This is a genomic window from Nitrospirota bacterium (assembly GCA_016219645.1).
In the GTDB taxonomy this organism is placed as follows: domain Bacteria; phylum Nitrospirota; class Nitrospiria; order Nitrospirales; family Nitrospiraceae; genus Palsa-1315.
This window is the reverse complement of sequence record JACRLR010000032.1, coordinates 1-43196: the sequence shown is the minus strand read 5'-3', so window position 1 is coordinate 43196 and position 43196 is coordinate 1. Positions and strand designations below refer to the sequence as shown.

At 55.6% G+C, this 43196-nt stretch carries 46 protein-coding genes and 1 pseudogene; 18 read left to right on the top strand and 29 right to left on the bottom strand.

Features of this window, described 5'->3' with window-relative positions; genetic code table 11:
* Window positions 1–325 precede the first annotated feature (325 nt).
* On the top strand, window positions 326–616 hold the full coding sequence (locus HZB34_12395; protein MBI5316764.1) for a BrnA antitoxin family protein: 291 nt from the start codon (window positions 326–328) through the stop codon (window positions 614–616).
* Between the two features lie 33 nt (window positions 617–649).
* A pseudogene (locus HZB34_12390) lies at window positions 650–1546 on the top strand (poly(3-hydroxybutyrate) depolymerase).
* 422 nt (window positions 1547–1968) lie between these two features.
* Here the strand turns inward: HZB34_12390 and HZB34_12385 are convergent.
* The 10 genes from HZB34_12385 to hisH form a co-directional block, all read right to left on the bottom strand.
* Window positions 1969–2658, bottom strand: coding sequence for a GNAT family N-acetyltransferase (locus HZB34_12385; GenBank protein ID MBI5316763.1), 690 nt, complete (start codon window positions 2656–2658; stop codon window positions 1969–1971).
* A 62-nt stretch (window positions 2659–2720) separates the two neighbouring features.
* A complete protein-coding gene (locus HZB34_12380; GenBank protein MBI5316762.1) occupies window positions 2721–3185 on the bottom strand; it encodes a GNAT family N-acetyltransferase in 465 nt (154 codons plus the stop codon).
* Window positions 3186–3617: 432 nt separating this feature from the next.
* Window positions 3618–4433, bottom strand: a complete 816-nt coding sequence (locus HZB34_12375; GenBank protein ID MBI5316761.1) for a hypothetical protein — start codon at window positions 4431–4433, stop codon at window positions 3618–3620.
* A 542-nt stretch (window positions 4434–4975) separates the two neighbouring features.
* Entirely contained in the window at window positions 4976–6019 is a 1044-nt protein-coding gene (locus HZB34_12370; protein ID MBI5316760.1) for a hypothetical protein, read from the bottom strand.
* A gap of 496 nt (window positions 6020–6515) precedes the next feature.
* On the bottom strand, window positions 6516–6860 hold the full coding sequence (locus tag HZB34_12365; protein ID MBI5316759.1) for a histidine triad nucleotide-binding protein: 345 nt from the start codon (window positions 6858–6860) through the stop codon (window positions 6516–6518).
* Window positions 6857–7510, bottom strand: a complete 654-nt coding sequence (locus HZB34_12360) for a bifunctional phosphoribosyl-AMP cyclohydrolase/phosphoribosyl-ATP diphosphatase HisIE (GenBank protein MBI5316758.1) — start codon at window positions 7508–7510, stop codon at window positions 6857–6859. Before HZB34_12360 ends, HZB34_12365 begins: the two co-directional genes overlap by 4 nt.
* Window positions 7510–8271 (bottom strand): imidazole glycerol phosphate synthase subunit HisF, encoded by a 762-nt coding sequence (hisF, locus tag HZB34_12355; protein ID MBI5316757.1) that lies wholly within the window; start codon window positions 8269–8271, stop codon window positions 7510–7512. The genes HZB34_12360 and hisF overlap by 1 nt, the downstream gene beginning before the upstream one ends.
* A gap of 75 nt (window positions 8272–8346) precedes the next feature.
* Window positions 8347–9072 (bottom strand): 1-(5-phosphoribosyl)-5-[(5-phosphoribosylamino)methylideneamino]imidazole-4-carboxamide isomerase, encoded by a 726-nt coding sequence (gene hisA, locus HZB34_12350; GenBank protein ID MBI5316756.1) that lies wholly within the window; start codon window positions 9070–9072, stop codon window positions 8347–8349.
* A 5-nt stretch (window positions 9073–9077) separates the two neighbouring features.
* Complete coding sequence (locus tag HZB34_12345; GenBank protein ID MBI5316755.1) at window positions 9078–9830, bottom strand: hypothetical protein; 753 nt, start codon at window positions 9828–9830, stop codon at window positions 9078–9080.
* A 37-nt stretch (window positions 9831–9867) separates the two neighbouring features.
* The gene (hisH, locus tag HZB34_12340; protein ID MBI5316754.1) at window positions 9868–10479 is read right to left on the bottom strand and encodes an imidazole glycerol phosphate synthase subunit HisH; all 612 of its coding nucleotides are present in this window, start codon (window positions 10477–10479) and stop codon (window positions 9868–9870) included.
* A 404-nt stretch (window positions 10480–10883) separates the two neighbouring features.
* On the opposite strand from hisH, the gene HZB34_12335 reads away from it, so the two are divergent.
* Window positions 10884–11279, top strand: coding sequence for a nucleotidyltransferase domain-containing protein (locus HZB34_12335; protein MBI5316753.1), 396 nt, complete (start codon window positions 10884–10886; stop codon window positions 11277–11279).
* Complete coding sequence (locus tag HZB34_12330; GenBank protein MBI5316752.1) at window positions 11272–11685, top strand: DUF86 domain-containing protein; 414 nt, start codon at window positions 11272–11274, stop codon at window positions 11683–11685. Before HZB34_12335 ends, HZB34_12330 begins: the two co-directional genes overlap by 8 nt.
* A gap of 186 nt (window positions 11686–11871) precedes the next feature.
* On the opposite strand, the gene hisB is transcribed toward HZB34_12330, so the two are convergent.
* From hisB to rho, 8 genes are all read right to left on the bottom strand, one after another.
* Complete coding sequence (gene hisB / locus HZB34_12325; protein MBI5316751.1) at window positions 11872–12480, bottom strand: imidazoleglycerol-phosphate dehydratase HisB; 609 nt, start codon at window positions 12478–12480, stop codon at window positions 11872–11874.
* Window positions 12477–13760, bottom strand: coding sequence for a histidinol dehydrogenase (hisD, locus tag HZB34_12320; GenBank protein ID MBI5316750.1), 1284 nt, complete (start codon window positions 13758–13760; stop codon window positions 12477–12479). Before hisD ends, hisB begins: the two co-directional genes overlap by 4 nt.
* Window positions 13757–14461 (bottom strand): ATP phosphoribosyltransferase, encoded by a 705-nt coding sequence (locus tag HZB34_12315; GenBank protein MBI5316749.1) that lies wholly within the window; start codon window positions 14459–14461, stop codon window positions 13757–13759. The genes hisD and HZB34_12315 overlap by 4 nt, the downstream gene beginning before the upstream one ends.
* A 4-nt stretch (window positions 14462–14465) precedes the next feature.
* Window positions 14466–15743, bottom strand: a complete 1278-nt coding sequence (murA, locus tag HZB34_12310; protein MBI5316748.1) for a UDP-N-acetylglucosamine 1-carboxyvinyltransferase — start codon at window positions 15741–15743, stop codon at window positions 14466–14468.
* Window positions 15744–15748: 5 nt separating this feature from the next.
* Window positions 15749–16654, bottom strand: coding sequence for a peptide chain release factor N(5)-glutamine methyltransferase (gene prmC, locus HZB34_12305; GenBank protein MBI5316747.1), 906 nt, complete (start codon window positions 16652–16654; stop codon window positions 15749–15751).
* Window position 16655: 1 nt separating this feature from the next.
* On the bottom strand, window positions 16656–17732 hold the full coding sequence (prfA, locus tag HZB34_12300) for a peptide chain release factor 1 (GenBank protein MBI5316746.1): 1077 nt from the start codon (window positions 17730–17732) through the stop codon (window positions 16656–16658).
* 310 nt (window positions 17733–18042) lie between these two features.
* On the bottom strand, window positions 18043–18249 hold the full coding sequence (gene rpmE, locus HZB34_12295; GenBank protein MBI5316745.1) for a 50S ribosomal protein L31: 207 nt from the start codon (window positions 18247–18249) through the stop codon (window positions 18043–18045).
* Window positions 18250–18343: 94 nt separating this feature from the next.
* Window positions 18344–19591, bottom strand: coding sequence for a transcription termination factor Rho (rho, locus tag HZB34_12290; GenBank protein ID MBI5316744.1), 1248 nt, complete (start codon window positions 19589–19591; stop codon window positions 18344–18346).
* A gap of 515 nt (window positions 19592–20106) precedes the next feature.
* Between rho and HZB34_12285 the strand changes: the two genes are divergently transcribed.
* Window positions 20107–20451, top strand: a complete 345-nt coding sequence (locus HZB34_12285) for a hypothetical protein (GenBank protein MBI5316743.1) — start codon at window positions 20107–20109, stop codon at window positions 20449–20451.
* Between the two features lie 83 nt (window positions 20452–20534).
* On the opposite strand, the gene HZB34_12280 is transcribed toward HZB34_12285, so the two are convergent.
* Window positions 20535–21155, bottom strand: a complete 621-nt coding sequence (locus HZB34_12280) for a hypothetical protein (GenBank protein ID MBI5316742.1) — start codon at window positions 21153–21155, stop codon at window positions 20535–20537.
* 234 nt (window positions 21156–21389) lie between these two features.
* On the opposite strand from HZB34_12280, the gene HZB34_12275 reads away from it, so the two are divergent.
* Entirely contained in the window at window positions 21390–22121 is a 732-nt protein-coding gene (locus HZB34_12275; GenBank protein ID MBI5316741.1) for a methyltransferase domain-containing protein, read from the top strand.
* A 67-nt stretch (window positions 22122–22188) separates the two neighbouring features.
* On the opposite strand, the gene HZB34_12270 is transcribed toward HZB34_12275, so the two are convergent.
* The gene (locus tag HZB34_12270) at window positions 22189–23007 is read right to left on the bottom strand and encodes a hypothetical protein (protein MBI5316740.1); all 819 of its coding nucleotides are present in this window, start codon (window positions 23005–23007) and stop codon (window positions 22189–22191) included.
* Between the two features lie 138 nt (window positions 23008–23145).
* Here HZB34_12270 and HZB34_12265 point away from each other — a divergent pair, with 138 nt between their 5' ends.
* The 4 genes from HZB34_12265 to HZB34_12250 all read left to right on the top strand — a co-directional run bounded on the left by HZB34_12265 (window position 23146) and on the right by HZB34_12250 (window position 27033).
* Window positions 23146–23832: a type 1 glutamine amidotransferase gene (locus HZB34_12265; protein ID MBI5316739.1), complete on the top strand. Its 687-nt coding sequence runs from the start codon at window positions 23146–23148 to the stop codon at window positions 23830–23832.
* 404 nt (window positions 23833–24236) lie between these two features.
* Window positions 24237–25412: an LL-diaminopimelate aminotransferase gene (locus HZB34_12260; GenBank protein MBI5316738.1), complete on the top strand. Its 1176-nt coding sequence runs from the start codon at window positions 24237–24239 to the stop codon at window positions 25410–25412.
* A 194-nt stretch (window positions 25413–25606) separates the two neighbouring features.
* Window positions 25607–26164 carry a 2-amino-4-hydroxy-6-hydroxymethyldihydropteridine diphosphokinase gene (gene folK / locus HZB34_12255; protein MBI5316737.1) on the top strand — a complete coding sequence of 186 codons (558 nt, stop codon included), beginning with the start codon at window positions 25607–25609 and terminating at the stop codon, window positions 26162–26164.
* Window positions 26161–27033, top strand: a complete 873-nt coding sequence (locus HZB34_12250) for a pantoate--beta-alanine ligase (GenBank protein MBI5316736.1) — start codon at window positions 26161–26163, stop codon at window positions 27031–27033. The genes folK and HZB34_12250 overlap by 4 nt, the downstream gene beginning before the upstream one ends.
* A 103-nt stretch (window positions 27034–27136) precedes the next feature.
* Here HZB34_12250 and HZB34_12245 read toward each other — a convergent pair whose 3' ends face one another.
* The 6 genes from HZB34_12245 to HZB34_12220 all read right to left on the bottom strand — a co-directional run bounded on the left by HZB34_12245 (window position 27137) and on the right by HZB34_12220 (window position 32165).
* On the bottom strand, window positions 27137–27583 hold the full coding sequence (locus HZB34_12245; GenBank protein MBI5316735.1) for a nucleoside triphosphate pyrophosphohydrolase family protein: 447 nt from the start codon (window positions 27581–27583) through the stop codon (window positions 27137–27139).
* A gap of 10 nt (window positions 27584–27593) precedes the next feature.
* Window positions 27594–28985, bottom strand: coding sequence for a DNA recombination protein RmuC (rmuC, locus tag HZB34_12240; protein ID MBI5316734.1), 1392 nt, complete (start codon window positions 28983–28985; stop codon window positions 27594–27596).
* A 165-nt stretch (window positions 28986–29150) separates the two neighbouring features.
* On the bottom strand, window positions 29151–29966 hold the full coding sequence (locus HZB34_12235) for a mechanosensitive ion channel family protein (protein ID MBI5316733.1): 816 nt from the start codon (window positions 29964–29966) through the stop codon (window positions 29151–29153).
* Window positions 29967–29985: 19 nt separating this feature from the next.
* Window positions 29986–30402 (bottom strand): hypothetical protein, encoded by a 417-nt coding sequence (locus HZB34_12230; GenBank protein MBI5316732.1) that lies wholly within the window; start codon window positions 30400–30402, stop codon window positions 29986–29988.
* Between the two features lie 5 nt (window positions 30403–30407).
* Complete coding sequence (locus HZB34_12225) at window positions 30408–30650, bottom strand: hypothetical protein (protein ID MBI5316731.1); 243 nt, start codon at window positions 30648–30650, stop codon at window positions 30408–30410.
* A 105-nt stretch (window positions 30651–30755) separates the two neighbouring features.
* Window positions 30756–32165 (bottom strand): FAD-dependent oxidoreductase, encoded by a 1410-nt coding sequence (locus HZB34_12220; protein MBI5316730.1) that lies wholly within the window; start codon window positions 32163–32165, stop codon window positions 30756–30758.
* A 41-nt stretch (window positions 32166–32206) separates the two neighbouring features.
* Here HZB34_12220 and HZB34_12215 point away from each other — a divergent pair, with 41 nt between their 5' ends.
* The 4 genes from HZB34_12215 to HZB34_12200 all read left to right on the top strand — a co-directional run bounded on the left by HZB34_12215 (window position 32207) and on the right by HZB34_12200 (window position 37368).
* Window positions 32207–32419: a DUF1653 domain-containing protein gene (locus tag HZB34_12215; GenBank protein ID MBI5316729.1), complete on the top strand. Its 213-nt coding sequence runs from the start codon at window positions 32207–32209 to the stop codon at window positions 32417–32419.
* A 125-nt stretch (window positions 32420–32544) separates the two neighbouring features.
* Window positions 32545–33168: a CBS domain-containing protein gene (locus tag HZB34_12210; GenBank protein ID MBI5316728.1), complete on the top strand. Its 624-nt coding sequence runs from the start codon at window positions 32545–32547 to the stop codon at window positions 33166–33168.
* A 284-nt stretch (window positions 33169–33452) separates the two neighbouring features.
* Entirely contained in the window at window positions 33453–36203 is a 2751-nt protein-coding gene (locus HZB34_12205) for a glycosyltransferase (GenBank protein ID MBI5316727.1), read from the top strand.
* A gap of 289 nt (window positions 36204–36492) precedes the next feature.
* On the top strand, window positions 36493–37368 hold the full coding sequence (locus tag HZB34_12200; GenBank protein MBI5316726.1) for a hypothetical protein: 876 nt from the start codon (window positions 36493–36495) through the stop codon (window positions 37366–37368).
* Here HZB34_12200 and HZB34_12195 read toward each other — a convergent pair.
* The gene (locus HZB34_12195) at window positions 37347–37823 is read right to left on the bottom strand and encodes an MEKHLA domain-containing protein (protein MBI5316725.1); all 477 of its coding nucleotides are present in this window, start codon (window positions 37821–37823) and stop codon (window positions 37347–37349) included. The two genes, HZB34_12200 and HZB34_12195, sit on opposite strands and share 22 nt — an antisense overlap.
* A gap of 179 nt (window positions 37824–38002) precedes the next feature.
* On the opposite strand from HZB34_12195, the gene leuC reads away from it, so the two are divergent.
* Genes leuC through HZB34_12180 form a run of 3 tightly spaced genes read left to right on the top strand, consistent with a single transcriptional unit; the run spans window position 38003 to window position 40405 of the window.
* Complete coding sequence (gene leuC, locus HZB34_12190; GenBank protein MBI5316724.1) at window positions 38003–39406, top strand: 3-isopropylmalate dehydratase large subunit; 1404 nt, start codon at window positions 38003–38005, stop codon at window positions 39404–39406.
* Between the two features lie 7 nt (window positions 39407–39413).
* On the top strand, window positions 39414–40052 hold the full coding sequence (gene leuD / locus HZB34_12185) for a 3-isopropylmalate dehydratase small subunit (GenBank protein ID MBI5316723.1): 639 nt from the start codon (window positions 39414–39416) through the stop codon (window positions 40050–40052).
* The gene (locus HZB34_12180) at window positions 40052–40405 is read left to right on the top strand and encodes a hypothetical protein (GenBank protein MBI5316722.1); all 354 of its coding nucleotides are present in this window, start codon (window positions 40052–40054) and stop codon (window positions 40403–40405) included. Before leuD ends, HZB34_12180 begins: the two co-directional genes overlap by 1 nt.
* Window positions 40406–40476: 71 nt before the next feature.
* Here the strand turns inward: HZB34_12180 and HZB34_12175 are convergent, their stop codons facing one another.
* Both HZB34_12175 and corA read right to left on the bottom strand, forming a co-directional pair.
* On the bottom strand, window positions 40477–41025 hold the full coding sequence (locus tag HZB34_12175; protein MBI5316721.1) for a DUF1566 domain-containing protein: 549 nt from the start codon (window positions 41023–41025) through the stop codon (window positions 40477–40479).
* Window positions 41026–41173: 148 nt separating this feature from the next.
* Window positions 41174–42229, bottom strand: a complete 1056-nt coding sequence (gene corA / locus HZB34_12170; GenBank protein MBI5316720.1) for a magnesium/cobalt transporter CorA — start codon at window positions 42227–42229, stop codon at window positions 41174–41176.
* Between the two features lie 389 nt (window positions 42230–42618).
* On the opposite strand from corA, the gene HZB34_12165 reads away from it, so the two are divergent.
* Entirely contained in the window at window positions 42619–43008 is a 390-nt protein-coding gene (locus HZB34_12165) for a PilZ domain-containing protein (protein ID MBI5316719.1), read from the top strand.
* Window positions 43009–43196 lie beyond the last annotated feature (188 nt).

Genomic DNA, 43196 nt, shown 5'->3' with positions numbered 1-43196 from the left:
TTTGTGACCCTGGGCTGGTGCGGGTTGTTCGGCGGGACCGGCGGCGTGGCGGCGCAGATTGTCTGCCGCATGTCGAACCTGTGTGATGTGGTCTGGAACAACGAGGACAAGAAGGTCTTGCACGTCCTCCCCTACTAAGGGACAGTCGGCGGGGGTGCGTCGGCCCCGTGCTCCGGATACCGGAGTGCGGGGCCGGCTATAAATTAGAGGGGTAAGGTTCAAAGGGTTGTTAGATGACAGCTCTTTCTCATCTTCGCTATCCGTAAGCGGAGGATTTGTGTTATTTCAAGCAGAGGCATGAGTGCGAAGGAAGGGAGGATGTACCATGAGCAAGTTAAAACTGAGACCGACTTTCAAGAGTGATGCGCAGGAAGCCGCCTTCTGGGCGTCGCATGACTCAACGGCATATCTCGATGATTCGAAAAGCCGCAGGAGGATCTTCCCGCGGTTCAAACCGTTGGCGGAGATGATTTCACTCCGGCTGCCAAAATCTTTACTGGATCAACTCAAGGCGTTGACCAACAAGCACGATGTTCCCTATCAGAAGCTCCTAAAACGTTTTCTGCTTGAACGAGTGCAGATGGAGCTGCATCTCAAGACTGCCAAGGCATCATAGCGGGCAGGATAGCTCCACATGAACACTGGACAGATGAAGACATTGGGGCGAAAGCAGCCTGGTCGGAGAACTATTATTGCCGTCACCATAGGCCTATTGATGCTTGGTGTGATTGGCGCGATTCAATATGCCGGGAAGAACAATGGTGAAGCCGTTGATCGTGGCAAAATGCTCGGCGAGGCTGTGTATGCAGTCGACAGTAATACGGTTCGCTGCGAGCCAGGAACCAAACCAGGCATTGCAGGCACCAGCAATGATGAGCAGACATCGGCTGGCATTCGCTATATGGTCAAAACGCCGGTGAATTATAATTCAACGATCGCCCACCCGTTACTCATGGTCTTTGCGCCGGCGTGAACGAGTCGTTATGAGTCGGAAACGTTCATGTCTCTCACACAAGAAGCGACGGCGGCGGGCTTTATTGTGGCCTACGCAGATAACCGCAGGTTGTCTCCCAAAGCGATTGAAGAACTTGCTGAAATACCGGGACTGATTGAAGAGAAATGGTGCATCGAGAAGAAGCGGATTTTCCTCACCGGTCACTCCGATGGCGGGACTGTTGCCATGGGCATAGCCTTTCTCAAAGGCACCAGACATATCCCGGCGGCGATCGCTCCCAGTGCGATGGGCATCAGGGGCGAAAACTTGAAAGACCAGAGTTGTCCTAACCCGATTCCCGTCCTGCTCATGCACAGTAGACAAGACAGCCTTTTCCCTGGTTATGGGAAAGAGGCAATACAATGGTGGGCCGCCTGTAATGGTTGCGAGACGGCAACCCTGGTGCAAGAGACGAATGGCTGCGTCACGTATAGAGGTTGTAAGAAGAATGTCACAACCAGCTATTGCGAAGGCACGGGGACGCACCGCGAATGGCCGGGCAAAAATAAGGCGATCATTGATTTTTTCAGAAGTTCTCAAGATCTCCGTTGAGATTTTCTGAACGCTCCAGTACGTTTATGCTCTTGCCAGCCCCAAATTCTTTGACAGATGATTTCTTTGGCTCGTGCGCATGATCTCGGACAGATGGGAGGGAGCGGCCAGGTGCCCTTCTTGCTCGCAGAACAGAAGAGGGGGATGGAGCCTGATGATCTCCTATGCTCGCGCAACGCGCGGTCGAAGACTCCCCTCGTTGGACGCGCACAGTGGAAGATCGGCTTGGTTGTTCCTTAGAACCTATCTCAAAATCAGTTTCTTGATGAACGTACAGTCATCTGGTCGGCGGCGCAGTCCAACCTGGAAGTCCAAAACTCCCATTTTGCTGGGAATTTGAATGTCAGGATCCTGAGTTTCATATGGGTCTCATCGATCACGATGCAGCTCAATCGATTTTGAGATAGGTTCTAATTTTCTGGTCAGTGCTGATTCCGGTCAATGATAAGAAGAGCTTCGTACTCGCTGGGTAGATTCTGAAGCGATGCCCACCACGGTGGAGGTTCGCTTGGGTGAGGCGGACTCCATTCCTTCGTTTCCTCACTTGAAACTGGCGTAAAACGTGTTTTCACTCGGAGATTGCTTGCGTTGAAGTCTGCTCCTCTGAGGTCAGGACACTTCGGACGAATTTCCTTAATCATGCCTACAACGTCGTCTGGCGGATTACACCGATCAACGTAAATTTTTCCACGAACTACGTTTGTTATGACCAGTGCTGCAATGGGGTTTGGGGTGGCACACCCAACCCATCGACAGGTTGAAACTGTGTCAACCAATCGACTGACCAGTCGCGTCGCGACTTTCTTTCTTCTGTGATCGGGAAGTACGGCGAGTGAGTCTATCCAACCGACGACCCCTTGAGTTGCACGGAGGATTCTCGCATAGAGATAGCCGACATCTCCCTCAGTCTGATGATGGGCTACAAATAGGTGATCCGTACTTTCAAGCCGCTCCCTTGTTGTCTTAGGCCCGAGCCGATAGGGCCTCCCTTGAGGATTCGTTCCAAAGCTATTGCTGAAAACGTGTGAAACTGCGTTCACCAAGCTCGGCGTGGCTGCGGCCTCTTCCCCCTTGTAGCTGTGGAATTCGTACTCATCTTGCTTCGACAGCATAAACTCAGCACCTCATAAGAATCCTGAACGTCATTACAGAGTGATGTGAGGGGAAGGAATGGCTATCGTTTGATGACAACTAGGGCTTCGAACGCATTAGGCAAATGCTCTATGAAGGTCCACCACTTCGGCGCCTCCATCGTTTGCCGAGGAGCCCATTGTCTCTCATCAGAGCGGGACAAGGGGCTAAAGCCCGTCTTGATCAGTAAGTTTTCTTTGTCGAGGGCACAACCGCGGAGATCGAAACAGTTATCCTGTATTTCTTTAAGCATCTGATACACGGAGAACGGTGGGAAGCAACGACCGATGTAAAGATTTCCAGGCACACATCTTGTTATCACATGACCTGCAATGGGATTCGGAGTCGCGAATCCCACAAAAGGGGCTGCCTTTGTGGCCGAGACAAAGCTCTTCACCAAAGTAGTGGCGATTCCCTGCCGACGGTATAGGGGAAGTACAGCCATTGATTCTATCCATGCAACTCTGCCGGCTGATGAAGAGATCTCTTTTCCAAATAAATATCCCACTCCGGAACGTGTATCCCCAGCGATGAATAGATAGTCCGTGCTCAAGAGCCGTTCACTTACCGATTTAGGCCCTAGACGATAGGGTTTCCCATCCGGCCTGAAACCGAAGCTCTCGTTGAAAATGTTCGAGACGAGTTTGACAGCATTAGTATCAGAAGCTGCAGCAAACCCGGACAACTTCGAGATGGTATGAGCGGTCAGCGCCGAGTTGTCAGTGTGAGGGAGTTCAGATAGATCACACGAACACGTGGCTGCTTGAGGCGCTGGCTCACAGTCTCCTGGAGCCAGAGCATTGTGTGGCTGGAATAATGTGGTCTGATGCGAAGGATCCATGACCTGACTGTTGCGATGTACTACTGACCGGTAGGATGTACTCTTGTAGGTAAATTAGAGATCTCTGTCAAGCATCGTACTGGTAAAGTTTGGCTGGCGCTATGTTGCATCATTGCCATCCTTGTCATTTCCAATAATGTATCTGCCAGTGTTGGTCATTCTGTAAATAAGGTTAAAGTTAGTCGTTTGGCCCCGATCAAAGGCGTCCCGATATTCAATTCTCCCATGAATATAAATAGCTGCTTTCCGGTTATCTATGGCCGTCTTCTGCTCAGACGTTGGAATTTTCATTGTTGGGAACAAGGAGGAGTCGATGCCAGGCCCGAACGTAGATTTCGATTTTTCTGTGAGAGGTACCAATGGCAGTGGCGCATTGCGCGGCAGATCCATGATGGTACATTGTGCTCCAGAAAGAACATCATAGGCGGGAGTTTGGCCAGCATTTTTGAAATGAACCTGAAATCCAATAATGTTGGAACCTTCATTTCTTTCGACCAGTTCTCCACCAGTAATAGAGATGTACGCTCGCAACTGCCTTTTGGCAGTGTCTTCGGCTCCCATGACCAGTTTTTTAGTCGCTCTATATAGCAGATAAGTAGCAATGAAAAGGCAAAGAGTGAACAGCGCAAGCAGGATTTCTGGGATGTGATCCCACCACCAGTCCGCCGATTCGCTTATCTTATTCTTCGCGTTATAGTTGGCTGGTTTCTCATCATTCGGGGCGGGCAGTAACTTGATAACAAGAGGCGCTTCTTCGGTGCCGCGTTGGTCGGGAGCTGGCTTCTCTTGTGTGTTGGAGTTATGTTGATTTGGTTTATCAGTAGGTACGACTGGAGTTGGTGTATTCCCATATGACCATAGGGGGCTACTTAGGAGAATCCAACACACCAATAATGTCTTCGATGCTCCATACATGATCTGCAACCCCCGCTTGCATGGCTGGTGTGACGCGGAGAGCTTGATGGATTCGAGCGAAATTGTAAATCATGAAATAGGTTCTGGATCTTTTTGGAATGTGCATTGGTCAATCGAGTAAACAGACGTATATCCATACGGATATCTAAATTCATCCGCTCAACATAGCGGTAGAGATATGGTCTTTGTCAGGGTTCCCAGTAATTCGATGTGTCTTAGTTCCGCAGCATTGAGCGGGGCTATAACGGGTCGCACCTTCCGAGAGGATAGTGCTCCCCTGAAATCAACCCAGGTGGCTTGGATTTCAGGGAGCACTACAGACGTGGGATAGGGAATTTAAGATTGGCGCAGCCACTTGTTATCATTACTCTCTCGAAACCCCATCTGGTGAGATCCAACTGTTGAGTATGCCGCAACTTACCTGCGCAGCATAGCGAGGTAGTCCCAGTAGTCAGTTGCGGGCGAGCCTAATGAAAAGTCCGTACACTTATCTATCACATTCGCTAGTGCCACCCATCGCCCAACCACTTACATGTTCAGCCCTAGACGATCCCCTCAAAATACCCATCGATTTCCTTGAACCGCGAATGCTTTCTTGTCAGATACATGCTTTCATCAACTCCATCATAGAGCACATGGTAGAGTTTGACGCAGGGTAGTCCAGTAAAACGAAAGTAAAAGGAGGGGTTCTTACTACGCATCGATTTATGGATGGTCCGGTTAGGCAATCCTAGGTCGACCAGGTGCTGCACAAGCAACTCAATGAACTCTTTTGAACCACTTACATAACTGGCGCAAGGCTTACGCCTATCGTCCCCCTCCCAATAGACCGAGCCATCACCGTCCCAGCAGCCTCGGATAAAATGCCCGACTAACTCAAATGGGATTTCCGGAAACTTTAATGTGAGACTTTTGTTCTCCGTGAGACCGAGAGCTTGGAGATCTCTGTAAATGTCTAGACTGTCTATGAGCATCGTATGAATCGCTCCAGCGATCCCACGAGCAGCGCGATAACGTATTGATGCATCACTTCCCATGAGTGCCCGCACTTTCTCCAATAATTCTGGCTCCTTCTGACTAATGGTTACGCGGAACTTGACCGAACCAATTGGTTTAACGAGACAGCCATCTGTATAGATGACACCAAGGACGTACGCCATAGCAGGGGTCCATGTCTTGAAGAAAGACTCATTGACATGCCGCTTTTCATGACTGATTGTCTTGCCAGGGGAATAAACGTTGGAATTGTAAGAAATTTTCCCCTGGTTCAAGGCAAGAGCCCTTGCTTCGCTCTTTGTCCTGACGGTAAGAGCGTACTGCTTTAAAAGTTTATAGATGTATTGACGGGTGCAGTTGTATTGGCGTGCTATATCGATGAGTGATAGGCCAGAGTTGTACTTTTTCTCCAGATCTTCCTTCTTTATGGGAACGGCTAAAGGCCTTCCTCTTTTCCGTGTGATGTGTATTTTAGCCCGTGTCTCTGAGACAGTGTCGTAACACGACGCACAAAGTCCTCTGGCTTTATGTTTATGCTCTGTTGTTCCGCAGGAGTTACATTTCTCGTGGCCTCTTGCCCAGCTGCTCATGACTGCCTCACTTCAAGGTCACCCCCAACTAAGACGATATACTAGTCGATTCTTGATTGCGCGCGTCGAACGATATAAACGATCCTTCCAAGCTTGCTTGCTATCTCTTCAGGGATGGGGCTGATTGATCTTCCCCTGCGTGCGTCCATTCCTATTCTTATCTTCATGTCAATGCCCAGCCTAGCAAGGGCGTGAGGAGTTTTGACTGCGGCCGTCGAGCGAGGCCCTTCCAATTCCTCAATTTTTCCAGAGGGGGCAGGCAAACCGTCCTTCACTGCGCGCATCGAGCGACCACCGCTTTATCGTGGGGGCTCTGCGAGCAAGAAGGATGGTTGCCTGCCCCCTCGCATCCTTCTGAAGCCGCGGCGTTGCGCGAGCACAGGAGTGCATCAGGCTCCAACCCCGCTTCTGTTCTGCGAGCAAGAAGGGCACCTGGCCGCTCCCTCTCCAATTCAGGACATTGATTGGTAAAGGAGGATCAGTTGGTGAATAGGCGCTAGCCGGGAGGCCAGCCCATGTGGCGCCCGCCCAGGACATGGAGGTGAAGATGAAACACACTCTGGCCACCATCGACACCGGTATTGACGACGAAGCGATAGCCTGTATCGGCAATCCCCTTCTTTTTTGCGACCGCATTAGCAGCCAGCAGCAAACGCCCGAGCAGCATGACGTCCGCATCCTGGAGCTCGGCAATCGAGGTGAAATGTGTTCGAGGGATAACGAGGGAATGTACCGGCGCCTGGGGATTGATATCGTCGAACGCCACCACCAGCTCGTCTTCATAGATGAGCGCTGCTGGAATAGTCCGCGAAACGATTTTGCAAAAAAGACAGTCGCTCATTTGGTGGCTTCTTTCCTCAAGCCTGACTTCCCGAAGCGGGTCGCCAACTCCTGATAAATCTCCTGCGGCGTGATCCCGTAGTATCCCAACGCCACCATGGTATGGAACAACAGATCCGCCGTTTCATAGACAATTTCCTCCTTCTTTCCACCCTTCCCGGCAATCGCGACTTCGCCTGCTTCCTCGACGACCTTCTTGAGAATTCGATCGACACCGCCTTCCAAGAGCTTTGAGGTATAAGACTCGCTCGACGGCTGACGCTTCCGCTCTTGGATCATCTGGGAAAGGCGTTCAAGAATTCCGCCCCATGACTCGGACGTCTTCGTCCCCGACTGGCCTAGACGAGAAAAGAAGCAGGCCCGTTCTCCTGTGTGGCAGGTCGGGCCGACCGGCTCGACCTTCACGAGAAGGGCATCCCCGTCGCAATCGAGAAACAGATCTTTGAGCTGCAGCCTGTGGCCGGACGTCTCACCCTTTTCCCAGAGCATCTGGCGCGACCTGCTCCAGAAGTGCACGGACTTGGTTTCGACCGTTTTCTGTAGAGCCTCTTGATTCATGAAGGCCACCATCAGCACCGTGCCATCCCGCCAATCCTGCACGACTGCCGGAATCAGTCCCTGCTCATCGAATTTCACTTGCCCAACATCCATTATCGAACTGCCACTCCCTTCTGACGAAGATAGATCTTCGCCTCCGGAATCGTGTGGGTCCGGAAGTGGAAAATAGATGCAGCCAACACGGCATCGGCCTTACCCCTGACAAATCCGTCATAGAGGTGGTCCAAATTCCCGACACCGCCCGATGCAATCACCGGAATCGACACAGCTTCTGACACGGCGGCAGTCAACGCAAGGTCATAACCCTGCTGTTGCCCATCTTGATCCATGCTCGTGAGCAAGATCTCACCTGCGCCATACTGCGCCATTGCTTTTGCCCATTCGACGACGTCGAGACCGGTCGACTTGCGGCCGCCATGGGTGAACACTTCCCATCCTGCCGCCGGCGCAGCGCGATGTTTGGCGTCGATCGCCACGACGATACATTGCGTTCCGAAGCGCTCCGCCGCTTCCTTCACAAATTCAGGCCGTTCGACTGCCGCCGTATTGATGCTCACCTTGTCCGCGCCAGCCTGCAACAGCGCCCGGATGTCCTCAAGCGTTCTGACTCCTCCGCCGACAGTCAGCGGCATAAACACCCGCGCTGCCGTCTGCTCGACCACACCGATGATCGTCTTTCGATTTTCATGGGATGCCGTAATATCCAGGAAGCAGAGCTCATCGGCTCCTTCACGATCGTAGACCGTTGCCACTTCGACCGGATCTCCTGCGTCGCGCAAATTGACAAAGCTCACGCCTTTCACAACACGACCGTCTTTGACATCGAGGCAGGGAATGATGCGTTTGGTCAACATTCGTAAACCGTGAGGGGTGAGGCGTAAGGCGTGAGGTGAGTGGTTCTGATCCTCATGCGCTTCACCCCTAACCCCTTACGCCTCACGAAGGGCCGCAAGTGCGGCCCGATACTCAAGCTTGCCGTCGTAGAGCGCCTTGCCTACGATTGCGCCTTCGACACGTGGTCCCAACGACTGCACGGCCCGCAAGTCTTCGACGCGCGAAATCCCGCCTGACGCGATCACGGGGAAAGACGATAACTCGACCACCTCCCGCAACGCTGCTAGATTCGGACCGCCCAACATCCCGTCACGAGCAATGTCCGTATAGATCACGGCACCCAACGCATGGCCTTCCAGCTCCTTGAGTAGATCCGTCGCCTTCGTCTCTGTGACCGCCGTCCAACCTCGCACCGCCGCTTTCCCGTCCCTCGCATCCAACCCCAGCAGAATTTGACGAGGATATTCCACACAGGCCTTCTCCAACAACGATCGATCGGCCAATGCCGCAGTACCGAGCACCACCCTGGTCACGCCCGCGCCGAGATAGCGACGTACCGTCTCAATCGACCTGATGCCTCCGCCCACTTGCACCTTTGCCGTCACAGTACGAACGATCGCTTCGATCTGAGGAAGATTGCGCGGCTGCCCGTCCACAGCGCCATTCAGGTCCACCACATGGATCAGCGACGCACCAGCTTGTTGCCATTGCCTCGCGACAGCCGGCACGTCGTCGGAATAGACCGTCTCGGCTGCCATATCGCCCTGACGTAACCGGACGCAGCGGCCGTCTTTCAGATCGATCGCGGGAATAACGAGCATCAGCGCTACCGCTCCTCTGCCTTTCCAAACGGGAACTCGAGGAGCATCTGTTCAACCCCATAGGCTGCCAGTTCCTCCGCTGTGACAAACATGCCCCACCGATCGAGAAATCCCCTCATGTCTTCAATCATCGGCCGCTGACGCTCGTAGTAGTTGCCGATCCATAGTACCTGTCCATCGGCCGCGATAAGCTTCGCTTCAAAACCCACCGTTGCCGGGGGGCTTGCGCCAAAGCGACCACCGACTCGTTCCTGGTACACCCGCACTTGGCCGATCAGCGAAGCGTCTGCCTTGAGCTGTCTTGCCACCACCACCGCCATTGATTCATCGGACGGAGGTCGAGCCGTCGCCTGAGACGCGAGCACTTTGGCTGCTTCACTCGGTACCAAGACCGTCATACCCTGCCTGATCCTCAACCGGCTCCACAGTAACTGTGTAACTGTCTCACCTGCGCTAGGCGGTACAATGACTGTCTGCCGAACGGACTGTTCGGTATTCGGCGGAACCACGATCCCCGTATCATTCCGGCGAACCTCTGTTGGCACCGAGAAGGTCGGATCGACGATATCCCTCACCTGGGGCGTGGCGAGAGTCGTGAACGGAACCAGGGCGATGGTTCTGATCTGATAGCGCGGCAATTCTGCGGACGATTTCGTCGTCACTTTCGATCCGCTGCAGCCGACTACGGTTAGCACAAGGAACATCAACGTGAGCACGTGAGGCGTCAGTTGAAACGGGATGATTCGTTGGTGTCGCATTCGAATGACTGCACCCCTCACGCCTAACCCCTGACCGCTACACATGCCAGGATCCAAAATTTTTCATCAACCGTAACCCGACGGACTGACTCTTCTCTGGATGGAACTGGCAGGCCACCACATTGTCCCGCCAGATCGCCGACACAAATGTCGCTCCATAGTCTGTCATGGTTGTCACAACAGCTTTGTCAGAAGGATCGACGTAGAACGAATGCACAAAATACCAGAACGACCCGTTAGGAATCCCTTCGAATAGAGGGCAGGGCCGTTCAAGCGTGACGTTATTCCAACCCATGTGCGGTACTTTCAGCCCCTGATCGACAGGAAATCGTCTGACCTTGCCTTGTATGATACCGAGCCCCTTGTGGGTCCCAAATTCCTCACTTTCTTCAAACAACAATTGGAGTCCCAGGCAGATTCCCAGAAAAGGTTTTCCTGATTGAATCGCCGCGCGAATCGGTTCCGCTAGCCCATACTGCTCGACATTAGCCATGCAATCCCCAAAAGCCCCGACACCAGGCAGGACAACATGGCTCGCATTTCCGATCATGCGTGGATCACGCGTGACTATCGCCTGGTGCCCCACTGCCTCAAAGGCCTTGGAGACACTACGGAGATTGCCCATGCCGTAATCGATGATCGCAATCATGTCACTTTCTTGCAGGATGCTGAAAAAGTCGCCCTTCTCACCCGCCCAACCCAGGCGCGCCGAGACGCGCCTTTTCCCAGGCATCGTTCTCGGCTCATCGAAATCCTCAACGTACCCCAGAGGGTACGCCTCCGGTTTCGACTTGCCTGCGGCCTTGCTGAACGGCCTTTTTGAGCATCCTGCGGGATGTCAGGGGGAAGAATCCTAATTCCTCTCACACCCTTGCTCCTAGTTTAGCTATGAGGTCGTAACAATACCGCAACCAGAATGATCCTGCCACTAGCAAACAACATAACCAGCCACCGCAAATAATCCACCAGACCGTAATAAAGAATCAGTGCCCGAAGATTGACAGGGCCAGACTGAACCAGTAGCCTGATCCGACACGAAGGACGGTGCCCGACATGGACGATCAGACGTTGATCAAACACATCAGAATGTCTATACCCGACCTCATCGCCCTGTACCGCTTCGGCTCGCAAGCAAAGGGAACCGCTCACCCCGGCAGCGATGTGGACCTTGCCGTGCTCGCGCGCGACCCGATTCCCGCGTTGCGTCGATTTGAGATCTCTCAGGAGTTGGCCACACAACTCCACCGCGATGTCGATCTAGTTGACCTACGCACGGCATCAACAGTGATGAGGATACAGGTCATCTCGACCGGAAGCTGTCTCGATACACCGGACGAGCCGGCCCACCGAACATTCGAGATGTACGCCTATGCAGACTATGCTCGGCTCAACGAGGAACGGCGAGAAATTGTGAAAGGCATTACCCAGCGCGGGCTGATCTATGGCTGACGATGTTGTCCTCAACAAAGCAGCCACCATCGAACGATGCCTACTGCGCGTGCTCGAAGAATATGCGGGGAACAAACAGAATCTGGTGGCGAACCAGACGAAGCAAGACGCGATCGTCCTCAACCTTCAACGTGCCTGCGAAACAGCCATTGACCTCGCCATGTATGTCATCAGCCAGCGGAAGCTCGGCGTGCCGCAGGACAGCCGAGATGCATTTACGTTGTTACAAACTGCAGGCATTCTCCCAGCCGATCTGGCAACCCGGATGCAACGAATGGTCGGCTTCCGTAACGTGGCTGTGCACGAATACACCCGCCTAAATCTGGACGTGGTCCATGCCATCATTACCAAACAATTGGACGACTTCCGTACATTCTCTTCGACGATCGTGAAGGCGTGCGCCTAACGCGGTCGGATGTGTGATTGCAAGATCTGATGTGGCCCAATTGGTCTCCAGCTGCGTGCGTCCAACGAGGGCCTTCGGAGGCCGCGCGTTGCGCGAGCAAAGGAGACTAACGGGTTACCCATTCCCTCCTACACCGGGCGGGGTGCGAGGACGGTTGGGCTGATTGGTGACAGGACCCGCGACAGGCTACAACAGCCCCTTCGTCGACAGCACCTTCCCTGCCAGCCGCTCTTCCAACATCGTCGCCTGATCGAGCGCCTTAGCTAGCGCTTTGAAGATAGCTTCCATGATGTGGTGCGGATTGCGGCCATACATGAGGTTTACGTGGAGATTCAAACCGCCGTGGGTGACGAAGGCCTGGAAGAAATCCTCAAACAAGCCTAAATCGAAGGCTTTGATCTTCCGATCCGGCAATGCCACGTTGTAGACGAGATAGGGCCGACCGCTAAGGTCGACCGTCACCTGAGCCAGCGTTTCATCCAGCGGGGCTGAAGCAAATCCAAACCGCTTGATCCCCGCCTTCTCCCCCAAGGCCTGATGCAAGGCTTTGCCCATGACTATGCCGACATCTTCTACCGTGTGATGCTCGTCGATGTCGATATCGCCCTTGGCTTGGACGGTCAAGTCGAAGAAACCGTGCTTGGACAACAACTCCAGCATGTGATCGAAGAATCGAATCCCTGTGTCGATCTTTCCCTGCCCATTGCCATCCAGCGTCCATTCGACAGAGATATCCGTTTCTTTCGTGGCTCGATGAATTGACGATTGTCGAGGGGCACAGCCATTTTTCTTCACGAGAACCTGCTCTGGGCCGACTTGGCATGGGCGTCGAACCCTTCGATATGGGCTAGCCGAACGAGATGATCTTTTACCCGACTCAACTCCTGACGCGTATAGTGCACGATGTTGCTCACCTTGATGTAATCGTGTACGGACAGGGCCGAAAAAAAGCGGGCCGTCCCACCGGTCGGCAAGACATGATTCGGACCAGCGATATAATCCGCGACCGATGGGGGAGTATACCGCCCCAGGAAGAGCGCCCCCGCATGACGGATTTTCTCCAAATATTCAAAGGGCTCATCGACCGAGAGGGTCAAATGTTCAGGGGCAATTTCGTTCGCGATCTGGATCGCTTCATCCATCGTAGCGACCACGAAGGCCACCGAATGACGCGCGATGGACTTGGCCGCGATTTTCTCCCGTTGCAGCCCCTTCAACTGGCTCTCGATCAGTCGCACCACGTCCTTTGCCAACTGGGCTGATGTGGTCACGAGATAGACCTGTGCATCTTCATCGTGTTCTGCTTCGCACAGGAGATCTGCCGCAACATGTGACGGCTTGGCTTCACCATCCGCAACAACGAGCAGTTCGCTCGGACCTGCCACCATGTCGAGTCCTACTGCACCGTACAGAAGCCGTTTGGCCGTCGCCACATAGATATTGCCGGGGCCCACGATTTTGTCAACGCGCTGGATCGTCTTTGTCCCGTAGGCCATCGCGCCGATGGCTTGCACACCTCCGACGCGATAGATCTCCGTGACTCCGGCAATGTCGGCTGCGACCAGCAAATAGGGATTGATCGGCCCTTTTTGAGGCGGGGTACACATCACTATACGGGACACGCCCGCGACCTTGGCTGGAATGGCACACATCAAGACTGAGGAGGGATAGACGGCCTTGCCCCCCGGCACGTAGACCCCGACCGCATCGACCGGTGTGACCACCTGGCCCAGCGTGGCCTCGTGGTCCTGATACATCCAGGTCTTGATGCGCTGACGTTCATGGAATGATGTGATCCGCTGGGCTGCGAACCGGAGTGCATCCCCCTCGTCTTTCCGGATGTGGAAATAGGCCTCTTTAATCTCTTCCGGGGTGACGCGCAGCTCAGAGTCTTTCATAGAGACGCGGTCGAATTGTTTTGTATAGCGGAGGACCGCTTTATCACCGCCCCGTTCCACTGCTTGCAGGATCGACTTGACCGTTTTCTCGACGGCAGCCCCCTGCACGCGGGCACGCGAAGTCACCTTCTTGAGTGTGGGAGAGAACGCTCGCTCGGTGGAGGCTACAATTTTCATTTGAGTGCCCGCCTAACCTTTCGACCTGCCCCGCGCGAAGACTTGCGCGGAACGGATTTTCGAGACCCGGTTGGTGCGCTGGTGGCGGTCCGGAGATTTGCTATCAACTCTGTGACCACGGCATGCTTTAGCTTCAGACTCGCTCGATTGACGACTAACCGGGCCGTGGACCGCGCGATGCACTCCACCTCGACCAGGCCATGCGCCTTTAAGGTATTGCCCGTCTCGACTAAGTCAACGATTCGATCAGCCAGACCGACCAATGGCGCCAGTTCAATCGAGCCGTACAGCTTGATGATTTCAACCGGCATGCCGCGCTGATTGAAATACCGCTCGGTGACCTTCGGATACTTGGTTGCGACACGAATCTTTGATGAAAGCCGGTCACGTGACGCCTGCCCGTTGAGCGCGGCGACGGCAATTCTACACGCTCCGAATCCTAAATCCAATGGCTCATAGACATCGCTGTCCTGCTCCATCAAGACGTCTTTCCCGACAATCCCGACATCCGCCGCCCCATGTTCAACATAGGCCGGCACATCGGTCGGCCGCACGATCAGGAAGGTCATTCCAATCTCAGGACAGGGAAACACCAGCCGGCGGCTCTCCTTCGAGAAGCTGCCCAGGGCATAGCCAGCTCGGCGAAAGACATCCAGCGTGAGATCCAACATTTTCCCCTTCGACAAGGCAATCGTCAGCATGATGTCAGCAAGTCTCGGCCTGAACCGCTCCCTCTTTGTGCCGGGTAATCGTGGCACCCAACCCGCGCAGCTTCTCCTCCATCCGTTCATAGCCACGATCCAGATGGTAGACCCTGAGAATCTCCGTCGTACCTTCCGCCGCAAGACCGGCCAAGACCAATCCTGCGCTCGCACGAAGGTCGGATGCCATCACCGGAGCCCCGGCCAACCTGGTCGGTCCGGTCACGACCGCCCGATTGCCTTCGACCTTAATCTCGGCACCCATCCGTCGCAACTCTTCAACATGCATAAAGCGGCTTTCGAAAACCGTCTCGGTAATCACACTTGTGCCCTCAGCCGCCGTCATTAACGCCACCATTTGCGCCTGCATGTCAGTGGGAAACCCTGGATACGGCAGCGTCCGGAAGTCGATTCCCTTGAGCCTCGATGCGGCATTGAGGTGAATCCGTTCCTTCTCGACTTGGACCTCGACACCGGCCTCACGCAGTTTCATCAGCAATGCATCTAAATGATTCGGATGGCAGCGATCGAGCGTCACCGCTCCTCTCGTAATGGCGCCCGCCACAAGATACGTTCCGGTTTCGATGCGATCGGGAATGATGTCGTGATCGCTCCCGTGCAACTCACGAACACCCTCGATCGTAATGACATCCGACCCTGCACCGACAATGCGAGCCCCTCGCTTCACCAGAAAATTCGCGAGGTCCACGACTTCCGGCTCCTTCGCGGCGTTTTCAATGACCGTGGTCCCTTGGGCAAGCGACGCTGCCATCATTAAATTTTCTGTTCCGGTGACCGTCGGCGTATCGCAGTATATTTGGGCGCCCCTCAGCCGCTTGGCTTTGGCATGAATATACCCGTGTTCCATAGAAACTTCTGCACCCATCTTGGCGAGTCCAGCCAGATGGAGATTGACGGGCCGCGACCCAATCGCGCAACCACCGGGCATCGACACGGTCGCTTCTCCCCATCGTGCCAACAGCGGCCCCAACACGAGTACGGAGGCCCGCATGGTCTTCACAAGATCGTAGGGAGCCTGGGTTGAAGTGATGACCGCGGCGTTGATGACCGCGCGATTCCCCTCATGCTGAACCTTCGCGCCCAAGATGCCCAGCAACTTGCCCATGGTAAGAACATCCACCACGCGAGGCACGTTGGTAATGACGCATTCGCCGCCGCCAAGAATGGTGGAGGCCAAGATCGGCAACGTGGCATTCTTCGCTCCGCTGATCTTGACTTCTCCTCGAAGCGGCACCCCGCCGATGATGACCGTACGATCCATCGCTTTTACGTCCCTACCCGCTCTATGATGACAACCCGTTCAAGCCCCGCCGCATCATAGACCAATCGATGAAATCGATACCCTGGTATCCGGTCAACAATCCGACGCATCGCACGAGCCTGGCCGGCGCCGATTTCCATGATCAGGGCGCCGCCCGGACGTACGTACCGACCGGACTCCCGTAGCAAACATTCGTGTAACTCCGTCCCTTGAGGCCCTGCCACCAGCGCCCCTCGCGGTTCGAATAGGCGTACTTCCGGCTGCAGTGTTGCCCAATCGGCCTCCGCAATATAAGGAGGGTTCGAGACGATGACGTCAACGGCCCCTTCCAGCCCCTGCTCCGCCAATGGTTCCAATAAGTCGCCCTCCAACCACGTGATGCGCTCGCATCCCGTATGGCGGGTGGCATTCTGTCTGGCGACATCGAGCGATCGGCTTGAGAGATCGGTCGCAATCACCCGCGCACGAGGCCGCAGACGTGCTATCGCCACGGCAATGCACCCAGACCCCGTACAGACATCGATGATGTTTGCCTGTTGCTCGACGGGAATCCGCTGCGCCGCGTATTCAACCAACAACTCGGTCTCCGGCCTTGGAATGAGCACCGCTTGGTTCACCGTAAACTCCAAACCACAAAATTCCTGGGTCCCCAGAATGTACTGCAACGGTTCACGACCAACCCGCCGCTTGATCAGCTCTCTCGCAGCCAACAGCTCGGCATGGGACAACAGTCGATCTTTCTCGGCGACCACATGATGTGGGGGAAGATGAAGGAGGTGCTCCACGATCCAGAATGCCTCTTGCCCCGCGCTCTCGATACCGGCCTGCTCCAACATCCTTCGCGCCTCGGCAATCACCGTACCGACTGTCACTTGTCTTGCTGACTGGGGAATCGGCGCAACTGCATCCATGTTATGCCGCTCCCACTTCCTGCTGCCGCTGCGCCTTCAAAGCCTGGACAAGTTCGTCAAGGTCGCCCTCGAGCACCTGTTCCAACTTATGTAAGGTCACACCGACGCGATGATCAGTCACACGATTCTGCGGGAAGTTGTAGGTGCGGATTTTCTCGCTTCGCTCGCCCGTGCCGACCTGAGCCTTACGGCTCTGGGCGATTTCCGCTTCCTGCCTCTCCCTCTCTGCCTCAACGATTCTAGCTCGCAGGGTCCGCATCGCCTTGTTACGATTCTTCAGCTGCGACCGCTCGTCCTGGCAACTGACCACCACACCGGTCGGGATATGGGTGATCCGCACCGCCGATTTTGTCGTATTGACACTCTGCCCTCCGGCGCCGGATGAGCAGAAGGTATCGATCCGGAGATCCATGGGATCGATCTGCACATCCACCTCATCCACCTCAGGCATGACAGCGACGGTAACGGTCGAGGTATGAATCCGGCCACTGGCTTCTGTGACCGGGACACGCTGGACACGGTGCACCCCTGCTTCGAACTTGAAGTGACTGTAGGCGCCCTTGCCTTCTATCAGCGCGACAACGCCCTTGTAGCCCCCGCCCCCTGTTTCGGTGGCTTCGACCACATCGACCTTGAAACCCTTGACCTCAGCGTACTTGCTATACATCCGAAATAACGCACCGGCAAAGAGTGCCGCCTCATCACCACCGGTCCCGGCACGGATTTCGAGGAGCAGACTCTTCTCGTCGCGTGGGTCTTTGGGGATGAGCAACTCCTGGGCTTGCCGCTCGATCTCATGCTGCTGTTGCTCAAGCGTGACGCTCTCATCCTCCGCCATCTTATGCAACTCGACCCCGGCCCTGGGATCCGCAAGAATTTGAGCGGCTTCCTCCAACTGCTTGGCATTGTCCCGATAGGTGGCCAGAAGCTTGGCCACCGGTTCGATGTCTGTCCGCTCCTTATTGACTTTATGCAGTTGCGCCGGTTGGCTCATCATAGAGGGGTCCATGAGCTGATTCGTCAGCTCATCATATCGCGCTGCCACCACTTCCCATTTCTTCAATAAGGCTGCTTCCATGGCCCCGTTTCCTTTTGATTCACTCTCAGTCTCTTAGCAGGATGCTGAAAAAGTCCGCCAGCGGCGTTCTCGCATCGCTCAGAGGCTCAACGTACCGAAGCGTACGCCTCGCCTCTTCGCTCGCTGCGGCCTTGCTGGACGGTCTTTTTGAGCATCCTGAGCCATTATGACATCACCGCTGTGCTGTGAGATTTCAGCGGTGTCTTAGGTATAAACTGAATTTTTGTGCAGCCTGTTAGAAAGGCCGCACAAAAACAAAGAGACCCTGCCCCTCAGCGAAGCAGGGTCCCTCCTATGGCCTCTCCTCGAGCTACTTGGCTTTTTTCGCGTACTTCTTCTTAAACCGTTCAACGCGCCCTTCGGTATCAATGATCTTCTGCGTCCCGGTAAAAAATGGATGACAGTTCGAACAAATATCGACATTGATATCGCCACCCGTCGACCGGGTTTTATATTTGTTGCCGCAGGCACAATGCACCGCGACCTCCCGATACACGGGATGAATACCCTTCTTCATAATTCACACTCCCAGAACGTCACGATCATCAGCCTTCGCCCATTCGAAGGCCCGTCACTGTACCCTGTCCCAGCAACCAGATACAAGTCTGATATTATCGATTCATTGACTGCAGGAATTCCTGATTTGTCTTGGTGCCATGCAACTTGTCCATCAGAAATTCCATGGCTTCCATCGTCCCTAACGGACTCAATACCTTGCGCAGAATCCACATCTTGTTGAGACGATCCTTGTCCACCAACAATTCTTCTTTTCTCGTCCCGGACTGACTGATATCGATGGCCGGGAAGAGCCGCTTGTCGGCCAAACGGCGATCGAGATGGACTTCCATATTGCCGGTCCCTTTGAACTCTTCAAAAATTACATCATCCATCCTGCTGCCGGTGTCGACAAGCGCGGTCGCCATAATGGTGAGGCTGCCGCCGTTTTCGATGTTTCGAGCCGCCCCGAAGAACCGCTTTGGCCGCTGGAGCGCGTTCGAGTCCAGACCTCCCGATAAGACCTTGCCGCTTGGGGGCGCAATGGTATTGTAGGCACGAGCCAGACGGGTAATGCTGTCCAGCAGAACGACGACATCTTTTTTATGTTCGACCAGTCGCTTGGCTTTTTCGAGTACCATCTCAGCCACTTGAGCATGACGCTGGGCCGGCTCATCGAAAGTGGAGCTGATGACTTCGGCCTTCACCTGCCGCTGCCAGTCTGTGACTTCTTCCGGCCGTTCATCGATGAGCAGCACGATCAAGGTCACTTCCTTGTGATTTTTCAGAATGGCCCGGGCGATGGCCTGGAGCAGCATCGTTTTCCCGGTTCGGGGAGCCGCGACGATTAATCCACGCTGGCCCTTGCCGATCGGAGTCGTGAGATCCATCACCCTGGTGCAATATTCTTCACGGTCGAATTCGAGGACCAGCCGCTCCTCCGGATAGAGCGGCGTCAGGTTATCAAACAGAATCTTGTCGCGGGACACTTCGGGATCTTCGTAGTTGACCTTCTCGACCTTGAGTAAGGCGAAATACCGTTCACTCTCCTTCGGCGGACGAATCTGCCCGGACACAATGTCGCCGGTACGCAGATTGAAACGCCTGATTTGAGAGGGTGAGATGTAGATATCGTCGGGACCGGGAAGATAGTTCGAATCGGGAGCGCGGAGAAATCCGAACCCATCAGGGAGCGTTTCGAGCACGCCCTCGCCGAAGACCACGCCGTTATTCGCGGTCTGCGCCTGAAGAATCGCAAAAATCAATTCCTGCTTCCGCAGATTAGGTGCTCCATCGATCTTCAGATCGCGCGCCACCTCATTGAGATCGGCGATGGACTTCTGCTTTAGCTCCGCGAGATGCATAACCTCCCCCTTCGTTTGTGCCATGAATATCCTCTCAATCCCCTGGCTACATCGTTATTATTATCGGCAACGATCGCACATGGTGAACTATAGGAAATTGTCCACGAACAGATTAGTATTGGTAATGCTTTGATGATTGTATCGTGTATAACAGCTAAAAGAGGGTGACCCTTGAAGGACTTACCTGTCTTTGCTCGTCGCTACCAGGGCACAACTCAGTTTCAATCGTTGCAGGCCGGAACACATGCCGAGCTGACTCGCCCCTGTCCCCTGAATAATTATGAATTGTGTCGAGATGCGCCCCGGAAGTCTTGTGTGTGGAGATTACTGTGAATCGGACTGAGATAGTAGAGGCATAATAGCGCGAGCGATGTTTCTTGTCAACATGGATATTGCTTCTTGTAGATCGTACAGCTGACTACCCCTCACGAGGGCTACCTTGGATGGCGACGGTCTTCACGAGCCTGTTGTCATGACGATAGGCCATCCCGTATCATTCGTCTGTCCTGGCCGCCATGTCTAAACCGATAAATCCCTTAACCGATCATACCATGACGCTTCGAGAGGAATTTCGCTATCACCTCGAAACATTCTACGGCCGACTCAAGCTGGCGCCACCCTATGAGAGCATCGAAAACGCCCTTCGCTCCCTCACAACTTCGGTCCATGCGCTGCCGCCGGTGGAACAAGAACGTCTGGCCACCGACGCGACAGCGCGATGGCAGTATTTCCGTCAGGCCTTCCAATCGTCTGGCCTCAGCAAGAAGCATCGCGGCATCATTGCAGGGCTCGCCCGCAACAGGGCCAACCTGAATCTCCCTGCCGAATACGAGCAGTTCCTGAGACTGTACCTTTCGTAATCTCGTTTATTTGGTCTGTTTGGTTTCTTTGGTTTATTTCGTTCAATCAAAGAGACCTAACACACGAAACAAACCGGGTTTGTTCAAGCCTGCACCTTGACTCCCTCAAGCACTTCGCGGAGTTCTTGATACACCATTGTAAGCCGGGCATTCTCTAACCGATAGGCAAACACAACTGTAATGGCTCCGGAGAGTAAAAACACAAGCCCCAATCCTAGAATCCCAAATGCCAGCACCATTCCACCGAGGGCTACCAGTTCTCCTTCAACGAAGAGGGAAATCAGGGCTCCCACGGTACCGACAACCACGAGAATAAACCAGAGGCCTGTGAGAAGAGCCGAGGACCAGGGCGTGAGCTTTCGGCAGAGCACTGCGAGTGCATCGCCTTCGTGAGACAAGGAGACCAACCCTTTTAGCGGCCACAATGTCCGAAAACCCATGGCAAACAGCCTGTACTTCTGGCGAATCACGATCTGGTTGAGATCTTGATATAACCGCGCTGTTCCATGCGGCAAGGCCAAAAGACCATCGGCATCAAACCGGTCAGCCAACTGCTTCATGGTTATAGGTGCGAGTCGGTCATAGGTGCGGGCAACCCCACATCCGTACCGGCCCGCATCAGGAGTGAGACGCATGAAATAGAACCAGTCTCCAAGAATAAGACCGAGACACAATGCACCAGCAAAGAAGCCAGCGAACATCATGCCTGTACCTATCCCATAGGGGCCGCAGGTGAATCAAGCGACCTGGCCCAGATAATCTGTTGACTCGTCGCAATGAGTTGGCTAGAGTAGCCGAACTGTTGTTCAGGCGGGTCCCCTCGCTCCATGTCAGGTGCTCCGCCGCACATTTTCCCCTTTGTAGTTGCGGCAGTCGGCTCATACCCCCTGTGTCGAGGAGCGCAAGTTACCTTGAGTACTAATGGAGTCGGAGGTGATATGAATTTAGAAAAAGTTGAGCGTGTGTATACATCCTACGCGAAAATCTACGATCGAGTTTTCGGGAAAGTGTTTCACGAAGGGCGCCAGTCAGTGATCCGGAATTTGAATGCCCAGTGTGATGAAAAAATCCTCGAAGTGGGAGTCGGAACAGGACTGGCCTTGCCGATGTACCCGCGCCATTGCCAGATCGTCGGCATTGATTTTTCGGAAGGCATGCTGGACCAAGCGAAGCAGCGAGCGGCAGAACACTGTATGGACCATGTTCAACTCCACCGAATGGACGCAGCCGCGATGGAATTCAAGGACGACAGTTTCGATACCGTCGTCGCAGCCTACGTCGTGACCGCTGTCCCCGACTACCGCAAAGTCGTCAGCGAAATGATACGTGTTTGCCGGCCTGGCGGACGGATCATCATGCTGAATCACTTCAGTAATGATAATAAGTTCATCGCCGCCATCGAAAAAGTGCTTTCCCCCATCACGAAGAACCTAGGATGGCGGACGGATCTGGCACTCCAGACTGTGCTGGAAGGGACGCAGCTCCACGTCTCCCGGAAGCAGAATGTGAACCCGTTTCGACTCTGGGCCCTGGTGGAATGTGTGAACGAAAAATATGTGAACGGCAAGACGCACATCAACGGCAGCAAGAACGGGAACGGCGCTGCGGCCTATGTCCATCGCAACGGCACACATTTGACGGAGCCAGCCCCCGGTGAGGCGCTGGTGTAAGAGCCTACCAGGCCAACAAGATCAACCAAAGTAACCGGACGAATACTCCCCCGTCTCGTCCCTCGCATTACTCATCAGCGCCTCGTTGCTGCCCCAATGATCTCCAATTCTGCCATTCTTCACCCGGAATGATTGTATTGCCCACCAGACACTGGCCGGAGAACCGCTGGGCGATCAGGTCCGCCAGGATTGAGAGCACCTGACCGGTGCGGCGATCTTGCGCTCCGCGAACTCGAAGGACCATGCCGAATCCTGGACCATCGAGCGGCCCGTACAACATACAGTGAACCCCGGTAATCCCCTCTGATCCTTGCATCGAGGCCGGAAGGAGATCTCCTTCCCACTGAATAGAAGGATGACGACCCGCCGCCGACGTCATGACTCTCCAGGTACAGGGAACACCTGCGACATCCAACTCTGCCAAGAACCATGTCACCGTCGGCCACTCCGGCACAGCACTCTGAAATGTCCATTGAGCCACCTGTTCCAACGAGAGAGGTTCCAGGCTTGGCGCTGCCACTTCTTCCAGCTGGGCTTCCTCACACACTACATAGAGTTCACCCTGCGGATCGAACCAGAAACGGAGGTTCCCGTCGTTCAACTCCGCTTGAATCACCCCCAACGTCGAGCAATCGGCCCCTTCCTGCTCGAACATCGAGAAGTCCGTCACACCGGTCATCGTGAGCTTGACGACACGAGCCATCTGACGCATGCGATAACGGATCACGACCGTGACCGTCGTCCCAGCCGGCACCTCGAGGCCCGACGCTTCGTCCAACAGCCGGCGTTTTGCCACTTGCACATCTGTCACATAGCCGCCACGAAACCCGCCGGTATGGGCCATGAGCCAACGCAGATCTTCTTTCGATTTGATGAAATGCGTCATGCGGGTGATTCTAGCGCAGCGGGATCAGGAGAGGCTAGCCGCTCCTCTTGCCGGAGAGACGGAAGACAGTGTATGTTTCACCTCAGAGAAAACCCAGGCGTACTTGTTGTCATTCCCGCTCATTCGACCTGAAGCATCATGCTCCGAGCCATTTGCCTCCAACACGTCCCTTTTGAAGGGCCGGGAGCCTTCGCGACGGCGCTGGCTGCGCGCGGGGTAAGCCTGGAACGCTACCTCGTCCCGCAACGAGGACTGCCGAAGGATGCGGGCGATGTGTTGATCGTCATGGGTGGGCCGATGTCGGTGAATGATCCTGACCCCTGGATTACCGAGGAGACGGAGTTCATTCGAGCAGCGATCTTGGCCAGCAAGCCGGTGATCGGCGTTTGTCTTGGCAGTCAATTTATGGCGAAGGCGCTGGGAGCCAAGGTACGATCCGGCAAAGAACTGGAGATTGGGATGACACCTGTTCATCTCACGAAAGAGGGCAAGAGTGATCCCGTGTTCGGTGCCTGCCCCGAGACCTTCCAGGTCTTTGAATGGCATGGCGAGGTGTTCGATCTGCCGGAGTCTTGCGTACCGCTAGCCGGTTCCGAGATTGCCCCGTTACAGGCCTTCCGTTATGGTGCACGAGCCTATGGGCTTCTTTTTCATGTGGAGATGGAGCCGTCTGGCATCGACTCGCTGTGCCTGGAATGTGCGCCAGACCTCATGAGGGCAGGTCTGGCTGGAGAGAAAGTCAAATCGACCGCACTTTCTCATCTCCCACAACTCCATCGAACCGCCGATCGGTTGGTTGCCCATCTGCTAGATTCTGCACGTTGATTCCTGCCACGTTCCTGAAGTAGCCTAGCAGGATGCTGAAAAAGTCCGCCAGCGGCGTTCCCTGCCTCCGCCGAAGCGCTTCGCGCAGGCAGGTCGCATCGCTCAGACCCTCAACGTACCCCAGAGGGTACGCCTCGGCCCTTCACTCGCTGAGGTCTTGCCTGCGGAACGGCGCGTCCAAGGGTGAAGAGTCTGTCTTGGCAGACTCTGGGCGGGCGGGTGAAATAACTGCCGGGGTTGGGTGGGTGAGAAGTCTGGCCATTTTGAGCATCCTGTGGGACATTCATTCGCGATTTCAGAGATGCAGCTCATTGATTTCTCAGGGGCCCACACTCGTCTCTCAGCCTGTTAGAGCCTTCGATTGCGCCCAATCGCGCCTTATCTAGAAAAGGAGAGTTCATAAAATGGCCGGTTTCCCCATTGAAGTTGCCACTCGAATTAAGACTCTGCCTCCTTATCTGTTCGCCGCGATCGATAAGATGAAGCAGGCCGCAATTTCCAAGGGTGTCGATATCATCAATCTCGGCATCGGTGATCCTGATCTGCCGACGCCGGCTCCGATTATCGAGAGCTTGGCCTTAGCGGCAAAGAACGCGAAACATCACCAATATCCCTCCTACGAAGGTATGCCGGCGTTCCGCAAAGCGGTAGCCGATTGGTACAAACGCCGATTCAATGTGACGCTCGATCCGGCGAACGAAGTCCTGACCTTGATCGGGTCTAAAGAAGGGATCGGTCACATTCATCTGGCATTCGTCGATCCTGGCGATACCGTGCTCGTGCCCAGCCCTGGATATCCCGTCTATCCGGTCGGCACAAGTTTCTCAGGGGGTGTGTCACACCTCATGCCGCTGACGAAGGCGAAGGGGTTCCTACCAGACCTGACTGCAATTCCGAAAGACGTCGCCAGGAAAGCGAAGTTGATGTGGCTGAATTCCCCGAACAATCCAACGTCGGTCATCATGAGCAAGGACTACTTCAAGCGCGTGGTGGAGTTCGCGCAAGAGAACCAGGTGATCGTCTGTCACGACGCGGCCTATTCAGAGATTTACTACGACGGAAAGCGCCCCACGAGCTTCATGGAAATCGACGGAGCCAAAGACGTCGGTGTGGAGTTCCACTCACTCTCGAAAACATACAACATGACCGGCTGGCGTATCGGTTTTGCCGTCGGCCATAAAGACGTCTTGGCCGGACTTGGCAAGGTGAAAAGCAATCTGGACTCCGGCGTGTTCGAAGCAGTGCAGGCCGCCGGGATTACGGCGCTGGGACTGGATGATTCCGTGACCGACGGCATTCGAAAGATCTATCAAGAGCGGCGCGACACATTGGTGCCGGGCTTGAAGAAGCTCGGCCTGGAAGTCGATCTGCCGCCTGCTGCATTCTATATCTGGGTGACCGTTCCTAACGGGTATACTTCCGCTTCGTTCACCGCCCACTTGCTGGAGAAGGCTGGGATCGTGACGACGCCAGGCAATGGGTTCGGCGCGCCGGGCGAAGGGTATATCAGGATGACGGTCTGCACGACGAAGGAACGGTTAGCAGAGGCGGTTGAGCGTATGAAGAAGGCGGGATTTTAGACTGGAGTCGGAGTACCGAGGCGAGTTCCTCGCTCGCGGAACGCGCACGATAAAGCTGTGCTCGCTTGGGACAAGAGCGCGTCTCGGCGCACTCGGGGTTGGGTGGGTGAGAATGTCGCGCGCAGTGAGCCCTCGCCTCGGCACTCCGACTCACGACACTAGACCATCACCCTTGTGGAAAGGGGGAAGAGAAGATGGGACGGGAAACGGTCTTCATCGGATTTGGGTCCAACGTCGGGGACCGGGTGGATTTCTGCGACCGTGCGGTGACGCTCTTGACCCTGTTGCCACACTCGCAAGTCGTGGGTATATCGTTGCTGTATGAAACAGAACCAGTGTACGACCATGCTCAACCAGGCGATGGGTGGTTCCTGAACGGCGTCGTGCAACTTGAGACGGATGTCACGCCGAAGAGCCTCATGGCTATTTTGCGGGAGATCGAACTCGCACTTGGCCGGGACGCGGACGATCGATCCGGCCCCAGGACCATCGATCTGGATATTCTGTTCTACGGCCAACAGATTATCAACGAACCGGACCTTGTGGTGCCGCATCCCCGGATGCACCAGCGCCGATTTGTCCTCATGCCGCTGAGCGAACTTGACCCCCTATTCCTACATCCGGCACTCCAGCGCACGATCAGTCAGTTACTTGCCGAGGCTGGAAAGCAGTCCGAGGTTCGACTGCTATTTCCCCAGCCTTCTACCCGCTATGGGTCTCGCCCTTCCTGCAGCACGCATCCAGGCTCATGAAGATTATCCGCACTGCACGATCCATGGCGTCATGGAGCGATCGACTCCACCGTGAAGGTGTGACCATCGGATTCGTCCCCACGATGGGCGCGCTGCACGACGGCCACCGCTCCCTCATTCGGACCGCTCGATTATGCTGTGATGCACTCGTCGTCAGTATCTTTGTGAACCCTTCACAGTTCAGCCCAACTGAAGATTTGTCGACTTATTCCCGCCCGATTGCCCGCGATCGGGCACTGTGCCGCGAGGAAGGGGTGGATACCTGTTTTGAACCGGCAGCCCAGACCATGTACCCCCAGGGCTTTCAGACGACCGTGACAGTCCCGGCGCTTGCGCGCCGATGGGAAGGAGCAGCCAGGCCCCATCACTTCGCCGGCGTCGCCACGGTGGTGACAAAACTCTTCTGCATGGTACGGCCCCATCTCGCCCTATTCGGCCAGAAAGATTACCAACAGGCAGCCCTGGTTCGACAACTGGTGGATGACCTCAATCTCGGTGTGAGAATTCAGGTAGGCCCGACCGTCAGAGAGCCGGATGGGCTGGCCATGAGTTCTCGCAACATCTATCTCAATGCCGACGAACGTCGGATTGCCCCCTTGCTCTCTCAGGCACTCCGATCAGGCCAGCAGATGATCGAGGATGGGACAAGCGACGTGATGGTGATCGAGCGAGTCATGCGGCAGACGCTTGAACAGGCACCGACCATTCATGTCGAGTACCTGGCCGTCTGTGACCAGAACAGTCTGGAACCTCTGTCCGTCGTCGCAGATCGTGCGGTACTCTTGGGGGCGGTCCGGATCGGGGCGATCCGATTGATCGATAACCTTTTAGCAAAAACACCGGCCAGGAAGAGTCGCGCAACAGGTTGAGTCGAGGTTATGACTCTTCACTCACGAAGGGCCTAGGAACCGGCATCGACACAGATGCACATCGACGGGCTTTTCAGGGAACTGGCTCTGTCCTCCTGGTCGATTACAGGGATAAAGGACGTCCTGTGATTTGGTCAGTGCAGTCGTCCCCTGGACCAGAACAGACCTTGGGTTGGACCGACCCTTGCTCCGCTAGAATCGGTTCGATGCGGGCAGGGGAATATGTAGCCGGCTTCACCCACTTCCCATCTTCCCGCTTATAGCCACCGACTTTGCTCATGTTAGACCGATGCACTTCTCTGAAAACTGGGTCCATGTCGATGCCATAGGACACAGCGGTGCCATAGACGACATAGAGGAGGTCTGCCATTTCTTTTGCAATGGACGAAAGATCTTCTGCCACCAGGGCCTGTTTCAACTCATCGAACTCCTCCTGAATGAGTGTGACGCGTAGCCCACAGGTCTGCTTGTCGGCGACGGTCGGAACTGGATTGACAGTGATATCGAATGTCCGGTGGAAGGCTTCTACCATGGCCTGTTTGTCTGGCATCTGGTACTCCTTATTCACTGTCAAACGGCAACGCCTTACGGGAAACCAGTTCTACCGGATCCAACATGGGAATCTCTTTCTCCGATGAGACCCCAAGCTCCTTGAACCGTCTGGCCGCTGGCAGGATTCTCGTTTCGAGCGACCCGACTGCCTTGTTGTATGCCAGGACGCTCTTCCCGAGCGCCTGTCCGACGTCATTCACATGTTCTGTCAGCACGGCCATCCGCTCGTAGAGGTCCTTCCCCAACCGTCCGGCTTCCTCCGCATGCTCGGTTAATCGCTCCTGTCGCCATCCATAGGCGACTGCCCGTAAAAGCGCCATGAGCGTCGTAGGGGTGGCAAGAACCACGCTTCGGAGGAACCCATCCTCGATGAGCCGTGGATCGTGCTCCAGCGCTGCGCCAAGAAACTGTTCGCCTGGCAGAAACAGCACGACAAATTCCGGGGCCTGCGCGAATTGATTCCAGTAGGCTTTCAGACTTAATTCATCCATCCGCGACCGGACTTGAGCTGCATGACGGCGCAGGCCTTCAAGACGCTGCTCCTCGGTCGAAGCTTCGTGCGCATCCAGATAACCAGCCAAAACAGTCTTGGCGTCCACGATGATCTGCCGCCCGCCCGGCAGCTGCACGACCATGTCAGGGCGAAGCCGTCCTTCGTCACTCGCAATAGACTCCTGTTCGAAAAAATCGCAATGGGCGACCATGCCGGCCAACTCTGCCACGCGCTTGAGCGTGATTTCTCCCCATTGGCCGCGGATGGCCGGCGCGCGCAATGCCTTTACCAGGTTGCCGGTCTCTGACTGCAGCCGCTGCTGCGATTCGGCCAAGAGCTTGAGATGCTGGTCGAGGCCTCCGTAGGCGGCTTGCCGAGATTGCTCGAGCTGCCGGAGCTGATCGTCGTATCGATGCAGCGTGTCTTGAAGGGGTTTGACCAGATTATCGATCGCCTGTTGCCGCTGGGCGAGATCGCCTTTAGCCTCGACTTGGAGCGTCGCGAATGAGCTGCGGGCCAGGTTGAGAAAGGCTTCGTTGTTCTGTTTGAGGGCTTCGCCGGAAAGAGCTTGGAAGGTCTCAGCCAATTCCTGTCTGGCTTGAGCCAGCAGAGTCTGTTGTTCATTGAGATGGAGCGCGGTCTCCGCTGCCCTGGTCTCCGCCACCGCACGGGCTTGGGAGGCCTCCGCAAGATCCTGCCTGAGCCGATTGAGATCACAACGATCTTCCTCAGCTTGGCGGCGTAATTCGTCTGCCAGGGACTCTGCGCGCTGCGCCCGTTCACCGGTAATCAGCAATTGCGCCTGAAGACTCGCGCGTACGCGGGACGCAACCCAGAACCCGACAATCAGCGCGCCGAGGATGCCTCCGACGAGAACCCCCGCACCAAAGACCGCGCTGTCAATCATGGGTGATCGTCCACGTCATGCCGCCGACCCATATTCGACCACATTGTTGAGTGCTGCGATGAGAACAGAGTAGATCTGAAGAATATGTAAATCCCCGTGAAAGATCAAGAACACATTACGGCGTGCGAATCTCACTGACCCCGCGCGCATGAACAGGATTCAGCGTTATCCCGCCAGAAATCTTCGCAGAATTGCCTGCTCGATCCTCGATCTTCCACGATCTGGAGCCGGGAACCGTAGCACAAGATGAATACGTCCAGGCTCGGACAGTTGGATCGTGACGCGGGGTGCCGGGGACGGAGCGTCGAGCAGATTGGTCTGCTCCAACAGCTTCATCTGACGTCCCGCTTCCTCCATAAAGGGAGTGCATTCGGCATTGGCTGCGTCGAGCAGGCGCCGTTCAGCATCCTGCCAGTCATCCTCGTCCTTGAGCGGAATCTCGAGGATATAGAGCCCGTACTCCTGGCCGGGGTTCTCTTTGATCAAGACATTCGTAAACAACAAGCTGTTCGGAAAGATTGTCACGCGGCCCGTATAGAGGTGGGCTGCTTGGCCAGGCCCGATCTCTAGGAGCTTGGTCGCAAAAATATCATGGTCTAAGACCACCCCTCGATGTCCCGCGATTTGGATGCGATCGCCCACCGAATAGACTTTCCCTCCCACCCGCAATGCCGCCCCGCTCCAGCAGAGGAGCAGCTCCTTGGTCGCCAGCACAAGCGCAGCCGCTAAGGCAACCAGGGATACGGCAAGGGCTTGCAGTTCGTGCGCCCAAATCACCACCAGCCCGATTAGCAACGCGAACAGGATGGAATTTCTCGTCGCCACCACCCAGCGTCGCTTGGCTTCCATCGACAGGGCCTGGTTCTTGGCGATCCAGCGGACAATCAGCGCACGGGTGATGAGGAGCGTGACGAGCAGCAAGAACGACTTGAGGCTGTCCGGAAGGATCGAGCTGTCGATATGCGGTAGCCAGGCAGGCATGGATTAGGGAATCAGAATACTAGTTCGCATTGAGCGTATCGTGGGTTCCCGGCGTGCATTCTTCACGCTTCCATTGTTTCAGAACCTTCTGTTCGTTAAATGTCAGCGTGTAGCGGTAGCAATACAACATGGCCTTGGGGCTATCGGGAGCAACCTTCCCCATCAATGCCGTCACTTCCTGTACCGGATCGGCCAGGCCGGAAAGGGTCACTGAGGCCAGGTCTTTGTCGCTGATCGGAACGCGGTAGGTCCAGACCGACTCGCCACCGAGCGTCGGAACCTTGGCCGTATGGGGCGGCCCCATACGTTCAGAAATCTCCTCTTGTGTCAATCGATCGACGCCCTTGTCGAAATACCGGTCGCGCCAGGGGCCACCGCAGGCCAGCATCGCCCCTGCGCAGAGGATCGCACCGGCGGTGAACAGACGCCGACCCATTCCTCTCATAACTTTGGCCTGTTGTGTAGTTGCTGCATGCGTTTGATCGAGCAGTAGAGGGCGCACCCTTGAGCCAACATCCCAGTCACCAACAATCCCAAGGCTGTCTGCAGCCACCAGGTCCCCGTCTCTTCCAGTCCATAGATCCCGATGACGAATCCGAGTGCAATTGCCACAATCCCCACGGATCGTGCGATCATCCCGACCATGTGCAGATTGATTCGAGCCGGCTCGCTCTGTCTCGCCATAGGGAGTACGCTACACTGGATGGCGCAGCTGGTTCAACTCTGAAAGATCCATGCTGAAGGTGCGAAGAAGCACGTCAGATCGACGCTCACCCATCGTGAGTCTTTTCATCCTGCGCTCAACTGTTCCATAAGGGATTCCGCTGGATAGGTCACGATTTCTGCCAGCGTGGGGTGGTAATGCGGCATCTGCAAGAGGTCGGCAACGGTCCCGTGGTAATACATCACCGCGATCAGTTCATGGATCAGCTCACCCGCCTCAGGCCCGACAATCTGCGCGCCAAGGAGTTCGCCTGTCGGCGGCGTACAAAGGAGTTTCACGAAGCCATGCGATGCCCCGAGACACAGCGCCTTCCCATGATCGGCAAAGGGATAAGAGGCGGTAAGATAACGGATTCCCTTCGAGCGACACATCCGTTCAGTCAGTCCCACGACTGCTACTTGTGGTTCTGTGAAGACCACCTCGGCATCAAGCCGATGATCGATGTGTCTTGCAAGCTTTCCCGCGTGGGTCGCATTGTACCCGGCAATCTCACCCTGTTGGATGGCGAGATGCACGATCGGATTCAAATCGTTCACATCACCCACGGCAAAGATATGTGGCTGCGATGTTCGCATCGCCGCGTCGACGACGATCCGTCCTCCCGTCACATCCACCCCCGCCGCATCCAGTTGCAGCCCGGCAATATTGGGGCGACGACCTAACGCCTGCAGAATCGCTTCGGCCGCGAATACCCGTTCCTGGCCATGATGTTGTACCCACACTGATTTCCGACCCTCTTGGCAGGTGACGCGGAGCACCTGCGCCTCCGTCACGACTTCGATGCCGTCCTCTTTCAACGCCGCTTCAAGCGCCAGCCCGACATCCCCGTCCATCTGCGACAAGACCGTGCGACCCCTCTGGAGAATCGTAACCTTCGTGCCGAGCCTGGCAAAGAACTGACCCAGCTCGAGTGCTACAGGCCCTGCCCCCAATACCAACAGAGAAGCTGGTTGCGTACGCAGGTCCAGAATCGTATCGCTCGTGAAGAAATCTACGTCCGATAGACCAGGGATAGCGACCTCGGAAGGGCTGGAGCCGGTTGCAATAATGAAGGTGTGCGCAGAGAGCCTGGCGCCTTCTATGTCAATTTCACGAGGCGAGCAAAACCTACCAGGAGATTCGTAAAGCGCAAAGGCGGGATCGTGAAGTTGTTGGATCCTGTAATTAGCGAATTCGCGAATCAGCCTATCTTTTCGATCCACGATCGCCGACAGATCTGCACTGGACGACACCGAGGAGAGTCCGAACTCCCTTGTGCGCCTGAGGAGGGCTGCGACTTCGGCGGAACGCAAGATGGCCTTTGTCGGCATGCAGCCACGCAGAATGCAGAGCCCTCCCAGCGGGCCCTGATCTACAATCGCAACGTCAGCGCCGGCATCACGGGCGATCCGTGCCGCAGCATAGCCAGCTGATCCGCCACCAATGACGACGACATCATGAGTCTTGCGCGTCGCAATCTGACTTTGTAATTTCATTGATCGTTCCCTTATAGTATCCAGGTGGAGAAGAATACACGATGGTGCAGCCTGGTCGCTATCGTCACTATAAAGGCCACGAATATGAAGTGTTGGGAGTGGCTCGGCATTCGGAAACAGAGGAAGAATATGTCGTCTATCGAGCCCTGTACGGCGAACGAGGGCTATGGATCAGACCCAAGGCTATGTTCCTAGAAACTGTGACCGTTGATGGTCGTTCTTGTCCTCGATTTCAGTTCCTTGCTCTACCCTAGAACCAGCTCATCTCTTGCATTTCACGCGAAATCGATCCCTTCTTCTCCCAGATGCATGGCCTGAGAGCCGACCTGCTGCTTAAGTATTTCCAACGGGGATCCGATACAAGCATCGTGAGGTCGCCATGCCGATTATACGCACGGTCGGTGGCATCGTAGAAATCCATCCTGCGCTACCGGTATCCCACCGGCCACCCGCAACTCAGGCCGACGCCGACCATCGGCGAGATCGGGCGAAAGACCAAGAGCGTCAAGATGCCGACCCTGCATCACGCCTCGCCCAACAGGCCTACCAGCAGCAGACACACCGGGCCCCCGCACCAAAGCTATCCCTCCTTGCGCAGGACCTCATGACCTCACCCGTCACCTGGTTGCCCTCTGACTCTACACTGCTGGAAGCGTGGACTACGATGCAACACAAAGGGATTCACCATCTCCCCGTGATGTCGGCCCACGGCATATTGGTCGGAATGGTATCGAACCAGGAACTGCTGCCCTATGCACATGAACTTGAATCCGTTGATTCGCCGGGACCGTCGGCCGAGCACACACTCACCCGTGTCATGAACAGCCGGATCTTGTCCGCCACCCCGACGACAGAGATACGCGAGGTCGCTCACGTCATGCTCGACGAACAGGTAAACGCCATTCCGATCCTCGACAGCTCCCGTCACTTGGTCGGCATTCTGACAACCAGCGATATTCTCAGAGCCATCGTCCACCGAAGCCCACTCGAACTCTGGACATAACCAACCCTCAACAGACTCAATTTCTTACAGTGCTTCATCAGTGACTCCTAGGCCAGCGCCCACACGAGCCCACAGCTCCCGCCCCCCCCCGTTTGAGGAATAAGGCGCCCTCCCTAGAAAGGCTTACGGGCATCACCACTCAATAGTATTCCCTCCGCCGTAGGGATAGGCAGTTTTCCGCTTCAAGCCTATATTCAACTATTCATCATCTCTGTCGTAAAGCAGCACAATTGTACTGCAGGGATCATCTCAAGTGCGGACGGCACAGTAATGGAGCATCGTCAATGACAGTCCTCGACACCTTCTTCGATACGCCAATGGCCTTCGGGATTTCAGGCCTGGCGCTTTTTATGATCGGCCTCCTGATCAAGCAGCATCGGGGCAGGAAGCTGGTGTTGACAGTCAGTCTCTTTCTATACGCCCGGTATATGCTGTGGCGTCTGCTGTACACGATCCCTACCGATGACATAGCTGCTATGGTCCTCGGATCAGTGGTCTATTTCGCGGAACTCTACGGACTGTGCCAGTTCTGCTTCTATACCTATCAGTCCTGGTCGCCGACGGAACGGACCCCACCCCCCATTACCACCTACCCTACCGTGGACATCATGGTGACGGTCGTGGACGAACCCCTGTCGATCCTCCGGCAGACCTTGCTCAGCTGTCTCGCGCAGGAGTACCCTCGTGACCGATTTACTGTCTACGTCTTGGATGACGGGCATCGCGTCGAAACCCAGCAATTGGCCGACTCGCTTGGCTGCGAATATATTCGACGCCCGGATAAACCTCGCCATGCAAAAGCCGGAAATTTGAATCACGCTCTCCATGTGACCCACGGAGAATTGGTCGCGATCTTCGACGTAGACCACATACCGGCCCGAACATTCCTCAAAGACACAGTCGGGTTTTTCGACGACCCGAAGGTCGCGATCGTGCAAACCCCTCATCACTTTTACAATCCGGATATTTTCCAACGGAACCTGCGCGTCGGAGATGAAGTGAAGAACGAACAGGCGCTCTTCTTCCGTTCACTGCAAGCCGGTCGTGACACGCACAACAGCGCATTTTTTGCGGGCAGCAGTGGTCTCCTACGCCGGCAACCCCTGATGGAGATCGGAGGATTCCAGACCCAGACCATCACCGAAGACATTCACACCAGTATGAATCTGCATGCCAGGGGCTACCGTTCCTGCTACCTCAATAAGGTGTTGTCGGCGGGCCTGATGCCAGAGACCTTTGACGGATACTTGAAGCAGCGAAAACGCTGGGCCATGGGGTGCATCCAGGTGTTGCTGCGAGATAATCCGTTGACCAAGCGCGGACTGACTCTGGCTCAGCGGATCGACTACTTCGGATCGATCTTCTATTTCTTCTTCGGTCTCCCACGCTTGATCTGTCTCATCGCTCCGCTCGCAAGCCTGCTCTTCTCGATGCCACCGCTGAAAGCTGACGTACTCGCGCTGACGAACTATTTCTTCTCATTTTTTCTGGCCTCCGCCCTGGTGATGCGGCCAGTCAGTCGAGGATCGCGCAACCCTTTTTGGTCGGATGTCTATGAAGTCGCCATGTGTTTCGCCCTTACCGTCGTCGCCCTCAAGGCGTTAGCCGCACCACGCAAGGAACGGCCGTTTGAAGTGACCCCGAAAGGACAGCGGGTCAAGAAAAGTTCCTCCACCGAATTGTCCTTGGCCTGGCCGCATCTGGTTACATTCGGTCTCCTTGTCGTCGGGTTGGCATTGGGTACCTGGAATTGGTGGCAGGATACCGGCGATCCAGGGTTGCCGGTCAGCCTCTTCTGGGGAAGTATCAACCTCCTTCTCCTCACCGTCGCCCTGTTCGTTGCCAGGGAGCAAGCGCAGGTGCGTCAGGGGTTCAGACTGAAACGGGATTTTGCCGGCCAGCTGTTTGTGGACGGAGAAGGAGTCCCGGCTCGTGTCGTTGACGTGAGCGAGAGGGGAACAGCGGTGACCATTGGGCAACCAATCTTCACGCTACAGAAGTCCGTCAAGCTCGTGCTCACCTCATCGAGAGGCCTACCGCTCCCTGTCACCGCTCACATCATCCGACAGGATCCAATACCGTCAGGCGGGGTTCATGTGGGTCTCCAATTCGATGAGTTGGACTCATTCACGCGACAGATCCTCGTCGATAAGATGTATGGGGACCCCGCCCCCTGGGAGGAGTCCTACCGTATCTGGCCGGGGATCCGCAGCAGTCTCCGTTCGCTTTTTCAGGCCCTAACCGTCCCGTTACACCCCCTCACCTGGAACCGCCGGAGCATGATTCGGGTCAAGGGAGGAACCCAGTGTCTGGTCACCACGCCAACTTCGGTCTACAAGGGCCAGGTGGGGGATATGTCCTTCACAGGTCTCAGCGCCATCTTTTCAGAATCCTCACAAGACTCGCTACTCGACAGCCTGCTGGAACTTCCAGGAGTTACACTGAAAGTCAGTCCTATCAGGACGGTCCGAACAGAGAGGAAGATGGTCGTGCACTTCCAGGTTATAAGTATCGAGTCCGGTGAAGACGAGTGGCATAGCCTGCACAATGCACAGTGGCGTGTAGCACAACAAGAAATTCAGGCAGCGCTGAAGAGATCGTCGCTCGATCACAGCGCACAAGACCTGCCGCTGGAGGGGGAAACCCTCAACCTGAACGAGCAGAGCCTCGCGGTAGTCCTTCCCAAAGCAGTCTTCGCTGACCTTGATCAAGTGCAAGTGATGCTAACCACCCAGGACGGCTCCCTCTTTAACCTGACAGGCTGTGTCGTCCGCCAACATCAGACAAGGATTGGTGAGGTCGTCATCGGGATCCAGTTAGCCGAATCATCGGGCAAGACCACCATCAGCCTCATCGAGAAATATCAATACCCAGAGCTTCGCGGATTTCGTTGGTGGCTCCAGATTCTCCTCGGCCAACCGTCAGCTCGCCCTGCCGAGCGACGGCGAATGCCACGCCTTCCGATTCACACCACCTGCGCAATTCTCAGCCCGGATATGGCACCTTCCTGGCGGACAACCCCCAACCCAAGCTGAACAGCATTGTCCATTAGGTTCAATTGAGCCAAACACTTGAGGTCTTTACATGACTGCTGCATCATTCACCTGTTGCAAATGCAACCTGAAACCACCCACAGAAAGGGATAGTCAAAAAACCTGCCAATCGGGACTGACCGCAAGGGTTCTCGACTTCTCCCTTGGTCAGGTCTGGGACAGGATCCTGTGAATGACATTCGTCTGGTGGAAGGCCTGGCCTGTCAACATTGAGCCCCAAGGATCAAAGGTGCTGGTCGGTTGCTTTGGATGCTGAGGAGGGGAAAGAGCGATGGCGCGGTCAACGTTCGTCCTACTGGCGGTACTTATCTTCATTAGCCAACCAGCCCTGAGTAGAGCCGGTGATGTCTTCACGGGATTTCAGATCGACAATAAGAGTCAGCACTTTAGCTACCTCGGCGTCCGAACACCGTTTTTGAAGACCTCAGGAGGGGCCGACTTGTTCGTTCAGGCCATGACAGCTGGGCTCGGGTACAGTTTTAAGACCAACGGGCAAGTCCTGGATGCCAATGTCCAGTTCCTTGTCCCGTCGCTCGGCATCACAAAAACGCTCGGGGGATGGGCGCTCTCAGCCCTCGCCGGCCCCCAAATGCGCCGAATCGAAGAACAGCAGTTCAACGCAAGTAGCACAACCACCTATCAGGCCGGCTTTTACGGCCAACTTGATGCATTCTACTGGCATGAGAAATGGAATCTCCACGCGATCGGGTCGTATGCTGACCTCGACAATTTTTTCTGGAGTCGCCTGCGGGGGAAGGCTCTGGTCTACAAGCCCGATGAAAGCTGTTGCGCAACGTATGGCGGCTGGGACGTGATCGGGATGGGTAATGCTGATTTCCGAGCGGTCATGACAGGGCCCGTCGTCGAAGTTCAGATCGGGAAGGTGTCTCTGCTCGTCAGGGGCGGATACCAGAACAATAATACTTTTCACAGCGGGAGCTATGGACATTGCCTTCGTGACGAGGCGAAGGAGATACAACCAGATGCAAGGCCGCAGGCTCGGAAAAACCGGAGGCGTATTCACTGGAATACGTTGAGGATTTTTCAGGGCCGAGAACGACGCAGATGGTTGCAGCTCGTTCGCCACAGTAGAACGGTCAATGTCGGACAGGCTCCTAAGATCCGTCAGGTCAACCAGGTCCAATGAGCGAACGTCGCGGCCTGCCCTACCCTCTGCTCTCTTGCATCCACGACATTCCAGATGATGGCGTTTTCGACGAGAAAGCGGCGCCCCGTTGAAGTCACTCTCACACCTTGATACGTGTCGAGGTAGCCGCGGATTCTGGCCTGCTCCAACATCCATTCACGTTCAGCCCGATTGATAGGCTCCGCTGTCAGCCGTGACGGTGTCCGAGTCAGGTCTTCCCAAGTCGTCTCCCAAAGCTCCATAGCCGCCTGATTCCCGTAATTGATGATGGGATCCTCTTCCGTCCCGTGTGAGATGACGATGCTGGGTGAGAGAAAGAGGGCGTGAGCCTGATAAGCAGGATCGCCCACTCGTTCGAGCAAGTCACGCCCGATCCAGTGACGAAAACTGTTGAGGAGCAATTGCGACCAATCCATGACGGCAGGATTGGCCCAGATCTGAATAGTCACGCGCATCCCCTGGTGCAGCAGCGCGGATGGGAAATCATACCTGCCGATGGTGCGTTGGTACCACGTTTAGGCATTCAACGCAATAATTCGGCTGAGCGCTCTTGTACAGACCATAGGAGGACTCTGTATAATATGTCTCCTTTCAGAGGTCCTCTCCGGGAGGAACCGATCAACGAGGAACACCGATGGCCGCTCACACCCTTTTCGACAAAATCTGGGAGTCTCACGTCGTCCGTGCAGAGCCGGACGGGACTACCTTACTCTATATCGATCGTCAGCTGGTTCACGAAGTGACGTCGCCGCAAGCGTTTGAAGGGCTCAAACTCTCCGGCCGCCGACCTCGACGTCCTGGCGCCACGCTGGCTGTACCGGACCACAACGTCCCGACCACCGACCGGACCATGGGCATCGCTGATCCCCTCAGTGCAAAACAAATCCGGACATTGGAAGAAAATTGCCATGACTTCGGCATCATGCTCTTCGGCATGAATGATATCCGTCAAGGCGTCGTGCATGTGATCGGACCGGAACAGGGCTTTACCCTTCCAGGGACAACCATCGTATGCGGTGATTCTCATACTTCCACCCATGGCGCGTTCGGAGCCTTGGCCTTCGGCATCGGCACCAGCGAAGTCGAGCATGTACTGGCCACCCAGTGCTTGGTACAGAAACGACCCAAGACCATGGAGGTTCGCGTCGATGGGGTGCTGTCGAATTACTGTTCGGCGAAGGATGCCATTCTCGCCATCATCGGCAAGATCGGCACAGCCGGAGGAACCGGCTATGTCATCGAGTACACAGGCTCGGCGATTCGTGCCCTCAGCATGGAAGGGCGCATGACGCTCTGCAACATGTCGATCGAGGGCGGCGCACGCGCCGGAATGGTGGCACCGGACGAGAAAACCATCGCGTACATCAAAGGAAGGCCCTTAGCTCCGAAGGGTGAACTGTTGGAACAGGCCGTACAGACATGGCAGCAGCTCAAGACTGATACGAACGCGAGATACGATAGGACCGTCACGATGCAGGCTGAGGACATCGCCCCACAGGTCAGCTGGGGGACCAGTCCCGGGATGGTGACAGGAATCAATCAACGAGTACCGGACCCTCAAACCATCGCCGACGAGAACCAGCGCCAGGCCACGACGCGGGCATTGGAATACATGGGCCTCATCCCGAACATGCCCATGACCGATATTAAGATCGATACGGTGTTCATCGGTTCCTGTACCAATTCACGCATCGAAGACCTCCGCCTGGCAGCCAGCTTGGCCAGAGGCAAGAGCGTCGCCACGGGAGTACGGGCCATGGTGGTGCCCGGTTCGGGCCTGGTGAAACAACAGGCGGAACAGGAAGGGCTCGACCGCCTGTTCAAAGAGGCGGGCTTCGAGTGGCGCGAAGCCGGTTGCAGCATGTGCCTGGCCATGAATGCTGACGTGCTTCAGCCGGGAGAACGCTGCGCTTCGACCAGTAATCGAAACTTCGAAGGGCGTCAGGGGGCTGGCGGACGCACCCATCTCGTCTCTCCGGCCATGGCTGTTGCGGCCGCTGTCGAGGGACACTTCGTCGATATCCGAACCTGGGAATAGGGGACCTATGCAAGCCTTTACCACCATGACAGGGCTGGTCGCGCCGCTGGACCGAGCCAATGTCGATACCGATCAAATCATCCCGAAACAATTTCTGAAGACGATCAAGCGGACGGGGCTCCGCGAAGGGCTATTCTATGATTGGCGGAAACAGAAGGACGGTTCGCAGGACCCGACATTCTTTTTGAATCAACCGCGCTTCCAGGGCGCGACGATTCTCCTGACACGCGATAACTTCGGCTGCGGATCATCGCGTGAGCATGCCCCCTGGGCGCTTCTCGACCAGGGCTTTCGTTGTGTCATCGCGTCGAGCTTCGCCGACATCTTCTACAACAACTGCTTCCAAAACGGCATACTGCCTGTCGTGTTGAAGGCGGACAATGTCCTGGTGATGATGAACGACGTCCTTGCAACGCCCGGGTACCAACTGTCGGTGGACCTCGGAAGCCAGACAGTGACTACTCCGGACGGCACGAGTCTCCACTTCGAGATCGATCCCTTCCGAAAAGACTGTCTGTACCGGGGTCTCGACTCGATCGGATTGACCTTGCAACACGAGGCAGCCATCGACGCCTACGAAACTCGGCGGAAAACTGAAGCCCCCTGGTTATTCACGGATCTTCGCCACAACCAAGAGAGGGCTTAATGAAGAAGCTGTTTCTGGTGATTGTGCTCCTATTCTTCTTTATCGGCGCTGGCTATCTGCTCGTCGCTTTCAACTACAGCTACTCCAACGGCAGTCGAGCCGGCTACATTCAGAAGTTCTCCCAAAAGGGTTGGATCTGCAAGACGAACGAAGGTGAGCTGGCCATGACCACGGTGCCGGGCGTCGCCCCAGTCTTGTGGACCTTTACAGTCCGGGATGACAAAGTCGCATCACAGCTCTCGCAGGCCATGGGGAAACGATTGGTCCTGCACTACAAAGAGTATCGCTACCTCCCCACGACTTGCTTTGGAGAGACCGCCTACTTCGTCGATCGCTTCGAGGTCACTGAATAGACTTTCGCCTCACTTGACTCTAGCCTGAGTTTCCGCGCTAAAGGCGCGTATCAGCTCGATCACCGATGCCTCTAATGCTGATCCGTCTTCATGCCGCCATGAACACACCAAGCTTGGACGGCGTGGGCCCAATTGATGAAAACCGCACCGCCTCCTAGGCCGAAATGTACGGCCCACGCGCCCGATGGGTTGTCACCAGCCCTCGTTTCCGACCAATATACGGCCGGCTGGACCGCCAGAAAGGGATGGCCCGGTGGAAGAGTCGGGCCTGGGGGAGCTATGGAAGGATCGACCAGACTCTGCAACTCTGACAAGGAAGGCAGGCGCCAGCCTTTTTGACCTCCGACATTTTTCTCGGCGCACGTGCGGCGAGCCATGCTCCATCTGGAACTCGCAGTCTGCGGGGACCTCTCCCAAACGAGACCGGTTTCTTTATCCAATACCCCGTCGTTGTTCAAGGCGGGCAGGATGACGAACCGCTCCGCCGCCGGCATGGTGGTGTCAGACTTTTTGACGACGCCTGGCAGATCGGCCGGTGTTCCTGACGCGATTGTTGCCCCAGCCAGCCCACCAAGCAGCAACACACCTATCGTGATGGTGAACAATCGTCGTTTCATCATCACTCCATCGAGTTTTTGGTGTGTCGACGTAGAAACCTCACGTTCCTCATCTCTGGCTCCACGTACAGATCGTCTCTGAAAAGTGAGACCTGGCACTCGTAACCACGAACTCCGGGCCGGCGCGCTTCACGAATTCGACTGCAGCCTGTCATATCCACCTCTTACGTATAAAAAATCCCAGCATGGCGATCGCGATCATCACCATGACGCCGACTACCAGTGGGTAACCCCATTCCCACTTCAGCTCAGGCATATGCTCGAAATTCATCCCGTAGATACCGACAATGAAGGTCAGCGGCATGAAAATCGTCGTAATGATCGTCAGAACTTTCATCACGGCGTTCAGCCGATAACTGATGCCTGACAGGTAGATATCGAGACTGGCCGAGACCATTTCACGAAGCGTCTCGATGGTGTCCACAATTTGAACGACGTGATCATACACATCGCGAAAGAACACCTTCGTCGATTCCTGTAAAAATGGACATTCCGATCGGGAAAGATTGTTTGTCACTTCACGGAGTGGCCACACCGCCCGCCGCAAAAACAGCAACTGCTGTTTGAGGGCGTGAATTTTGTGCAGTGTCTCAGGTTTGGGATCACTGACCACCAGATCTTGCAGTTCTTCGATCTTCTCGCCTAACGCTTCCACGACAGCGAAATATTGATCCACGATCGCATCGACCAGTGCATAAAACAGGTAATCGGCTCCGGATTGCCTCAGCCGTCCCTTACCTCCACGCAGACGATCCCGCACTGGTGTGAAGACATCGGTCCCGTTTTCCTGGAAGGACAGAACAAAGTTCCGCCCGAAGACGAGACTCACCTGTTCAACAACGATATCCTGTCGCTCGGTCACGGAAAGCATCTTCAACACGAGGAACAAGCAGGTCTCATAGTCGTCAAGTTTTGGCCGCTGGTCAGTGTTGGCAATATCTTCGAGGAGTAAGGAGTGGAGCTGAAACTGCTTCCCGCACGATTCCAGAATGTCCGTTCTATGGACGCCGCTGACATTCACCCAGGTGACGGACTCATCGGCCGGTGGCGCAAGCTCATCGAGCGACAGGACTTGGTATTCGTCGCAACGGACACCGGCATAGCTGAAGGCCGTAATCGCAACCTTGTCCGTCTTTTTCTCGCCGATATGGACAAGGGTACCAGGGGGGAGGCCCGTCTTTCTGGATCGTTTCTGGACTAACTTCATCGGTCGTCACCTCGCAGGACCCCCTGCTTGTACGCAGGTTCTCCCCGAGGGTCAAGGGGCATATGGTCGCCCTCTGCACATCATCCTCCGGGAATCAGGCCAACCAACCGCACGCCAGGATGCCGAGCAGTGTGTGGCGTCAACCTAATAGACACGACAACAGTACTTGTATTGAACACTAATGAATTATGGCACTCACCCCCCCTTCGTAGTACCTCTCATGGGGAATTTCGCTCCCCTGAACTTACAGCTATCCTTCTGTCACACAGAGACACGGCTCACCTGGGCGTCATTGCCGTACGGTGCCCGCGCTCAACAGGCTAATCGAAGGAGTGGAGGCATCGCCCTCCGAACGGATGATCGCTCTAGAAACCAGAAAGGGCTGACTCATGTCCTGGGAACATCGAGCACATCGGCGAGTCTTGACGGTGGTGCCAGTGCTGATCTTCGGCGAACTGTTCCATGCGAAAGGCGACATCGTCAATCTCAGTACAACCGGATGTGTGATCGCTGTGGCACAGGCTCCGGAGAAAGAGCAGCACCTGCACCTCCTTGTACAAGTCCCGAATCGGGACATGTCGATCGAAATTCAACTGGCGGTTGTCAGATGGAATGCCCTTGGACTGTTTGGAGTCGAATTTATTCACGTCAACGCCCTTCACCAAACAAGTCTGGAACACTACTTGTCCATACTGGACCCCTGTCCCTCCCTGGGCAAACTGGTTCATCCAGAAGGCGCTGCCGAGGAGGCTCAACCCCGACGACAAGTGGTGGCCTGACTGACACAAGTTTCCGTATCGAGGTCTGGCTTCGATCGTGGGATTCATTAGGGAAGGTCTGATTAATTCATGTTTGCACGAAGAACTCTGTTCCTGGGTGGATCAACGGGGGCAAACAGGTGGGAATCCGCTGGTCCGAGCGCGTCTTTCTCGGGGTTAGCCCGCTGTCGGGCCGCCCGGAACCTCGG

Coding starts and splice junctions, on each gene's coding strand:
- HZB34_12395 (MBI5316764.1), top strand. CDS start 326: ATGAGCAAGTTAAAACTGAGACCGACTTTCAAGAGTGATGCGCAGGAA.
- HZB34_12385 (MBI5316763.1), bottom strand. CDS start 2,658: ATGCTGTCGAAGCAAGATGAGTACGAATTCCACAGCTACAAGGGGGAA.
- HZB34_12375 (MBI5316761.1), bottom strand. CDS start 4,433: ATGTATGGAGCATCGAAGACATTATTGGTGTGTTGGATTCTCCTAAGT.
- HZB34_12370 (MBI5316760.1), bottom strand. CDS start 6,019: ATGAGCAGCTGGGCAAGAGGCCACGAGAAATGTAACTCCTGCGGAACA.
- HZB34_12365 (MBI5316759.1), bottom strand. CDS start 6,860: ATGAGCGACTGTCTTTTTTGCAAAATCGTTTCGCGGACTATTCCAGCA.
- HZB34_12360 (MBI5316758.1), bottom strand. CDS start 7,510: ATGGATGTTGGGCAAGTGAAATTCGATGAGCAGGGACTGATTCCGGCA.
- hisF (MBI5316757.1), bottom strand. CDS start 8,271: ATGTTGACCAAACGCATCATTCCCTGCCTCGATGTCAAAGACGGTCGT.
- hisA (MBI5316756.1), bottom strand. CDS start 9,072: ATGCTCGTTATTCCCGCGATCGATCTGAAAGACGGCCGCTGCGTCCGG.
- HZB34_12345 (MBI5316755.1), bottom strand. CDS start 9,830: ATGCGACACCAACGAATCATCCCGTTTCAACTGACGCCTCACGTGCTC.
- hisH (MBI5316754.1), bottom strand. CDS start 10,479: ATGATTGCGATCATCGATTACGGCATGGGCAATCTCCGTAGTGTCTCC.
- HZB34_12335 (MBI5316753.1), top strand. CDS start 10,884: ATGGACGATCAGACGTTGATCAAACACATCAGAATGTCTATACCCGAC.
- HZB34_12330 (MBI5316752.1), top strand. CDS start 11,272: ATGGCTGACGATGTTGTCCTCAACAAAGCAGCCACCATCGAACGATGC.
- hisD (MBI5316750.1), bottom strand. CDS start 13,760: ATGAAAATTGTAGCCTCCACCGAGCGAGCGTTCTCTCCCACACTCAAG.
- HZB34_12315 (MBI5316749.1), bottom strand. CDS start 14,461: ATGCTGACGATTGCCTTGTCGAAGGGGAAAATGTTGGATCTCACGCTG.
- murA (MBI5316748.1), bottom strand. CDS start 15,743: ATGGATCGTACGGTCATCATCGGCGGGGTGCCGCTTCGAGGAGAAGTC.
- prmC (MBI5316747.1), bottom strand. CDS start 16,654: ATGGATGCAGTTGCGCCGATTCCCCAGTCAGCAAGACAAGTGACAGTC.
- prfA (MBI5316746.1), bottom strand. CDS start 17,732: ATGGAAGCAGCCTTATTGAAGAAATGGGAAGTGGTGGCAGCGCGATAT.
- rpmE (MBI5316745.1), bottom strand. CDS start 18,249: ATGAAGAAGGGTATTCATCCCGTGTATCGGGAGGTCGCGGTGCATTGT.
- rho (MBI5316744.1), bottom strand. CDS start 19,591: ATGCATCTCGCGGAGCTAAAGCAGAAGTCCATCGCCGATCTCAATGAG.
- HZB34_12285 (MBI5316743.1), top strand. CDS start 20,107: ATGTCTAAACCGATAAATCCCTTAACCGATCATACCATGACGCTTCGA.
- HZB34_12280 (MBI5316742.1), bottom strand. CDS start 21,155: ATGATGTTCGCTGGCTTCTTTGCTGGTGCATTGTGTCTCGGTCTTATT.
- HZB34_12275 (MBI5316741.1), top strand. CDS start 21,390: ATGAATTTAGAAAAAGTTGAGCGTGTGTATACATCCTACGCGAAAATC.
- HZB34_12270 (MBI5316740.1), bottom strand. CDS start 23,007: ATGACGCATTTCATCAAATCGAAAGAAGATCTGCGTTGGCTCATGGCC.
- HZB34_12265 (MBI5316739.1), top strand. CDS start 23,146: ATGCTCCGAGCCATTTGCCTCCAACACGTCCCTTTTGAAGGGCCGGGA.
- HZB34_12260 (MBI5316738.1), top strand. CDS start 24,237: ATGGCCGGTTTCCCCATTGAAGTTGCCACTCGAATTAAGACTCTGCCT.
- folK (MBI5316737.1), top strand. CDS start 25,607: ATGGGACGGGAAACGGTCTTCATCGGATTTGGGTCCAACGTCGGGGAC.
- HZB34_12250 (MBI5316736.1), top strand. CDS start 26,161: ATGAAGATTATCCGCACTGCACGATCCATGGCGTCATGGAGCGATCGA.
- HZB34_12245 (MBI5316735.1), bottom strand. CDS start 27,583: ATGCCAGACAAACAGGCCATGGTAGAAGCCTTCCACCGGACATTCGAT.
- rmuC (MBI5316734.1), bottom strand. CDS start 28,985: ATGATTGACAGCGCGGTCTTTGGTGCGGGGGTTCTCGTCGGAGGCATC.
- HZB34_12235 (MBI5316733.1), bottom strand. CDS start 29,966: ATGCCTGCCTGGCTACCGCATATCGACAGCTCGATCCTTCCGGACAGC.
- HZB34_12230 (MBI5316732.1), bottom strand. CDS start 30,402: ATGGGTCGGCGTCTGTTCACCGCCGGTGCGATCCTCTGCGCAGGGGCG.
- HZB34_12225 (MBI5316731.1), bottom strand. CDS start 30,650: ATGGCGAGACAGAGCGAGCCGGCTCGAATCAATCTGCACATGGTCGGG.
- HZB34_12220 (MBI5316730.1), bottom strand. CDS start 32,165: ATGAAATTACAAAGTCAGATTGCGACGCGCAAGACTCATGATGTCGTC.
- HZB34_12215 (MBI5316729.1), top strand. CDS start 32,207: ATGGTGCAGCCTGGTCGCTATCGTCACTATAAAGGCCACGAATATGAA.
- HZB34_12210 (MBI5316728.1), top strand. CDS start 32,545: ATGCCGATTATACGCACGGTCGGTGGCATCGTAGAAATCCATCCTGCG.
- HZB34_12205 (MBI5316727.1), top strand. CDS start 33,453: ATGACAGTCCTCGACACCTTCTTCGATACGCCAATGGCCTTCGGGATT.
- HZB34_12200 (MBI5316726.1), top strand. CDS start 36,493: ATGGCGCGGTCAACGTTCGTCCTACTGGCGGTACTTATCTTCATTAGC.
- HZB34_12195 (MBI5316725.1), bottom strand. CDS start 37,823: ATGCGCGTGACTATTCAGATCTGGGCCAATCCTGCCGTCATGGATTGG.
- leuC (MBI5316724.1), top strand. CDS start 38,003: ATGGCCGCTCACACCCTTTTCGACAAAATCTGGGAGTCTCACGTCGTC.
- leuD (MBI5316723.1), top strand. CDS start 39,414: ATGCAAGCCTTTACCACCATGACAGGGCTGGTCGCGCCGCTGGACCGA.
- HZB34_12180 (MBI5316722.1), top strand. CDS start 40,052: ATGAAGAAGCTGTTTCTGGTGATTGTGCTCCTATTCTTCTTTATCGGC.
- HZB34_12175 (MBI5316721.1), bottom strand. CDS start 41,025: ATGATGAAACGACGATTGTTCACCATCACGATAGGTGTGTTGCTGCTT.
- corA (MBI5316720.1), bottom strand. CDS start 42,229: ATGAAGTTAGTCCAGAAACGATCCAGAAAGACGGGCCTCCCCCCTGGT.
- HZB34_12165 (MBI5316719.1), top strand. CDS start 42,619: ATGTCCTGGGAACATCGAGCACATCGGCGAGTCTTGACGGTGGTGCCA.